The sequence below is a fragment of the Mesorhizobium sp. M0904 genome, from assembly GCF_040319475.1.
Lineage (GTDB): Bacteria > Pseudomonadota > Alphaproteobacteria > Rhizobiales > Rhizobiaceae > Mesorhizobium.
The window spans coordinates 56,083-111,837 of the sequence record NZ_JAMYOC010000014.1; the positions used below are offsets into that span (position 1 = coordinate 56,083).

The 55,755-nt window shown below is 62.4% G+C and carries 56 protein-coding genes (2 of these 56 cut by a window edge); 24 read left to right on the plus strand and 32 right to left on the minus strand.

All coding sequences use genetic code 11. From position 1 onward, the window contains the following. Together NKH80_RS16355 and NKH80_RS16360 are read right to left on the minus strand one after the other, a co-directional pair. Window positions 1-1,374, minus strand: the 5' portion of a protein-coding gene (locus NKH80_RS16355) for a circularly permuted type 2 ATP-grasp protein (RefSeq protein WP_352478961.1). It extends 39 nt beyond the left edge of the window; only the first 1,374 of its 1,413 coding nucleotides appear in the window; its start codon is at window positions 1,372-1,374; its stop codon lies beyond the left edge, outside the window. A gap of 172 nt (window positions 1,375-1,546) precedes the next feature. Continuing rightward, a complete protein-coding gene (locus NKH80_RS16360) occupies window positions 1,547-1,783 on the minus strand; it encodes an Lrp/AsnC ligand binding domain-containing protein (RefSeq protein ID WP_023674883.1) in 237 nt (78 codons plus the stop codon). A gap of 236 nt (window positions 1,784-2,019) precedes the next feature. Between NKH80_RS16360 and NKH80_RS16365 the strand changes: the two genes are divergently transcribed. Beyond that, window positions 2,020-2,439 (plus strand): DUF4864 domain-containing protein, encoded by a 420-nt coding sequence (locus NKH80_RS16365; RefSeq protein WP_352688286.1) that lies wholly within the window; start codon window positions 2,020-2,022, stop codon window positions 2,437-2,439. An 8-nt stretch (window positions 2,440-2,447) separates the two neighbouring features. On the opposite strand, the gene tgt is transcribed toward NKH80_RS16365, so the two are convergent. The 7 genes from tgt to coaD all read right to left on the minus strand — a co-directional run bounded on the left by tgt (window position 2,448) and on the right by coaD (window position 7,048). Continuing rightward, window positions 2,448-3,578 (minus strand): tRNA guanosine(34) transglycosylase Tgt, encoded by a 1,131-nt coding sequence (tgt, locus tag NKH80_RS16370; protein ID WP_352507887.1) that lies wholly within the window; start codon window positions 3,576-3,578, stop codon window positions 2,448-2,450. A gap of 8 nt (window positions 3,579-3,586) precedes the next feature. Further along, window positions 3,587-3,856, minus strand: a complete 270-nt coding sequence (locus tag NKH80_RS16375) for a hypothetical protein (protein ID WP_352507885.1) — start codon at window positions 3,854-3,856, stop codon at window positions 3,587-3,589. Further along, window positions 3,846-4,934, minus strand: coding sequence for a tRNA preQ1(34) S-adenosylmethionine ribosyltransferase-isomerase QueA (queA, locus tag NKH80_RS16380; protein WP_352507883.1), 1,089 nt, complete (start codon window positions 4,932-4,934; stop codon window positions 3,846-3,848). Before queA ends, NKH80_RS16375 begins: the two co-directional genes overlap by 11 nt. 12 nt (window positions 4,935-4,946) lie before the next feature. Further along, the gene (locus NKH80_RS16385) at window positions 4,947-5,345 is read right to left on the minus strand and encodes a hypothetical protein (RefSeq protein WP_352507882.1); all 399 of its coding nucleotides are present in this window, start codon (window positions 5,343-5,345) and stop codon (window positions 4,947-4,949) included. Continuing rightward, window positions 5,342-5,854 carry a peptidylprolyl isomerase gene (locus tag NKH80_RS16390; RefSeq protein WP_254817363.1) on the minus strand — a complete coding sequence of 171 codons (513 nt, stop codon included), beginning with the start codon at window positions 5,852-5,854 and terminating at the stop codon, window positions 5,342-5,344. The genes NKH80_RS16385 and NKH80_RS16390 overlap by 4 nt, the downstream gene beginning before the upstream one ends. A 28-nt stretch (window positions 5,855-5,882) precedes the next feature. Further along, a complete protein-coding gene (locus NKH80_RS16395) occupies window positions 5,883-6,473 on the minus strand; it encodes a peptidylprolyl isomerase (protein ID WP_254817364.1) in 591 nt (196 codons plus the stop codon). Window positions 6,474-6,547: 74 nt separating this feature from the next. Next, entirely contained in the window at window positions 6,548-7,048 is a 501-nt protein-coding gene (coaD, locus tag NKH80_RS16400; protein WP_352507881.1) for a pantetheine-phosphate adenylyltransferase, read from the minus strand. A 195-nt stretch (window positions 7,049-7,243) separates the two neighbouring features. On the opposite strand from coaD, the gene NKH80_RS16405 reads away from it, so the two are divergent. Continuing rightward, window positions 7,244-7,396 (plus strand): hypothetical protein, encoded by a 153-nt coding sequence (locus tag NKH80_RS16405; RefSeq protein ID WP_352478968.1) that lies wholly within the window; start codon window positions 7,244-7,246, stop codon window positions 7,394-7,396. A 54-nt stretch (window positions 7,397-7,450) separates the two neighbouring features. Here the strand turns inward: NKH80_RS16405 and gyrA are convergent, their stop codons facing one another. Continuing rightward, window positions 7,451-10,258, minus strand: coding sequence for a DNA gyrase subunit A (gene gyrA / locus NKH80_RS16410; RefSeq protein WP_352507880.1), 2,808 nt, complete (start codon window positions 10,256-10,258; stop codon window positions 7,451-7,453). Window positions 10,259-10,406: 148 nt separating this feature from the next. Next, window positions 10,407-11,234, minus strand: a complete 828-nt coding sequence (locus NKH80_RS16415) for a helix-turn-helix transcriptional regulator (protein WP_352507879.1) — start codon at window positions 11,232-11,234, stop codon at window positions 10,407-10,409. 86 nt (window positions 11,235-11,320) lie between these two features. On the opposite strand from NKH80_RS16415, the gene NKH80_RS16420 reads away from it, so the two are divergent. Next, complete coding sequence (locus tag NKH80_RS16420) at window positions 11,321-11,851, plus strand: hypothetical protein (protein ID WP_352507878.1); 531 nt, start codon at window positions 11,321-11,323, stop codon at window positions 11,849-11,851. 74 nt (window positions 11,852-11,925) lie between these two features. Next, complete coding sequence (locus NKH80_RS16425; RefSeq protein WP_254817370.1) at window positions 11,926-12,555, plus strand: MarC family protein; 630 nt, start codon at window positions 11,926-11,928, stop codon at window positions 12,553-12,555. A gap of 8 nt (window positions 12,556-12,563) precedes the next feature. Here the strand turns inward: NKH80_RS16425 and NKH80_RS16430 are convergent, their stop codons facing one another. Both NKH80_RS16430 and NKH80_RS16435 read right to left on the minus strand, forming a co-directional pair. Further along, window positions 12,564-12,989, minus strand: coding sequence for an OsmC family protein (locus NKH80_RS16430; RefSeq protein ID WP_352507877.1), 426 nt, complete (start codon window positions 12,987-12,989; stop codon window positions 12,564-12,566). 123 nt (window positions 12,990-13,112) lie between these two features. Then, window positions 13,113-13,625: a single-stranded DNA-binding protein gene (locus NKH80_RS16435; RefSeq protein WP_352448761.1), complete on the minus strand. Its 513-nt coding sequence runs from the start codon at window positions 13,623-13,625 to the stop codon at window positions 13,113-13,115. A gap of 274 nt (window positions 13,626-13,899) precedes the next feature. Between NKH80_RS16435 and NKH80_RS16440 the strand changes: the two genes are divergently transcribed. The 9 genes from NKH80_RS16440 to NKH80_RS16480 all read left to right on the plus strand — a co-directional run bounded on the left by NKH80_RS16440 (window position 13,900) and on the right by NKH80_RS16480 (window position 21,508). After that, window positions 13,900-14,226: a cupin domain-containing protein gene (locus NKH80_RS16440; RefSeq protein ID WP_352752758.1), complete on the plus strand. Its 327-nt coding sequence runs from the start codon at window positions 13,900-13,902 to the stop codon at window positions 14,224-14,226. 81 nt (window positions 14,227-14,307) lie between these two features. Then, the gene (locus tag NKH80_RS16445) at window positions 14,308-14,622 is read left to right on the plus strand and encodes an ArsR/SmtB family transcription factor (protein ID WP_352478973.1); all 315 of its coding nucleotides are present in this window, start codon (window positions 14,308-14,310) and stop codon (window positions 14,620-14,622) included. Beyond that, window positions 14,619-15,143 carry an SRPBCC family protein gene (locus tag NKH80_RS16450; protein ID WP_352507876.1) on the plus strand — a complete coding sequence of 175 codons (525 nt, stop codon included), beginning with the start codon at window positions 14,619-14,621 and terminating at the stop codon, window positions 15,141-15,143. The genes NKH80_RS16445 and NKH80_RS16450 overlap by 4 nt, the downstream gene beginning before the upstream one ends. A gap of 25 nt (window positions 15,144-15,168) precedes the next feature. Continuing rightward, the gene (locus NKH80_RS16455) at window positions 15,169-15,774 is read left to right on the plus strand and encodes an ATP-dependent Clp protease proteolytic subunit (RefSeq protein ID WP_254817374.1); all 606 of its coding nucleotides are present in this window, start codon (window positions 15,169-15,171) and stop codon (window positions 15,772-15,774) included. A 98-nt stretch (window positions 15,775-15,872) separates the two neighbouring features. Next, on the plus strand, window positions 15,873-16,169 hold the full coding sequence (locus NKH80_RS16460; RefSeq protein ID WP_352479042.1) for a hypothetical protein: 297 nt from the start codon (window positions 15,873-15,875) through the stop codon (window positions 16,167-16,169). Window positions 16,170-16,874: 705 nt separating this feature from the next. Further along, window positions 16,875-19,796 (plus strand): excinuclease ABC subunit UvrA, encoded by a 2,922-nt coding sequence (uvrA, locus tag NKH80_RS16465; protein WP_352992521.1) that lies wholly within the window; start codon window positions 16,875-16,877, stop codon window positions 19,794-19,796. Beyond that, on the plus strand, window positions 19,796-20,206 hold the full coding sequence (locus NKH80_RS16470) for a DUF302 domain-containing protein (protein ID WP_352876603.1): 411 nt from the start codon (window positions 19,796-19,798) through the stop codon (window positions 20,204-20,206). Before uvrA ends, NKH80_RS16470 begins: the two co-directional genes overlap by 1 nt. Continuing rightward, window positions 20,203-20,673, plus strand: a complete 471-nt coding sequence (locus tag NKH80_RS16475) for a GNAT family N-acetyltransferase (protein WP_352876600.1) — start codon at window positions 20,203-20,205, stop codon at window positions 20,671-20,673. The genes NKH80_RS16470 and NKH80_RS16475 overlap by 4 nt, the downstream gene beginning before the upstream one ends. A gap of 28 nt (window positions 20,674-20,701) precedes the next feature. After that, entirely contained in the window at window positions 20,702-21,508 is an 807-nt protein-coding gene (locus NKH80_RS16480) for a DUF72 domain-containing protein (RefSeq protein ID WP_352478977.1), read from the plus strand. A gap of 44 nt (window positions 21,509-21,552) precedes the next feature. Here the strand turns inward: NKH80_RS16480 and NKH80_RS16485 are convergent, their stop codons facing one another. The 6 genes from NKH80_RS16485 to urtA form a co-directional block, all read right to left on the minus strand. Then, on the minus strand, window positions 21,553-21,753 hold the full coding sequence (locus tag NKH80_RS16485; protein WP_023674857.1) for a hypothetical protein: 201 nt from the start codon (window positions 21,751-21,753) through the stop codon (window positions 21,553-21,555). A 208-nt stretch (window positions 21,754-21,961) separates the two neighbouring features. Continuing rightward, window positions 21,962-22,657, minus strand: a complete 696-nt coding sequence (gene urtE / locus NKH80_RS16490) for an urea ABC transporter ATP-binding subunit UrtE (protein ID WP_352992525.1) — start codon at window positions 22,655-22,657, stop codon at window positions 21,962-21,964. A gap of 70 nt (window positions 22,658-22,727) precedes the next feature. Continuing rightward, on the minus strand, window positions 22,728-23,474 hold the full coding sequence (gene urtD, locus NKH80_RS16495) for an urea ABC transporter ATP-binding protein UrtD (protein WP_023674855.1): 747 nt from the start codon (window positions 23,472-23,474) through the stop codon (window positions 22,728-22,730). 7 nt (window positions 23,475-23,481) lie between these two features. Further along, complete coding sequence (gene urtC / locus NKH80_RS16500) at window positions 23,482-24,714, minus strand: urea ABC transporter permease subunit UrtC (RefSeq protein ID WP_352992527.1); 1,233 nt, start codon at window positions 24,712-24,714, stop codon at window positions 23,482-23,484. Beyond that, window positions 24,711-26,327, minus strand: coding sequence for an urea ABC transporter permease subunit UrtB (gene urtB, locus NKH80_RS16505; protein ID WP_352992530.1), 1,617 nt, complete (start codon window positions 26,325-26,327; stop codon window positions 24,711-24,713). The genes urtC and urtB overlap by 4 nt, the downstream gene beginning before the upstream one ends. Window positions 26,328-26,427: 100 nt before the next feature. After that, a complete protein-coding gene (gene urtA, locus NKH80_RS16510; RefSeq protein ID WP_502894309.1) occupies window positions 26,428-27,738 on the minus strand; it encodes an urea ABC transporter substrate-binding protein in 1,311 nt (436 codons plus the stop codon). Between the two features lie 302 nt (window positions 27,739-28,040). On the opposite strand from urtA, the gene NKH80_RS16515 reads away from it, so the two are divergent. Next, a complete protein-coding gene (locus NKH80_RS16515) occupies window positions 28,041-28,436 on the plus strand; it encodes a hypothetical protein (RefSeq protein WP_352992532.1) in 396 nt (131 codons plus the stop codon). 50 nt (window positions 28,437-28,486) lie between these two features. On the opposite strand, the gene NKH80_RS16520 is transcribed toward NKH80_RS16515, so the two are convergent. Both NKH80_RS16520 and cckA read right to left on the minus strand, forming a co-directional pair. Further along, window positions 28,487-29,197 carry a purine-nucleoside phosphorylase gene (locus NKH80_RS16520; RefSeq protein ID WP_254817383.1) on the minus strand — a complete coding sequence of 237 codons (711 nt, stop codon included), beginning with the start codon at window positions 29,195-29,197 and terminating at the stop codon, window positions 28,487-28,489. An 83-nt stretch (window positions 29,198-29,280) separates the two neighbouring features. Beyond that, on the minus strand, window positions 29,281-31,854 hold the full coding sequence (cckA, locus tag NKH80_RS16525; RefSeq protein ID WP_352992534.1) for a cell cycle histidine kinase CckA: 2,574 nt from the start codon (window positions 31,852-31,854) through the stop codon (window positions 29,281-29,283). Between the two features lie 201 nt (window positions 31,855-32,055). Between cckA and NKH80_RS16530 the strand changes: the two genes are divergently transcribed. Then, complete coding sequence (locus tag NKH80_RS16530) at window positions 32,056-32,814, plus strand: hypothetical protein (protein ID WP_352478983.1); 759 nt, start codon at window positions 32,056-32,058, stop codon at window positions 32,812-32,814. Between the two features lie 83 nt (window positions 32,815-32,897). Here NKH80_RS16530 and dksA read toward each other — a convergent pair whose 3' ends face one another. After that, window positions 32,898-33,314: an RNA polymerase-binding protein DksA gene (gene dksA, locus NKH80_RS16535; protein ID WP_352992536.1), complete on the minus strand. Its 417-nt coding sequence runs from the start codon at window positions 33,312-33,314 to the stop codon at window positions 32,898-32,900. Between the two features lie 262 nt (window positions 33,315-33,576). Between dksA and NKH80_RS16540 the strand changes: the two genes are divergently transcribed. The 4 genes from NKH80_RS16540 to NKH80_RS16555 all read left to right on the plus strand — a co-directional run bounded on the left by NKH80_RS16540 (window position 33,577) and on the right by NKH80_RS16555 (window position 37,354). Beyond that, the gene (locus tag NKH80_RS16540) at window positions 33,577-34,080 is read left to right on the plus strand and encodes a SixA phosphatase family protein (protein ID WP_352705523.1); all 504 of its coding nucleotides are present in this window, start codon (window positions 33,577-33,579) and stop codon (window positions 34,078-34,080) included. Window positions 34,081-34,142: 62 nt separating this feature from the next. Then, complete coding sequence (locus NKH80_RS16545) at window positions 34,143-35,621, plus strand: YcjX family GTP-binding protein (protein WP_352705525.1); 1,479 nt, start codon at window positions 34,143-34,145, stop codon at window positions 35,619-35,621. After that, entirely contained in the window at window positions 35,618-36,712 is a 1,095-nt protein-coding gene (locus tag NKH80_RS16550) for a YcjF family protein (RefSeq protein WP_352992539.1), read from the plus strand. The genes NKH80_RS16545 and NKH80_RS16550 overlap by 4 nt, the downstream gene beginning before the upstream one ends. An 87-nt stretch (window positions 36,713-36,799) precedes the next feature. Continuing rightward, complete coding sequence (locus NKH80_RS16555; protein WP_352705529.1) at window positions 36,800-37,354, plus strand: hypothetical protein; 555 nt, start codon at window positions 36,800-36,802, stop codon at window positions 37,352-37,354. 61 nt (window positions 37,355-37,415) lie between these two features. Here the strand turns inward: NKH80_RS16555 and NKH80_RS16560 are convergent, their stop codons facing one another. Next, window positions 37,416-37,682, minus strand: coding sequence for a hypothetical protein (locus NKH80_RS16560; RefSeq protein ID WP_352736606.1), 267 nt, complete (start codon window positions 37,680-37,682; stop codon window positions 37,416-37,418). Window positions 37,683-37,911: 229 nt separating this feature from the next. On the opposite strand from NKH80_RS16560, the gene NKH80_RS16565 reads away from it, so the two are divergent. Further along, entirely contained in the window at window positions 37,912-39,747 is a 1,836-nt protein-coding gene (locus NKH80_RS16565; RefSeq protein ID WP_352992541.1) for a monovalent cation:proton antiporter-2 (CPA2) family protein, read from the plus strand. A gap of 20 nt (window positions 39,748-39,767) precedes the next feature. Then, window positions 39,768-40,316, plus strand: a complete 549-nt coding sequence (locus tag NKH80_RS16570; protein ID WP_352992609.1) for a DUF924 family protein — start codon at window positions 39,768-39,770, stop codon at window positions 40,314-40,316. Window positions 40,317-40,340: 24 nt separating this feature from the next. Here NKH80_RS16570 and folK read toward each other — a convergent pair whose 3' ends face one another. From folK to folP, 3 genes are read right to left on the minus strand one after another with little or no spacing between them, the layout of a single operon-like run. Continuing rightward, entirely contained in the window at window positions 40,341-40,853 is a 513-nt protein-coding gene (gene folK, locus NKH80_RS16575) for a 2-amino-4-hydroxy-6-hydroxymethyldihydropteridine diphosphokinase (RefSeq protein WP_352992543.1), read from the minus strand. Beyond that, complete coding sequence (gene folB, locus NKH80_RS16580; RefSeq protein ID WP_023674838.1) at window positions 40,837-41,196, minus strand: dihydroneopterin aldolase; 360 nt, start codon at window positions 41,194-41,196, stop codon at window positions 40,837-40,839. The genes folK and folB overlap by 17 nt, the downstream gene beginning before the upstream one ends. Before the next feature lie 3 nt (window positions 41,197-41,199). Next, window positions 41,200-42,045, minus strand: coding sequence for a dihydropteroate synthase (gene folP / locus NKH80_RS16585; protein WP_352992545.1), 846 nt, complete (start codon window positions 42,043-42,045; stop codon window positions 41,200-41,202). A gap of 96 nt (window positions 42,046-42,141) precedes the next feature. On the opposite strand from folP, the gene NKH80_RS16590 reads away from it, so the two are divergent. Both NKH80_RS16590 and NKH80_RS16595 read left to right on the plus strand, forming a co-directional pair. Then, complete coding sequence (locus NKH80_RS16590; protein ID WP_352992547.1) at window positions 42,142-42,759, plus strand: DUF922 domain-containing Zn-dependent protease; 618 nt, start codon at window positions 42,142-42,144, stop codon at window positions 42,757-42,759. A gap of 225 nt (window positions 42,760-42,984) precedes the next feature. Next, entirely contained in the window at window positions 42,985-44,466 is a 1,482-nt protein-coding gene (locus NKH80_RS16595; protein ID WP_352507856.1) for an MDR family MFS transporter, read from the plus strand. Window positions 44,467-44,493: 27 nt separating this feature from the next. On the opposite strand, the gene NKH80_RS16600 is transcribed toward NKH80_RS16595, so the two are convergent. From NKH80_RS16600 to NKH80_RS16610, 3 genes are all read right to left on the minus strand, one after another. Next, window positions 44,494-45,522: an NAD(P)/FAD-dependent oxidoreductase gene (locus NKH80_RS16600; protein ID WP_254817396.1), complete on the minus strand. Its 1,029-nt coding sequence runs from the start codon at window positions 45,520-45,522 to the stop codon at window positions 44,494-44,496. Window positions 45,523-45,603: 81 nt separating this feature from the next. Continuing rightward, window positions 45,604-45,924 carry a 2Fe-2S iron-sulfur cluster-binding protein gene (locus NKH80_RS16605; protein WP_254817397.1) on the minus strand — a complete coding sequence of 107 codons (321 nt, stop codon included), beginning with the start codon at window positions 45,922-45,924 and terminating at the stop codon, window positions 45,604-45,606. 97 nt (window positions 45,925-46,021) lie between these two features. After that, window positions 46,022-46,390, minus strand: a complete 369-nt coding sequence (locus tag NKH80_RS16610; RefSeq protein WP_352507889.1) for an Hpt domain-containing protein — start codon at window positions 46,388-46,390, stop codon at window positions 46,022-46,024. A 286-nt stretch (window positions 46,391-46,676) separates the two neighbouring features. Between NKH80_RS16610 and NKH80_RS16615 the strand changes: the two genes are divergently transcribed. Further along, window positions 46,677-53,063: an apolipoprotein A-IV repeat region-like domain-containing protein gene (locus NKH80_RS16615; protein ID WP_352992551.1), complete on the plus strand. Its 6,387-nt coding sequence runs from the start codon at window positions 46,677-46,679 to the stop codon at window positions 53,061-53,063. Window positions 53,064-53,168: 105 nt separating this feature from the next. Here NKH80_RS16615 and NKH80_RS16620 read toward each other — a convergent pair whose 3' ends face one another. The 3 genes in view from NKH80_RS16620 to NKH80_RS16630 are tightly spaced (at most 37 nt apart) and all read right to left on the minus strand, a layout consistent with a single transcriptional unit that may run on beyond the window. Continuing rightward, window positions 53,169-53,825, minus strand: a complete 657-nt coding sequence (locus tag NKH80_RS16620; protein ID WP_352992553.1) for an ABC-type transport auxiliary lipoprotein family protein — start codon at window positions 53,823-53,825, stop codon at window positions 53,169-53,171. Between the two features lie 37 nt (window positions 53,826-53,862). After that, a complete protein-coding gene (locus NKH80_RS16625) occupies window positions 53,863-55,236 on the minus strand; it encodes an MlaD family protein (RefSeq protein WP_352992555.1) in 1,374 nt (457 codons plus the stop codon). A gap of 13 nt (window positions 55,237-55,249) precedes the next feature. After that, window positions 55,250-55,755, minus strand: the 3' portion of a protein-coding gene (locus NKH80_RS16630) for an ABC transporter ATP-binding protein (protein WP_254820179.1). It continues 313 nt past the right edge of the window; 506 of the gene's 819 nt are visible here — the last part of the coding sequence; the start codon falls outside the window, past its right edge; its stop codon occupies window positions 55,250-55,252.

The following is a 55,755-nucleotide window of genomic DNA, read 5'->3' on the forward strand; positions in this document are numbered from 1 at the left end:
TTGCGAGGAATTGACGACCAGCGAGCCTTCCTTGAGCGCTACTCGGGTCAGCCCGCCGGGCACGATCTGGATACGGTCGGAAACCAGCACATAGGGGCGCAGATCGACATGGCGCGGCGCCAGCCCCTTGTCCGTCAGGATCGGACAGGTCGACAGCGCCAGCGTCGGCTGAGCAATGTAGTTCGATGGTTTTGCCGCGAGCTTTTTCGAAAAATCCTCGCATTCCTTCTTGGTCGCCGCCGGACCGACCAGCATGCCGTAACCGCCGGACCCGTGGACCTCCTTGATGACCAGTTCATCAATGTGCTCGAGCACGTATTTCAGGCTGTCCGGCTCCGAGCAGCGCCAGGTCGGGATGTTGCCGAGCATCGCCTTGCGGCCGGTGTAGAATTCGACGATCTCGGGCATGTACGAATAGATCGCCTTATCGTCAGCGATGCCGGTTCCCGGCGCATTGGCGATCGTGATGTTGCCGGCGCGGTAGACGTCCATAATGCCCGGCACGCCAAGTGCCGAGTCGGGGCGGAAGGTCAGCGGATCGAGGAACGAGTCGTCGACACGCCGGTATAGCACGTCGATCTGCTTGTAGCCCTCGGTCGTGCGCATCGCGACATGGCCATCGACGACGCGCAGATCCTGCCCTTCGACGAGCTGCACGCCCATCTGGTCGGCAAGGAAAGCATGTTCGAAATAAGCTGAGTTGAAGCTGCCCGGCGTCAGCACGGCAATCGTCGGCGTGCCCTTGGTGCTTTGCGGCCGTACCGCCGCCAGCGACTGGCGCAGGAGCTGCGGGTAATTCTCCACCGGCCGCACCTTGATCTGCTGGAACAACTCGGGAAACAGCTGCATCATCGTCTCGCGGTTTTCCAGCATGTAGGAGACGCCGGACGGCGTGCGCGCATTGTCCTCCAGTACGTAGAACTCGTTCTCGCTAATGCGTACGATGTCGACGCCGATGATGTGGGTATAGACGCCGGCCGGCGGCCGCACCCCGATCATCTCGGGCAGGAACGCCTCGTTCCTGGCGATCAACTCCTTCGGCACCCGGCCGGCGCGCAAGATCTCCTGGCGATGGTAGATGTCGTCGAGAAAGGCGTTCAGCGCCTGGACGCGCTGCTCGATGCCTTGCGTTAGCCGTCGCCATTCATTGCCCGAAATGATGCGCGGAACGATGTCGAAGGGTATCAGCCGCTCCGATGCTTCCTGCTCGCCGTAGACGGCGAAAGTGATGCCTGTCTTGCGAAAGACGCGTTCGGCGTCCTGCATCTTCTCGGTAAGTCTGGCCGGGTCCTGTTCCTTCAGCCAGCGATCGTAAGCCGAATACGGTTTTCTCAGCCCGGAAACTTCCGGAAGCATTTCGTCGAACGCTGCCAATCGCATACTCCCCTGTGACGCCATTTCACTGGCCTCGCTGGAGAAAATCAAGCGCAATCGGCGATTTGGCGGGCGCCGGCGATCAGTATATCGCGGTTGCCTAAAATTAAGGCAGCACCAATAGGGCCCTGATCAGGCTTTGCCTTGTGTCCGGGCAAATGTCGGATGGAGATCAAAACGCGCGAAAGGTGACGACCGTAAACGTATCCTTGATTCCCGGGAGAATCTGCACTTTCTCGTTGACGAAGTGGCCGATGTCTTCCTCGTCGTCGACATAGAATTTGGCGAGCAGGTCGTAGTTGCCGGCTGTCGAGTAGATTTCCGAAGCAATCTCGGCATCGGCCAGGGCGCTGGCAACGTCGTAGGCCTTGCCCAGATCGCACTTTATCTGCACGAAAAATGCCTTCATTGCCTGGTCCTGTCCAACATCGCACGCTCTAATCGAGCGGCCCTTGTGGCAGACTGCCGCCCGGCTTTCAAGCATCGCCAATCGCTCAGGCTGTCTCGCCTCGACAATGCTTTCTCGGCTCGGACACGGACTGCCACGCCGAATGTTTACGCTCGGCTGAAACCCTGAAGCACGGCAAAGCGTATGGTATCATGTACCTTCAGGCAGCGATTTCTCGGGGACAACGGAGACAGGCCATGCGCCGCGCGTTTTTCGCATTCACAGTCCTTCCATTCATTTTCGCATCCCAGGCCTTTTCTGGCGACGCCGAAGTCAAAGCGGCGCAGACGGTCATCGATGGTCAGTTGAGGGCCTTCATCGCCAATGACGGAATGACGGCCTACAGCTTTGCCGCACCGAATGTGAAGCGCATCTTTCCGACCGTCGATACCTTCATGAACATGGTGACCAACGGCTATCCGCCGGTGCGCCAGCCGCAGACCTACTCCTTCGGCAAGGTTCGCGAGACGAGCCCGACCTCGATCATCCAGCAAGTGCTGATCGTCGGCCCGGATGGCAAGGACTACGAGGCGGTCTACACGCTCGAACTACAGCCTGACGGCAGCTTTCGGATCACCGGCTGCAGCCTGCGCGCGTCCACGTCGCTCAGCACTTGAGCCTTCGATCACCTCACTGGGAGATCGCCCCGCCTCCAGCTTTCGGAAATCTCAGCTGAGCGTGCTTCCAACCTGCCAGCCTCGATCGCTTCACGAATGTCGCGCATCAGCTGCTGGTAATAGGACAGATTGTTCCAGGTAAGGAGCATCGCCCCAAGTGCCTCTTGCGAGCGCACCAGATGGTGCAGATAGGCGCGCGAATAGTCGCGTGCGGCCGGGCAGTCGCTTTCCTCATCGAGCGGACGCGGATCGTCGGCATGGCGGGCGTTGCGAAGATTGACCTTGCCGCGCCGCGTGTAGGCAAGACCGTGGCGCCCTGCCCGCGTCGGCATCACGCAATCGAACATGTCGATGCCGCGCGCTACCGACTTCAAGATGTCGTCCGGCGTGCCGACACCCATCAGGTAGCGCGGCCGCTCAACCGGCAGCTCCGGGCAAGTGATGTCGAGCATCTCCAGCATCACCGCTTGCGGCTCGCCGACAGCCAGCCCGCCGATCGCGTAGCCCTTCAGCTCCATTGCCTTCAGCGCCTGCGCCGAGCGCAGCCGCAGATCCGGCACGTCGCCGCCTTGTACAATGCCGAACATCGCCTTGCCGGGCTGCTCGCCGAATGCCGTCTTGCAACGCTCGGCCCAGCGCAACGACAACTCCATGGCACGCTCGATCTCGTTCTGCTTGGCCGGCAGAGCCGTGCATTCATCGAGCTGCATCTGGATGTCGGAATCGAGCAGCCCCTGGATCTCAATCGAACGCTCCGGCGACATCTCGAAGGCGCCGCCGTCGATATGCGAACGGAAGGTCACGCCGTTCTCGGTCAGTTTCCTCAGCTTCGATAGCGACATCACCTGGAAGCCGCCGCTGTCAGTCAGGATCGGATGCGGCCAGCGGGCGAACTCATGCAGGCCGCCGAGCCGCGCCACGCGCTCGGCGCCGGGTCTCAGCATCAGGTGGTAGGTATTACCAAGGATGATGTCCGAGCCGACGCCGCGCACCTGATCCATATACATGGCCTTCACCGTGCCGCCGGTACCGACCGGCATGAAGGCAGGCGTGCGGATTTCCCCGCGCGGCATGGTGATTGCACCACGCCGCGCCCTGCCGTCGGTCGCCAGCACCTTGAAGGTGAATGCGTCAGTCATTGAATTCCCTAGCCATCGAACTCCTTGTCAAATACCGGCGCGTCCGCAGCCTGCTTATCGAGCGATTGACGGTAGCGGATGCAGCCGCGCATGAATTTCGGCCACGGCGGCACGGCAATCGCCGGCTCGGTCTTTTCGGGCAAAAGCGACCACAGGTCGGGATGATGCCAGCACAGATCATGGCCGGTGGCGTCGCGGTGTTGGCGGATGCCGGCGCGTAATTTCCTGACCTCGCCGATCAATGCTTCGCGGTCGAAGGTTTCCAGGTCATCGTCCATTACTATCCTCCCTGAACAGAAGACTTGCGTCTCCATAGGAATAAAACCTGTAGCGATTCTCGATGGCATGCGCATAGGCCGCCCGCATCGTCTGCAAACCGCAGAAGGCCGAAACCAGCATGAACAGCGTCGAACGCGGCAGATGGAAATTGGTCATCAGCATGTCGGCGGTCTTGAAGCGATAGCCGGGGGTGATGAAGATGTCGGTCAGGCCTGACCATGCGGCCAGCCTGCCCTCCTCGCCAGCCGCGCTCTCCAGCAAGCGCAGCGATGTCGTGCCGACAGCGATAATGCGCCCTCCTTTTGCTTTCGCCGCATTCAGCGCCTCGGCGGTTTCCGCGCTGACCGAACCGGTTTCGGCGTGCATCTTGTGGTCCGCGGTGTCGTCCGCCTTCACCGGCAGGAATGTACCGGCGCCGACATGCAGCGTGACGAAACGGCGCTCTATGCCCTTGGCGTCGAGCGTCGCAAACAGCTCCGGCGTGAAATGCAGCCCTGCCGTCGGCGCGGCGACCGCGCCCTCCTCCCTAGCATAAATGGTCTGATAATCGCTGCGGTCGCGTTCGTCGTCGTCACGTTTGGAGGCGATGTAGGGCGGCAGCGGGATGTGGCCGACAGCGTGCAGCGCCTCGTCGAGGAACGGACCTGACAGGTCGAAGCCGAGCAGCACCTCGCCGCCTTCCCCCTTCTCGATCACGGTCGCATCGAGTTGGCCGAGAAAGCAGGAATTGGCATCATGACCGAAATGGATGCGATCTCCGGCGGCGATGCGCTTGCCCGGACGCATGAAGGCGAGCCACCGGTCGGGCGCCACCCGCATATGCAGCGTGGCTTCGACCTGCGCTGCTGCTTCGCCGCGCCGCCTGATGCCCTTCAATTGTGCCGGAATGACCTTGGTGTCGTTGAAGACCAGCACATCATCACCGGCCTTGAGCAGGGCCGGCAGGTCGCGCACCGTCAGGTCTTCGAGCCCCTCACCCGGCCTGACCACCAGCATCCTGGCGCTGTCGCGCGGCTCGGCTGGGCGAAGCGCGATGCGTTCTTCCGGCAGATCGAAGTCGAAAAGGTCGACGCGCAAGAAAACCCCGCCTCAAGGTTCCGGGCAGGTCACCGCCCAGGCACTGACACCGTCAATGCTCAACGTGCCGCCCATTGCGAAACTGGACTGCTCGCTGGCCTTGACCAGCCGCAATTTGGCGACGATCGAGCTGAGGCCCTCATCAGTGAGATCGATCAGCATGCGCTCGTCGTCTTCGAATGCCTGTCCAACGATGACTTTCGTTGAGCCTGGCTGGCCGTCCGTGGTCCATGTCTTGCCGCCGGCATCCAGCCACACCCGCGCCACCGCAATGACGGCCGTGTGTCCCATCAAAACATCAATCGATGCCGCGCCGCCGTCGGCGCTGCAAACGATCGATTCCGTCGCCAACGCCGGAGTGGCCGCCGCGACGAGCACAAGTACGATGGCCGCGACAGCCCGGCTGGTCATTTCACGTCGGCCGCGACCTTGAGCGATACGATCTTGTCGGGGTCCTGCACCGGTTCGCCGCGCTTGATCTTGTCGACATTGTCCATGCCTTCGATGACCTGGCCCCATACAGTGTACTGGCGGTTGAGGAAGGCGGCGTCGTCGAAGCAGATGAAGAACTGCGAATTGGCCGAGTTCGGGTTTTGCGAGCGCGCCATCGAACAGGTGCCGCGGCCATGGTTGGCGTTGGAGAACTCGGCCTTCAGATCGGGCTTGTCGGAACCGCCAGTGCCGGCGCGCGACGGCGCGAAAGACGGCTTGTTGGAATTGCCGAACTTCACGTCGCCGGTCTGCGCCATGAAGCCGTCGATGACGCGGTGGAAGACCACGCCGTCATAGGCGCCTTCGCGTGCCAGCTCCTTGATACGGCCGACATGGCCGGGCGCCAGATCTGGAAACAATTCGATGACGACCTTGCCCTTCGTCGTGTCCATGATAAGCGCGTTCTCGCGGTCCTTGATTTCGGCCATGTCAGAAATATCCTTTTGAAACTTGGGTTTACTTGCCGTCGGCGGCGATGCGCACCTTGATCATGCGATCGGGATCGGTCACCGTCCCGTTCTGCGCCTCGTCGCCTTTCTTGATGTGGTCCACCAGCTCCATGCCGCTGACGACATTGCCAACGATGGTGTACTGGCCATCGAGCGGCGGTGCCGGCGCGAACATGATGAAGAATTGCGAATTGGCGGAATTCGGATCGTCGGAGCGGGCCATGCCGACCACGCCGCGCTGGTAGTGCTCGGTGCTGGAGAATTCGGCCGGCAGGTCGGGAAGATCGGAGCCGCCGGTGCCGACAGCGTCGGCATTGAAGCCGCTCTTCATGTTGCCGAACTTGACGTCGCCGGTCTGCGCCATGAAGCCGTCGATGACGCGGTGAAAGGCGACGTTGTCGTAGGCGCCCTGGCGCACCAGCTTTTTGATCTGCGCGACGTGTTTCGGCGCAAGGTCGGGCCTCAGCGCGATGGTCACGTCGCCGTCCTTCAGCGTTACGATCATGGTGTTTTCCGGATCAGCGGCAAAGGCCGACACGGATGCGGTCACAAGACCGGCAAACACGGCAAGCAAGAAGGCAAGCTTTTTCAGCTGCATGGATCTTTCTCCGAATATCTTCGTTCATGCATGTCGTTACCCAAAGCCGGGTTCCACTTTTGGGTGACATGCATTTATTTCGCGAATTTGGCGGCGAGCGCGCCGGCCACGGCCGCCGGCACGAAGGGGCGGATGTCGCCTCCCATCGAAGCTATCTGGCGCACAAGTGTGGCGGTAATGGTGCGCACCGAGGGGCTGGCGGGCAGGAACACCGTCTGCAGCTCCGGCGCCATGGTCTCGTTCATGCCGGCCATCTGCATCTCATAGTCAAGATCGGTGCCGTCGCGCAGACCGCGGATCATGATCGAGGCGCCATGCTTCCTGGCCGCATCGATGACCAGCCCGTCGAAGGCGACCACTTTGATACGCGCACCGTCGCTGCCGAATTCCGCCTTCGCGGCCGTTTCGATCAGGCCAACCCGTTCCTCGAAGGAAAACAACGGCTTCTTGCCGGGATGGGTGCCGATCGCCGCATAGATTGTATCCGCCACGGCCAGCGATGCCTTCAGCACGTCGAGATGGCCGTTGGTCAGCGGGTCGAAAGAGCCGGCATAAAGGGCGATGCGTTCGGTCATGGCAGGTGCTTCTAGCGAGCCTCTCTCCTAAAGGCAAATCCGATCACCAGCCCGCCTCGTGAACCCTTTGGCCGACGTAAACGACAGATGAATGTGCCGCTCACAACAGCTTCACGCAGTGTTCACTAAGTTGCAGCTGCAGAAGATGAAACCAAACACCCATCTAATCGTTGTTAGGCGCAGGAGAACACGCACATGCTGATCTACATGCTTGCCACCGCAATGACCGTCGCCATGCTGATCGCTACCGTATTCGGGTTGCATCAGGAGGCACAGCGCGTCCGCGCCAAGGCCAATACCAAGCAGTTCGAAGGCTTCGGCATCCGTAGGCCTTATCGGCATTTCTAGAGCGTTTGCTGACAACGCCGGACCGACCTATCGGGCTGGCGGCGTCGTGGCAACTCACTCGACGTTGTTGTTGTCAGGCTCCCCACCTTCGGTAGCAGCGCCGCTTTCAGCCTCGACACTCTCTTCGATCTCTTCGTCTGCCTGCGGCTCCGAAATCCGCTCCACCGAAACGACCTTCTCGCCCTCTGCGGTATTAAAGATCGTAACGCCCTTGGTGGCGCGGCTGGCGAAACGAATGCCGTTAACCGGGACGCGAATGACGGTTCCGCCATCCGAAACCAGCATGATCTGATCATCATTGCCGACCGGGAAGGTCGCCACCAGACGGCCGATTTCGGCCGTTTTCGAAACGTCGGTAGCGCGGATACCCTTGCCGCCGCGACCGGTCAGGCGGAAATCGTACGACGACGAACGCTTGCCGTAGCCATATTCCGTCACCGTCAGCACGAACTGCTCGTGTGCCTTGAGGAATTCGTAGCGCTCGTCGGAAAGCTCCGCCTCTTCGCCGACCTCTTCGTTGGTAAGCTGGATTTCTTCCTCCTCACCGGCGGCGATGTCGGCGGCGAGCCGGCGTTCAGCCACCACCCGCTTAAGGTAGGCGGCACGTTCCGCCGGCGGCGCGTCGACATGCTCGATCACCGCCATCGAGATCACCCGGTCGCCATCGGCCATGGCGATGCCGCGCACGCCGACCGAATTGCGGCTCTGGAAGACGCGTACGTCGCTGACCGGGAAGCGGATGCACTGGCCGGAACTTGCCGTCAAAAGCACGTCGTCATTATCGGTGCAGGTCTCGACGCCGAGGATCTCGTCGCCTTCCTCGTCCAGCTTCATGGCGATCTTGCCGTTGCGGTTGACCTGGACGAAGTCCGACAGCTTGTTGCGACGCACGGTGCCGCGCGTGGTGGCAAACATGACGTCGAGCTCGCCCCAGCTCGTCTCATCCTCCGGCAGCGGCATGATCGTGGTGATGCGCTCGCCCTGTTCGAGCGGCAGCATATTGATCAACGCCTTGCCGCGCGATTGCGGGTTGCCGATCGGCAGGCGCCAGACCTTTTCCTTGTAGACGATGCCACGCGAGGAGAAGAACAGCACCGGCGTGTGCGTGTTGGCGACGAACAGCCGGGTGACGAAATCCTCTTCCTTGGTCGACATGCCGGAGCGGCCCTTGCCGCCGCGGCGCTGCGCCCGGTAGAGCGACAGCGGCACGCGCTTGATGTAGCCGGAATGGCTGACCGTGACGACCATGTCCTCGCGCTGGATCAGGTCCTCGTCTTCCATGTCCGCCCCGCCCTCGGCGAGCTCGGTGCGGCGCGGCGTGCCGAACTCGTCGCGCACGGCGATGAGCTCGTCCTTGACGATCTGCTGGACGCGGGCGCGGGACGACAGGATGTCCAGGTAGTCCTTGATCTCGTCGCCGATCGTGTTCAGCTCGTCGGCGATCTCGTCGCGGCCGAGCGCGGTTAGGCGCTGCAGGCGCAGTTCGAGGATGGCGCGCGCCTGCTCCTCGGAGAGATTGTAGGTACCGTCCTCGTTGATGCGATGGCGCGGGTCGTCGATCAGAAGAATCAGCGATTCCACGTCGCCCGAAGGCCAGCGCCGCTCCATCAACTGCTCGCGCGCCGTCTGCGGGTCCGGAGCGCTGCGGATCAGCTTGATGACTTCATCGATATTGGCAACAGCGATGGCAAGGCCGACCAGCACATGGGCGCGGTCGCGCGCCTTGCGGAGCAGGAATTTCGTGCGCCGGCTGATCACCTCCTCGCGGAAGGCGACGAACGCCTTCAGCATGTCGGTGAGCGTCAGCAATTCCGGCTTGCCGCCGTTCAGCGCCACCATGTTGGCACCGAAGGACGTCTGCAGCGGAGTGAAGCGGTAAAGCTGGTTGAGGATGACGTCGGCGACGGCGTCGCGCTTCAGTTCGATGACGACGCGGTAACCCTGGCGGTCGCTCTCATCGCGAATGTCGGAAATGCCCTCGATGCGCTTGTCGCGCACCAGTTCGGCCATCTTCTCGATCATCGATGCTTTGTTCACCTGATAGGGAACCTCGGTGATGACGATCGATTCACGGTCGTTGCCGCGCGCCTCGATGTTGACGCGGCCGCGCATGACGATGGAGCCGCGGCCGGTCGAATAGGCGCTGTAGATGCCGGAACGGCCAAGCACGATGCCGCCGGTCGGGAAATCCGGTCCCGGAATGATCTCCATCAGCGCCGGAAGATCGATCGCTGGATTGTCGATGAGGGCAATGGCGCCGTTGCAGACCTCGCCCAGATTGTGCGGCGGGATGTTGGTGGCCATGCCGACGGCGATGCCGCCGGAGCCGTTGACCAGCAGGTTCGGAAAGCGCGCCGGCAGGACTTTCGGTTCGCTGCCCGACGCATCGTAAGTGTCCTGGAAATCGACGGTGTCCTTGTCGATGTCTTCCAGCAACTCATGCGCGACCTTGGTCAGCCGCGATTCCGTGTAGCGCATCGCCGCCGGCGGATCGCCGTCGATCGAGCCGAAATTGCCCTGCCCGTCAATCAGCGGCACGCGCAGCGACCAGTCCTGCGCCATGCGCACCAAAGCGTCGTAGATAGAGGCGTCGCCGTGCGGATGGTATTTACCCATCACGTCGGCGACCGGGCGTGCCGATTTCACATATTTACGGTTCCAGTGATAGCCGCTCTCATAGGCGGCGTAGAGGATGCGGCGATGCACCGGCTTGAGGCCGTCGCGCACGTCCGGCAGCGCGCGACTGACGATCACGCTCATGGCGTAATCGAGATAGGAGCGCTGCATCTCCTCGATGATGGATATCGGCTCGATGCCGGTGGGGCCGCCGTCGGCGCCGCGCGGTGTCTTCTGGTCGGTCAAATCGGATCACAATCTAATCAGGAATCACTTGGTGCTTATATAGGAAGCCGGCCCGAAACTCCAACAATCGCGGCAGTTTTCCAATGTGGTTTTTAGCGGCAAATTCAAAAGGATACACCAATTGCGACGATATGGCCGTGGCACCCTTTCACCGGCGTCGCCGGCGGGCGCGATAAGTACCCGGCGCCTCGCCCATCAGCCGCCGGAAACGGCGGTTGAAGGTTGATAGATCGTTGAATCCCGCCGCAAAGGCGATCGCCGAAATTGTGTTATCTGACGTCCGCAGCCGCACGGCTGCCCTGTGCAGCCGCGTTCTCAGCAGGAATTGGTAGGGCGTCATGCCGGCAACGTGCCGGAAGGTGCGCAGGAAATGGTAAGGGCTGGTGGCGGTCTCGTCGGCGAGTTCGGCAAGCGAGATCGGCCGGTCGGCATCGACTTCAATGCGCCGCACCGCTTCGGCGACACGCTTCTGGTCGCGGCGGCTCGGGGTCCGTCCCCGATCCGTGGCGCTGCAAGCCGCTGTTACCGCGGCACCGGCAATGCGCAGGGCGAGTTCCTCGAACGCGCCGGTGTCGGCCATCTCGCGCGCCGCCTCCGCTTCGGCGAGCAGCGGCACCAGCGCCGGCAAGGGCGGCAGGCGCGGCGTGCTGAAATCGAGCGTCTTGGCGCCCGGCACGTCGGCGACGATCCGCTCCATACAGGCCGGTCCGAAATGGAAGGAGAGGCAGCGGTCGCCGGCGCCATGCTCGTGCCCGCACTCGTAGCATGTGCCGGGATTGCCGAGCAGGAGCGCGCCCGGCGCCAGCATCGCCGTGCCTTGGCGGGCACGATAGCGGAAGGTGCCGCTGGTTACGGCAGCAACGCAGAAATGCCGATGCTCCTCCTCGAATGGCCTGTCGGCGGCGCTGGCGGTGCAGATGACATCCGACACCTGCCAGCCTCGGCCCGACGCCAGCCTATGCGCGCTCGTCGTCATCGCCCAAACATAGCAATTTTTCCCAAGCGCAGAACCCCTGCCGGCCTCTATGCTTGCCGGTCTCCTGACAAGATGAGAGCGAAGCCATGTCCAATTCCTTTGCCAAGGCCCTGCACAGCGATGGGCCCACACCGGCCCTTGCCGAGAAACTGAACCTTTACGGCCGCTTCGTCGGCGCCTGGACGTTCGACGCCACGCGCCATCTCGAAGACGGTCAGGTGCTGACCGGGCGCGGCGAGGTGCATTTCGGCTGGGTCCTTGAAGGCCGCGCGATCCAGGACGTATGGATCCTGCCAGCTCGTGACGCTGGTTCCTCCCCTTCGCTCGGCAAATGGACCTTCTATGGCACGACGTTGCGCGTCTATGACCCAGGCGTCGACGCCTGGCACATCTTCTGGAGCGACCCGCGCAACCGGTATTACAGCCGCCAGTTGGGCCGCGTCGAAGGCGACACGATCGTCCAATTAGGCGCAGACGGCACCGGCCCTTCGGTACGCTGGAGCTTTTCCCGGATCACCGGAGATTCCTTCCGCTGGCTGGGCGAGCGTTCGTTTGACGACGGCGCCACCTGGCGTCTCGAAGTCGAGTTTCTGGCGCGCCGCACCGCCAGCCCCTGATCCGCACGGTTTCCACTGGCTTCGCTTTGCTCTACCAATCCCGTTAACCGGCATTGCCGGCGGGGAGGGTCAGCATGCCGAGCTTCGACAGCCTGTTCAACGCCTTCGTCACCATACTGGTGACGATCGATCCGCCCGGCCTGGCGCCGCTCTTCCTTGCCGTGACCCGCGGCATGAACCGCGAGGAGCGCAACCAGGTCTCCGTGCGCGCCTCGATCATCGCTTTCCTGGTGATGGCATTGTTCGCAATCGCCGGCGCGTCGATCCTGTCGGTCTTCGGCATCACCCTGCCGGCCTTCCGCGTCGCCGGCGGCTTTCTGCTGTTCTTCATCGCCTTCGAAATGGTGTTCGAGCGCCGGCAGGACCGTAAGGAGAAGATCGGCGACGTCGCCATCACCAGGGACATGATCCACAACATCGCCGCCTTTCCGCTGGCGATCCCGCTGATTGCGGGTCCCGGCGCGATTTCGGCGACCGTCCTGCTCTCAAGCTCGTTTCAGGGTTTTGGCGCGCAGACAGCCCTTGTCGGCATCATCGCCATCTGCCTCGTCATCACCTACCTGGTGTTCGTGCTGTCAGAGCGCATCGATCGTATCCTCGGCCAAACCGGCCGTTCGATCCTGACACGGCTGCTCGGCGTCATCCTGGCGGCGCTCGCCATACAGTTCGTCGCCGACGGCATCAAGGCGCTGATGGCGACCTAGGAACTGCCCTACTTCGCTGTCGTTTCAATGACTTCGAAGTCATGGGTAATCTCGGCAGTCTTGGCCATCATTGCCGAGGCCGAGCAGTATTTCTCGATCGAAAGCCCGATCGCCCGCTTCACCTTGTCGTGTGACAGCGCCCGGCCCTTGACGACAAAATGCATGTGAATGCGGGTGAACACCCTGGGATCGGCTTCTGCACGGTCGGCATCGAGTTCGACCACGCAATCTTCGACCGCCTCGCGCCCCTTTTCGAGGATATGGACCACGTCATAGGCCGAGCAGCCTCCGGTGCCGATCAGCACCAGTTCCATTGGGCTCGGCCCCGGCGTCTTGCCCTCCAGCCCGAACGCCGTGCCTAGCACCAGCTTGTGCCCACTGGCGGACTCGCCAACAAAAGTGCGCTCCTCCACCCATTTGACCCTTGCTTTCACTTGATACGTCCTTTCACCGCTCAAACGCACAACGTCCCGAAAATCCAAGACAGATTTTCGGGACGCCATTTCGTGGCCAAGGTGCTGGCGCTTGTCGCCGCAAGGGCAGTCCGCCCCGAGAAATCAGAACGGGATTTCGTCGTCCAGCTCGCGCGATGAACCACCGCCGCCGCCCTTGTTGGCGCCACCCCGATTGAAACTTTCGCCCGGGCCGGACTGGCCGAAATCGGAACCGCGGCTCGCACCGCCACCGGCATAGTTGCCGACCTGGCCGCCGCCCTCGCCCCGTGCGTCGAGCATCTGCAGCTCGCCGCGGAATTTCTGCAACACGATTTCAGTCGTATAGCGGTCATTGCCGGTCTGGTCCTGCCATTTGCGCGTCTGCAGCTGGCCCTCGACATAGACCTTCATGCCTTTCTTCAGATACTGCTCGGCCACCTTGGCGATCTGGTCGTTGAAAATCACGACATTGTGCCACTCGGTCTTTTCCTTGCGCTCTCCAGATGTCTTGTCGCGCCAGCTTTCCGACGTCGCGATGCGGATATTGACGACCGGGTCACCCGAATTCAGGCGGCGGATTTCAGGGTCCGCCCCGAGGTTGCCCACCAGAATGACCTTGTTGACGCTACCCGCCATGACACTTCTCCGCGCTCATCCGAAACCAAATTCCTTGTCGCTCCACCTTACAGGCTATGGACAATCCCTGCCTGCCGTGGCTGCCTTTTCCCACAAGGTTTTTGTTCTCTTTTCGTTCTAGTTTAAAGGTCCTGCACTGTCAATAGATGTCAGTAACAAGTAGGGTCTTGGCGCCGAATTTTCCACGAACCCTGAGATCGAGGCGAACTCAATGAAGATGGTCGAGCATGACGATCAGCCGCAAGAAGAATGGCGGACGGGAGTAAAGACCCGCATGCATGTCTCGGCCTGCAACGGCGCAACTCAACTTTGCATATTTGAACAATGGGTCGAACCCGCGGTTGGCGCCCCGACACATTGGCACCCGGTCGAGGAAGTGCTTACCGTCATCGCTGGCAGGGCCGAGATGTGGATCGATGACGAGCATCTCGTCTTGACTGCCGGACAGTCGCTTGTTGTTGCCGCGCACAGGCAACATGGCTTCCGAAACGTCGGCTCCGAACTGCTTCATATCCATGCCGTGCTCGCGTCACCAGTTTTTGAGGCAACGTTTAACGGATCGCCAGACATGGTGAGACGCTGGCTTCCGACGCGTTTGTAAAATCTCGCCCGTCGCAAAAAACACTGCCTGTCTTAAAAACGCGACTTGCCAAACCGATAAGTATCGACTTATGCTTCTGGAATGATCGAAGCAGAGATTTTTCGGGCACTGGCCGATCCAACGCGTCGCGCCGTCTATGAGCGGCTCGCCGACGGCGAGATGACGGTATCGGAACTCCGCAATGGCATGCCGGTTTCGCAGCCGGCAGTATCGCAGCATCTCGCGGTGCTGCGAGGTGCCGGCCTCGTGGTCGAACGCCGGGCCGGCCGCAATGCCTATTATCGCGCCGATCCGAACGGGCTTGCGCCGCTGCTCGGCTGGATCGAACGCTACCGCGCGTTCTGGCCAGAGCGCATCGAAAGGCTCAAGACGGTTTTGAAGGACATGGACCAATGACCAGCCGAGGCAAAGAACGCGCGGAAATGGCGGCAGACAAGATCGAGTTCGAGTGCGAGCTGCCCGAGCCGCCGGAAAAAGTGTGGCGGGCGCTGACAGTGCCGGACCTGCTCGCGGCCTGGATGATGCCAAACGACATTGAACCAAAGGTCGGCAACCGCTTTGCCTTTAAAGCGCCGGATGCGCCGATCGAGTGCGAAATCCTCGACGCGGATCCCGGACGGCTGCTGCGCTATTCCTGGCGGGAGCGGCCGGCGCCCGGCGATACGCGGGTGCCGCCCGGCAGCCCGGTGGAAAGCCCAATGAACGATAGGCCAGTGGATAGCATCGTCACCTTTACGCTCGACCGCACCGTTTCCGGCGGCACGCATCTGCGCATCGTCCATGATGGTTTTGCTCGGGCAGCAGTGCCGGAGATCGCCATGGCAGGCGCCGGTTGCCGACTTTCGTTTGAAGCGCGTACTCCCAAGTACAAGCAGATCGCCGCAAACACCGCGCGCCTCTTTATGCGCGCGGCCTGAACGACGACAGTCAAAGGAGATAACGATGAGCGGCCTTGCCAATTTGGTGCCGATGGTGATCGAGCAGTCGAGTCGCGGCGAACGTGCCTTCGATATATTTTCGCGGCTGCTGCGCGAGCGCATCGTCTTCATCAACGGGCCGATCGACGACGGCACCTCGGCGCTGGTCTGCGCCCAGCTTCTGTCGCTGGAATCCGACAATCCCGACAAGGAGGTCTCGCTCTACATCAACTCGCCGGGTGGCGTGGTGACCAGCGGTTTCGCCATCTACGATACGATGCAGTATATCAGCTGCCCGGTCTCCACCGTTTGTATGGGCTTCGCCGCCTCGATGGCCTCGTTTCTCCTGATGGCGGGCACGCCAGGGCGGCGTATCGCGCTACCCAACACCAGCATCGTGCTGCATCAGCCTCTCGGCGGTTTCCAAGGCCAAGCCTCCGATATCCAGCGCCATGCCGAGGGCATCCTTCGCACCAAGCGGCGCATGACCGATCTTTACGCCCATCATTGCGGCCGCACCTACGAAGAAGTGGAACGCACGCTCGACCGCGACTTTTTCATGACCGCCCAGGAGGCCAAGGATTGGGGACTCGTCGACCATGTTTTCGACACCCGCAAGCAGGCCGCATGAACGAGCAGGGCCGGCGGACGCAACCGACGCGATTGAGCGCCCGCAATTTCAGCGCCATCGGTCTGGTCTTGCCGCCATCACGGCACTATAGTCCGGCGATGACCGCCAGCCGTTCATCCAGCCTGTTGTGCCTTGCTATCGCTACTGTGGCCGGCACGAACATGCTGGTGGACATGGCATTTGCCCAAGATAATTCGACGTCTTCGCAAAAGGGCGCCCTGCCCGGCGTGACCAGCGACTATCGCATCGCCGAGCCAGGGCCGCAGCCTGAGCCCGACGACGCGGTTCCAAGCAGCGGCAACGGCACGTTCAAGATCGGCGATACCGACGTTCGGATTTCCGGCAGCATAACCATCGATGTCGCTACCGGCGGAATCAGGCCCCCCAGCCGGTAAGTTCGCCTGGCATGCACCACAAATGTGCCCTTCAAACGAACAGCCCCGTCATTGCTTGTGCAATTGACGGGGCTTCTTGGATCTAAAATCCAAATTGCCGGGAGTGTACTGCCGGCTTTTTATTTCGGATGCTTCGCGGCGTTCAGCCGACGATCCGACTAGCAGTCTCTGATTGTTGTGGGGATCGGCAGGTCAACGTTGGCAGGTAGCGCAAAACGCTTGGCCTAGCCACTTATACCTGCCGCGGCTCCAGCGACACGTGGAGCCTCAAGGAACTGTCCGGTGGAGTCATGCCTCTGCTCTCCTTCTGTTCGTTGCGACTGTCGTCGAAGCGCTCATCGCATAACCCGCGGCGTCTCGCAGGCTAGCCCCAGGCCGCGAGGCCATCGAAAGACGGCCGGCTTCGTTGACGTTTGGAGTCTGCCCCCGTGACAGATGGACGTCAACCTTGAATGGCCGATTACCGAAAAATGTGATCGCGAGACGCTTTGTGAACCCCGGGTGAACCCAGCCGCACGGGCAGCTTTTGTCAGGAGCGTGTTCGGCCTTTGTTCTTTCCGCTTGCCCGTTCGCGCGAAAGGCGGTTAAACGCTTTGGTCGAGAGTTGTGGCGTCTCTCGAAAAGGCGGCGAAATTACCTACATAGGGGATGGTCGGGAAAACCCGCCCATCCCACGAATTCCAGATTCTGAGGCGGCGACCGGCGATGGCCGACCATAAATATCTCTCCATTCGCGGGGCACGCGAACACAATCTGAAGAATGTCGATCTCGACCTGCCGCGTGACAGCCTGATCGTCATGACCGGGCTGTCGGGGTCAGGCAAGTCGTCGCTTGCCTTCGACACGATCTATGCCGAGGGCCAGCGCCGCTATGTCGAGAGCCTTTCGGCCTATGCACGACAATTCCTCGAAATGATGCAGAAGCCGGACGTCGACCAGATCGACGGCCTGTCGCCAGCCATCTCCATCGAGCAGAAGACTACCTCGAAGAACCCACGTTCGACTGTCGGCACCGTCACCGAGGTCTACGATTATATGCGGCTTTTGTTCGCCCGCGTCGGTGTACCCTATTCGCCGGCCACCGGCCTGCCGATCGAGAGCCAGACGGTCTCGCAGATGGTCGACCGGGTGCTTGCAGTCGAGGAAGGCACCCGGCTGTTCATCCTGGCGCCGATGGTGCGCGGCCGCAAAGGCGAGTACCGCAAGGAACTGCTGGAGCTGCAGAAGAAGGGTTTTCAGCGCGTCAAAGTCGATGGCGTCTTCTACGAGATCGCCGACGTGCCGGCGCTGGACAAGAAGTACAAGCACGACATCGACGTCGTCGTCGACCGCATCGTCGTGCGCGGCGATCTGGCGACACGGCTCGCCGATTCCATCGAGACCGCGCTGAAGCTTGCCGACGGACTGGCGGTAGCGGAATTTGCCGACAGGCCGCTCGACGCCAGCCAGACCGGCGAGGATTCGGTCAATAAATCGAAGAACGAGACGCATGAACGCATGCTGTTCTCGGAAAAGTTCGCCTGCCCGGTATCCGGCTTCACCATTCCCGAGATCGAGCCCAGGCTGTTCTCCTTCAACAATCCGTTCGGCGCCTGCCCGACCTGCGATGGGCTCGGCAGCCAACGCGCCATCGATGCCAGCCTGGTCGTGCCCGACGAGAATGTCTCGCTGCGCGCCGGCGCCGTCAGCCCTTGGGCGAAATCGACGTCGCCCTATTATGCGCAAACGCTGGAAGCGCTGGGCGTTGCCTACGGCTTCAAGCTTGGCGACAAGTTCAAGGATCTGAGCGAAGAGGCAAAGCAAGCCATCCTGCACGGCACCGGCGAGCGCGAAATCACCTTCCACTACGATGACGGCCTGCGCTCCTACAAGACGACCAAGACCTTCGAGGGCGTCATCCCCAACCTCGAGCGCCGCTGGAAGGAAACCGAATCCGCCTGGATGCGCGAGGAGATCGAGCGCTTCATGTCGGCCACGCCCTGCCCGGCCTGCCGCGGCTATCGGCTGAAGCCCGAGGCGCTCGCGGTCAAGATCGCCGGCAAGCACATTGGCGAGGTCACCGAGCTGTCGATCCGCAAGGCCGACCAGTGGTTCACCGATCTGCCCGCTTCGCTCAACGACAAGCAGAACGAGATCGCGGTGCGCGTGCTCAAGGAAATCCGCGAGCGGCTGCGCTTCCTCAACGATGTCGGGCTCGATTATCTGACGCTGTCGCGCAACTCCGGCACGCTGTCAGGCGGCGAGAGCCAGCGCATCCGTCTTGCCTCGCAGATCGGCTCCGGCCTGACCGGCGTGCTTTACGTGCTGGACGAGCCGTCGATCGGTCTGCACCAGCGCGACAATGCCCGCCTGCTCGATACGCTGAAGCATCTGCGCGATATCGGCAACACAGTGATCGTCGTCGAGCACGACGAGGACGCCATCCTGCACGCCGACTATGTCGTCGATATCGGCCCGGCCGCCGGCATTCATGGCGGCCACATCATCGCCCAGGGCACGCCGCAGCAGATCATGGCGACGCCCGCTTCGATCACCGGCAAATATCTGTCGGGCGAGCTCGAAGTGGCGACGCCGGCAGTGCGGCGCGAGGCCAAGAAGAACCGCCGGCTGAAGGTCGTCGGCGCGCGCGGCAACAATCTGAAGAACGTCACCGCCGAAATCCCGCTCGGCACGTTTACCGCCGTCACCGGCGTGTCCGGCGGCGGCAAGTCGACCTTCCTGATCGAGACCCTGTTCAAGGCGGCGTCGCGCCGCATCATGGGCTCGCGCGAGCATCCGGCCGAGCACGACCGCATCGAGGGCCTGGAATTCCTCGACAAGGTCATCGACATCGACCAGTCGCCGATCGGGCGCACCCCGCGCTCCAACCCCGCCACCTATACCGGCGCCTTCACGCCGATCCGCGACTGGTTCGCCGGCTTGCCGGAGGCCAAGGCGCGCGGCTACCAGCCGGGCCGCTTCTCGTTCAACCTCAAGGGCGGCCGCTGCGAGGCCTGCCAGGGCGACGGCGTCATCAAAATCGAGATGCACTTCCTGCCCGACGTCTACGTCACCTGCGACATCTGCCACGGCAAGCGTTACAACCGCGAGACACTGGACGTCCTGTTCAAGGGCAAGTCGATCGCCGACGTTCTCGACATGACGGTCGAGGAAGGCGTCGATTTCTTCGCCGCCGTGCCCGGCGTGCGCGACAAGCTGGAGACACTCAAACGGGTCGGCCTCGGCTACATCCATGTTGGCCAGCAGGCAACGACCTTGTCGGGCGGCGAGGCGCAGCGCATCAAGCTTGCCAAGGAACTGTCGCGCAAGGCGACCGGCAAGACGCTCTACATTCTCGATGAGCCAACCACCGGCCTGCATTTCCACGACGTCGCCAAGTTGCTTGAAGTGCTGCACGAGCTGGTCGACCAGGGCAACACGGTCGTCGTCATCGAGCACAATCTAGAGGTGATCAAGACCGCTGACTGGGTTCTCGATCTTGGCCCCGAAGGTGGTGACGGCGGCGGCGAGCTGGTGGCGTCCGGCACGCCGGAGGACATCGTCCGCGAAAAACGCAGCTATACCGGGCAGTTCCTGAGGGAATTGCTGGAGCGGCGCCCTGGAGGCAAGCGCGAAGCGGCGGAGTGATGGCAAAGAACGGTCTCATCACGGTCCAAAGCCGCTTCGGCGTGACCGAAACCATCGATCGCCTGGTCGAAACTGTCGAACGTGCAGGATTGTTGGTCTTCGCCCGCATTGATCACGCCGCTGGTGCGCGCAGCGTCGAAACATCACTGCGTCCAACCCAGCTCCTGATTTTCGGCAATCCGAAAGGCGGTACGCCACTGATGCAGGACCGGCAGCTTGCCGGCATCGATCTGCCGGTCAAGGCACTGGCTTGGGAGGACGAGCAAGGCAGGATCTGGCTTTCCTACAATGACGCACACTGGCTCGCCGAGCGCCACGGCTTGGGCGACGCCAGTCGCAATGCCGTCGCCGCGATAGCGGCCGGCATGGACAAGGTGATTGCGGCCGCTGCCGGCGCGGGCCAGTTTTGATCATGAGAGCCGCTCGGGCCGATGATCTCCCCATGGTGATCTCGCTCACCACCGACGCCTACGCGCCCTACACTGCCCTGCTCGGCGCACCGCCGATCCCTGTCACCGAGGACTACGCGCCGCGCATAGAACGCGGCGAGGTCTGGCTTTCGGAGCAGAACGGACAGCCGGCCGGCTTGATCGTTCTCGAACGACATGCGGACCATACAATGATCTTCAGCGTCGCCGTTGCGCCCGCCTTTCAGGGCAAGGGTTTCGGCATCGGGCTGCTCGACTGGGCCGAGCAACAGACGCGCCTGTGGAGCTTGCCTGAAATCCGACTCTACACCAATGCCAGAATGGAACGGAACGTTTCGTTGTATAAGGCCTACGGCTTTCGCGAAACGGGTCGCCGGCCCAATCCATATCGGCCAGGATGGACAGTCGTCGACATGGCGAAAGCCGTCGAGACGACCGCCATCGCGTGATCCTTTTCTGCAAACCGGGAGGACGACCATGACTCAATCAGGAACAATCCGCGCCGGCATGGGCGGCTGGACCTTCGAGCCGTGGGACACGTCCTTCTACCCGGACAAATTGTCGAAGGCCAAGCAACTGCATTATGCCAGCCGGCAGGTTCCCACTATCGAGGTCAACGGCACCTATTATTCGAGCTTCAAGGAGCCGACCTTCGTCAAATGGGCCAACGAGGCGCCGGATGGTTTCGTCTATTCGCTGAAGGGCAACCGCTTCGTCACCAACCGCCGCGTGCTCGGCGAGGCCGGGGAATCGATCATGCGCTTCCTCGGGTCGGGCGTCGCGGCACTTGGCGACAAGCTCGGGCCGATCCTGTGGCAGTTCGCGCCGACCAAGAAATTCGACCCGGACGATTTCGAGGCCTTCCTCAAGCTGTTGCCGGAAAAGCAGGACGGCGTTGCGTTGCGCCACGCGGTCGAGGTGCGCAACGACAGCTTCGTCGTGCCGGAGTTCGCCGCCTTGGCGCGAAAGCACAAGGCCGCCATCGTCTATGCCGACCACGCCAAATATCCGGGGATTGCCGACGTTACCGGCGATTTCATCTATGCGCGGCTGCAGACCGGCAGCGACGACAATCCCGATTGTTACACGCCAAAGGCGCTCGACGAATGGGCGGCGCGCGCAAAAACCTGGGCGGAAGGCAAGGTGCCGGCCGACCTGTCGCGCGCCGATCCTTCAACCGACGCGCCGGTCAAGCCACGCGATGTGTTCGTCTACTTCATCACGGAGGGCAAGGTCCGCGCTCCATTCGGCGCCATCGCCCTGATGAAGCGGGTCGCAGGCTGATGCCCGCTGTCGGTGGTCCGCCTGGCTTGGTCCTAAACTACCGGCTATGCGGCGCGTTCGTCCGGACGCCGATCAACCCTGACGATCTCATTGAAAGCATCGAGATCGACATAGAAGACCTTGGTGATCTCCGCGATGAGTTCGTCGTGGTCATACCCCTGCGATTTCAGAATGTTGATGGCTGTCAGGATGTCGACGCGCTCCGTGAGCCGTCGTTTCTGGTAGTCCTCGACATAGCGCTCCATAGACTGGCCCTGGCTCCCAAGCACCCGAAATGTTGGACGACAACAGATCGCTGGAAGGGAACGGCTTGCGCGCAAGCGTGCCGACGCCTTCCCCTGATCTGCCAAGTTGAAACTGGTACGGAAAGCGGCCGACTCACCAAGGCCAAGCAAAATCTAGCACGCAATCTGCAGCGCGCCAGAGTTGCAAAGTAATAGAATCAATAAGAATTCAGACGGTCAGGAATTTGCGGACGTCCGCCCGGTCGAGATCCTCGGCCGGGCCGGTATGAACGATCTGGCCACGGTCCATGATGTTGACCTCGTCGGCCAATTCCCGGCAGAAATCGAGATACTGTTCGACCAGGAGCACGGCGATGCCGGCCTGGTCGCGCAGATAGCGAATGGCGCGGCCGATGTCCTTGATGATCGACGGCTGGATGCCTTCGGTCGGCTCGTCGAGCACCAGCAGTTTAGGCCGCATCACCAGTGCCCTGCCGATGGCAAGCTGCTGCTGCTGGCCGCCGGAAAGATCACCGCCTCGGCGCGCGAGCATCTGCTTCAGCACCGGAAACAATTCGAAGACGTGAGCGGGAATGTTGCGATCGGCGCGCTTCAACGGCGCAAAACCGGATTCGAGATTTTCCCGCACCGTAAGCAGCGGAAATATCTCCCTGCCCTGCGGCACGAATGCGATGCCCGACCGGGCGCGATCATACGCCGCGCTCCGGTCGAGCGCCTTCCCCTCGAAGGCAACGCTTCCGCTCGTCAGCCGGTGATGGCCGACGATCGATCTCATCAAACTGGTCTTGCCGACGCCGTTGCGGCCGAGCACGCAGGTGATCTTGCCGGCGCCGGCCTTCAGCGAGACGCCGCGCAGCGCCTGGGCAGCCCCGTAGTGCAGCGCGGCATTGGAGACTTCGAGCATGGTCAGCGCTTTCTCCAACGCGTGAAGAACGAAAGGTCGAAATGATGGAACGGAACGCGCCAGACCATGTTCATCTCCCCAGATAGACTTCGACGACGCGCTCGTCGGCCGAAACGAAGTCGAGACTGCCCTCGGAAAGCACCGAGCCTTCGTGCAGGCAGGTGACCTTGACGCCGAGTTCGCGCACGAAATGCATGTCGTGCTCGACGACGATGACAGAATGGTCGCGCGCGATGTCCCTGAGCAGCCGCGCGGTTTCCTCGGTCTCGGCGTCGGTCATGCCGGCAACCGGTTCGTCGACCAGCAGCAGCTTCGGATCCTGCGCCAGAAGCATGCCGATCTCGAGCCATTGCTTTTGGCCGTGGCTCAGATTGGCGGCGAGTTCGTCACGCTTGTCGCCAAGCCGAATGATGCCGAGGATGTCGTCGATCTGCCGCACGTCCGCGGCCGAGCGACGATGGAACAGTGCCGGGAAGATCGAGCGCGGACCTTTCAGCGCCAGCATCAGATTGTCCTCGATCGTGTGGCTTTCGAAGACGGTCGGCTTCTGGAATTTACGGCCGATGCCCATCATGGCGATTTCGGCCTCGTCGTGTTTGGTTAGGTCGACCTCACCGTTGAAGAAAACTTCACCCGCGTCGGGCCGCGTCTTGCCGGTGACGATGTCCATCATCGTCGTCTTTCCGGCGCCGTTGGGGCCGATGATCGCCCGCATCTCGCCCTTGTCGAGCACCAGCGAAAGGTTGTTGATGGCGCGAAACCCGTCGAAGGAAACCGACACGCCGTCGAGATAGAGGATGGTGTTGCTCTTCGACATCAGGCCATCACTCCGCCGGCTGCGGTTCGGCGCCGGAGGCCGACCAGTCGCCCGGCCTTCTCGCCGCCGAGCGGTCGGTTTTCGGCGGCACCGGCGCATCGGGATCGATGCCGGCTTCTTCGGCAACCGAGGCCGCCCGCAGCGCCTTGGCGTTGCCGCGCCAGGAATCCCACATGCCGATGATGCCCTTGGGCAGGAACAGCGTGACGGCGACAAACAGTCCGCCCAGCGCAAACAGCCAGAATTCAGGCAGCACGCCAGTGAACCAGGATTTACCGGCATTGACCAGAAGCGCGCCGATGATCGGCCCGACGATGGTGCCGCGCCCGCCGACGGCCGCCCACACCACCACCTCGATCGAATTGGACGGCTCGAATTCGCCCGGGTTGATGATGCCGACCTGCGGCACGTAAAGCGCACCGGCGATGCCGGCCATCACCGCCGACACGGTGAAGGCGAACAGTTTGACGTTCTCCGCCCGCCAGCCGAGAAAGCGCGTGCGGCTTTCGGCGTCGCGCACCGCCATCAGAAGCTTGCCGTACTTGGAACCGACGATTGCCCAGGTGACGAAGACGGCAAACGCCAGCATGACGGCGCTGGCCGCGAACAGCGCCGAGCGCGTCATGTCGGCCTGCACGTTGAAGCCCAAAATGTCCTTGAAATCAGTCAGGCCGTTATTGCCGCCGAAACCCATGTCGTTGCGGAAAAAGGCAAGCAGCAGCGCATAGGTCATCGCCTGGGTGATGATCGACAGGTAGACGCCGGTGACGCGGCTGCGGAAGGCAAACCAGCCGAAGACGAAGGCGAGCAGGCCGGGCACCGCAAGCACCATGATCGCGGCAAACCAGAAATGGTCGAAACCATACCAGAACCATGGCAATTCCTTGTAGTTAAGGAACACCATGAAATCCGGCAGCAGCGGATTGCCGTAGACGCCGCGCGAGCCGATCTGGCGCATCAGATACATGCCCATCGCATAGCCGCCGAGTGCGAAGAAGGCGCCGTGGCCGAGCGAGAGGATGCCGCAATAGCCCCAGACGAGATCGAGCGCCAAGGCGAGCAGTGCATAGCAGAGGTATTTGCCGGTGAGCGCGACGATATAGGACGGCACGTAAAACGCACTTGTCGGCGAGACCGCAAGATTGAGCAGCGGCACGACGATTGCAACCGCCAGCAGGATGAAGATGGTGATGGCGACGCGGCGGTCGGCGCCGGCGGCAAAGAAGCGTCCCGTGATCATGCTTCCACCGACCTGCCCTTTAGCGCGAACAGACCGCGCGGGCGTTTCTGGATGAACAGGATGATCAGCACCAGGACGACAATCTTGCCGAGCACTGCTCCGGCATAAGGCTCGAGGAACTTGTTGACGATGCCGAGCGAGAAAGCGCCGACCAGCGTGCCCCAGAGATTGCCGACACCGCCGAAAACGACGACCATGAAGCTGTCGATGATGTAGCCGCGGCCGAGATTGGGCGAGACGTTGTCGATCTGGCTGAGCGCGACACCGGCGATGCCGGCAATGCCGGAGCCGAGTGCAAACGTCAGGGCGTCCACCCACGGCGTCCTGATGCCCATCGAGGCAGCCATGCGGCGATTGGCGGTGACGGCACGCATCTGCAGCCCCCAGGGCGTGCGTTTCATCACGTAGAGCAGCACCGCGAACACGCCGAGCGCGAATACCAGGATCCAGAGCCGGTTCCAGGTCACGGCAAGCTGGCCGATATTGAACGAGCCGGACATCCAGGACGGGTTGCCGACCTCCTGGTTGGTCGGCCCGAAGATGGTGCGTACGGCCTGCTGCAGGATCAGCGACACACCCCATGTCGCCAGCAACGTCTCCAGCGGCCGTCCATAGAGGAAGCGGATCAGCCCACGCTCGATGACAAGGCCGACGAGCGCCGACACCAGGAAGGCCAGCGGCAGGGCGATGACCAGCGACCAGTCGAACAGGCCGGGAAAGGAATTACGGATAACCTCCTGCACGACGAAGGTCGTGTAGGCGCCCAGCATGACCATCTCGCCATGCGCCATGTTGATGACGCCCATGACGCCGAAAGTGATGGCAAGGCCGATCGCCGCCAGCAGCAGCACCGACCCTAGCGATATGCCGTACCAGATGTTCTGGCCGGCATCCCACAGCGCCAGCGTCGAATTGATGTTGGATATCGCCGCAGTCGCCGCGTCCTTCACCGCACCTTCGGAACTGGCCTCCACCGACGTGAGCAGCGACACCGCATCACGGTCGCCGCGCGCACCGATGAGCGCGATCGCCGCCAGTTTGTCGGCCTCCGGCCTGTCGGAAACGAGAACCGATGCGGCACGGGCCTGTTCGAGCAGCGCCCTGACGCCTGCCGCGCTCTCATTGGCGATCGCGGTGTCGAGCGGCTCGATGTTTGCCGCGTCCGGCGTCTTGAACATGGTGTCGGCGGCGGCAATGCGCACGGCCGGATCCTTGGAGCCCAGCGTCAGCGTGCCCAGCGCGTCGCGGATGACGCGGCGCAGCGTGTTGTTGACCTTGATCTTGGTGATGTCGGCCTTGGCTGCTTCGCCAGACTTTTCACCGGTGAGCGCATCGAGCAGTTCGACACTGTCGCCGCTCTCCTTGCCGACAAAGACTACTGAATCGGCCTTGCGGACGTAAAGGCTGCCCTCCGCAAGCGCGGCAAGCGGCCGTTCGACGGCTGTGTCGCCGGTTGCCGCAAGCTCGCGCACGACGGCTTCGATCGCTGAAAAATTGGAGGCGGTGGCGAGTTTGGCGACGACCGCGCGCAGATCGGATTCGCTGGCGTTCGACGGCAGCAGCATTCCCAGAAGGAGGAGCAGCGTCAGGCCAATCGCGCGGATCAGGATCATCGGTTTCTGGTGGCTCTTGGAGGTTGAATGTCGCCTCTGGGCAGGCTGGAGGACGAGCCCGCCCGGAGGCTTTTGCGGTCTGGGAGGACAGACCGGAGGATCAGTTGGTTCCCTTGCCGCCGCATTTGCCTGTGGCGACATTGAAGTTGCCGCAGGACAGAGGCGCGCGCCAATCGGAGATCAGGTCCTTGGAGTCAGGCAGGTAGTCGGACCACTCGTCGCCCATCACCAGGCCCGGCGTCTGCGAGACGGTTTCGAACTGGCCGTCGGCCTGGATTTCGCCGATCAGCACCGGCTTGGTGATGTGATGGTTCGGCATCATGGTTGAATAACCGCCGGTCAGGTTCGGCACCGAGACGCCGACCATGGCGTCGATGACCTTGTCCGGATCGGTGGTGCCGGCCTTCTCGACCGCCTTCACCCACATGTTGAAGCCGATATAGTGGGCTTCCATCGGATCGTTGGTGGTGCGCTTGTCGTTCTTGATGAACTTGTGCCAGTCGGCGATGAACTTCGCGTTCTCGGGCGTATCGACGCTTTCGAAATAGTTCCAGGCGGCGAGATGGCCGACCAGCGGCGCAGTGTCCAGACCGGCAAGCTCTTCCTCGCCGACCGAGAAGGCCATGACCGGGATGTCCTCAGCCTTGATGCCCTGGTTGCCGAGCTCCTTGTAGAACGGCACGTTGGCGTCGCCATTGACGGTCGACACGACGGCGGTCTTCTTGCCGGCCGAGCCGAACTTCTTGATCGCCGAGACTTCGGTCTGCCAGTCGGAGAAGCCGAACGGCGTATAGTTGACCATGATGTCTTCGGCGGCAACGCCCTTCGCCTTCAGATAGGCCTCGAGGATCTTGTTGGTGGTGCGCGGGTAGACGTAGTCGGTGCCTTCGAGCACCCAGCGCTTCACCGAACCGCCATCCTCGCTCATCAGATAATCGACGGCCGGAATGGCCTGCTGGTTCGGCGCCGCACCGGTGTAGAACACGTTGCGCTCGCTTTCCTCACCCTCATACTGGACCGGGTAGAACAGGATGTTGTCGAGTTCGCTGAACACCGGCAGCACCGATTTGCGCGACACCGAGGTCCAGCAGCCGAACACCGCGGCGACCTTGTCCTTCGAGATCAGCTCGCGCGCCTTTTCGGCGAACAGCGGCCAGTTGGAAGCCGGATCGACGACCACCGCCTCGAGCTTCTTGCCGAGCAGGCCGCCCTTGGCATTCTGCTCTTCGATGAGCATCAGCATGGCGTCCTTCAGCGTTGTCTCCGAGATCGCCATGGTTCCCGACAGCGAATGGAGGATGCCGACCTTGATGGTGTCGTCGGCCGCCTTGGCGGGAACGCTCATCAGCAGGCCGGCGGTGACCACGCCGGCCGAAAACATTTTTGCTATTGTCGAGAAACTGCCCCTCATACTTTTAAACTCCCAAGCTGGTTAACTGCATCGGAACAGACCATGCAACGGCTGTGCCAATCACCGGAGCAAGGTCGGAGGATTTAGGATTTCCCAGCTCTGTCAGTCGGTTAATGTATTAGCTGCAGGAGATGAACCTCGCCTGCTATGTTCGAAACGAGAAAGGATCACCCATATCAGCCTAAGTTTTGCTCACATATAGGCCAATGCCTGAATTTTGAGCAGCATCATATGAGCGCTGACGAGGATTGCAGCGCCGCGGCGAAATGGGCAAGTTTGAACCCCCTTTAACGAGCGATCAAATGGCTTTCAGAGCTTCTTGCATTTTCACCGCCATGCTTCTGCTGGCGGCGACGACCGTAGCGCGCGCCGGCTTCAGCGACGGCAAGCTGCCGGACGGCTCCTATCATTGCGAAGTCTATCTGCTTGGCATGTTCCTCAGCCTCGGCGAAATCACCATCAAGGGAAACGTCTATAGCGGTCCTGTGAGCTTCGGCATCGCGCCGCAGAGCTACAACTACCAGATGGATGCAGACGGCGTGATCACCTGGCTAGGTCCGCTGGGTGGCTATACCAGTGGCGGCAACTCGATCTCGCTTACGCAGGCGACGCTGGAAAGCGGAACCACCCCGTCCTTCGACATCATCATGAAGCAGCCAGACGGCGCCTTTACCGCCTCGACCTGCACGAAGCGTTGAAAAAAGTATGGAACCTGGCGAGGTTCCGTACTCCGAAGCACAAAAGCCGCCTAGCTCTCCGCCGCCAGATCGAGCGCCAGCCGGGTCATATCGGTGAAAAGCCCCTGGCGTTCGGAATAGTCGGTCTGCTCGCCGGTTGCCACGTTGTCGACGACGGTCAGGATCGACAGCGCCCGAGCGCCGAAATCGGCCGCAATGCGGTAGAGTGCGCTGGTTTCCATGTCCACGGCGAGCGCGCCCTGTGCCTGTGCTTCGGCAAAGCGTTCGCGCCCCAGCGGATGATAGAAAATATCGCTGCAAATGGTCAGCCCGGCCCGATGGTCGATGCCGAGTTCCGAAGCTCGGGCCAATGCCTGGGTCAACAATGCCGGATCGGGGCCGGCATCGGCACGATAGAGCCCAAAAACCTGGCCGCTCTCCGCATTTTCGCCACGCACCGATTGCGCGATCACCAGGCTGCGCAGCGCCATCTCGGCGGTCAGGCCACCGCAGGTACCAGTGCGGATCAGTGTTTTCGCACCATAGAAGTCCAGCAGCTCATGCACATAGACCAGGAACGAAGAGACGCCGATGCCGGTGGATTGGATGCTGACAGGTTTGCCGCGAAACAGCCCGGTAAAGCCGAGCGCGCCGCGGCGGCGGTTGACGCAGCGCGGCGCTTCCAGAAAGGTTTCCGCCATCCATTCAGCGCGCTGCGGGTCGCCCGGCAGCAGCACCGTGCTTGCGTAGTCGCCTTTGCTAGCTTCGTTGTGTGGCGTCACGGCATGCTTTCCAAAACCCGTCGCCCGTTCCGCCTGCCATCATGGCAGTCTCACGACATTGCGCAAGCGGAGCGTTGGAAGGGTCAGGATTCCAGCATGTCCTTTACGATCGTGGCCAATTGCTTGAGCGAAAACGGCTTCGGCAAGAAGCCGAAATGCGCGTCGGCCGGCAAGTTCCTGGCGAACGCGTCTTCGGCATAGCCGGACACGAAGATGAACTTGATGTCGGGCTGCCGTTTGCGCAATTCGCCAAGCAGCGTCGGGCCGTCCATTTCCGGCATCACCACGTCCGACACCACGACGTCGACCTTGCCGCCGAGCGCTTCGTAGACCTCAAGCGCCTCGACGCCCGACGACGCCTCGTGGACGGTGTAGCCGCGCGATTTCAGCGCCCGCATGCCGCCCATGCGCACGGCGTCCTCGTCCTCGACCAGCAGCACCGTGGCCGAGCCCGACAGGTCCTTGGCTGAGTCGGCGATCTTGGCAGGTGCGGCCGGCGCCTCTCCAGCCTCGCCCGCCTTCCTTGCCTCCGCAATGTGCCGCGGCAGGAAGATGCGGAACACGGATCCCTTGCCGACTTCGGAATCGCAGAAGATGAAGCCGCCTGTCTGCTTGATGATGCCATAGACCATGGACAGGCCGAGGCCGGTTCCCTTGCCAACCTCCTTTGTCGTGAAGAAGGGCTCGAAGATCTTTTTCAGCACATCAGGCGCGATGCCGCTGCCGCTGTCCTCGACCTCGACCAGCACATAGTCGGCCGGTGTAAGTTCGCGATAGGAAAAGGTCTTGCATTCCCCGGCGCTGACGTTGCGGGTACGTACGGTGAGTTCGCCGCCGGCCGGCATCGCGTCGCGTGCATTGACCGCCAGATTGACCACCACTTGCTCGAACTGCCCGATATCGACCCTGACCGGCCACAGGTCGCGGCCATGGTCGATCTTGAGCTTGATGTCGTTGCCGACCAGCCGGGCAAGCAGCATCCTTAGATCGGCGAGCACGTCGGTCAGGTTGAGCACCTCCGGCCGCAGCGTCTGCTTGCGCGAGAAGGCCAGCAGCTGCCGCACCAGCGAGGCCGCCCGGTTGGCGTTCTGCTTGATGTTCATGATGTCCGGGAATGACGGATCGGACGGCCGGTGGTTGGTCAGCAGCAGGTCCGAGGCCATGATGATGGCGGTCAGCACATTGTTGAAATCATGCGCGATGCCGCCGGCGAGTTGGCCGACCGCCTGCATTTTCTGGCTCTGCGCCATCTGGCCCTCGAGGGCCTTTTGCTCGGTGGTCTCGACGGCATAGACGATGGCCGATTCCTCGGCGCCCTCGCCGCCGGTGCCGTCAGCGACCGCATTGACGTAGAAGCGTATGTGGCGCTCGTCATTGCCGGGCAGCACCGTATCGATCGGCTCGATGTCAGCCTGTTGCTGGCGTGCCTTTTCAAAGGCCGCGGCGAAAGCCGGCCGGTCGCGCTCGTGGATCACCGTATCCAGCCGCACACGCCGATCGACCGCGTCGCGGTCGACGACCGAGGAAAACAGCGACAGGAACGGCGCATTGGTGCGCAGGATGCGGCCGGCATGATCGACGCCGGCTATCGCCATCGGCGTCGAGTTGAAGAACCGCGTGAAGCGTATTTCCGATGCACGGAGGTCGGCCGAAGCGTCCTCGCCTTGCGTCCGGTTGAGCACGATGGTGCGAGTCGGGCCGTTGAGCCCCTCTCGGCTGGCCGAGACACGATGCATGAAGCGCACCGGCAGCGCCTCGCCGGTCATCGTCGTCAGATCGAGGTCGATAACGGCATTGCGCGTGGTACCAGCGTCGGCCTTGACCGAACGGACCAGCGCCATGCCGTCGCCGGCGACGATCTCCGGCAGCGTGATGGCGCCGGGAGTGAAGCTGGCCAGGTCGATGCCCAGCCACTCCGCAAGGGTCGCGTTGATATAGGTGACGCGGCCTTCCTGGTCGGCCGAAAAGAAACCGGCCGGCGCGTGATCGAGGTGATCGATCGCCTTTTGCAGGTCGAGAAAGAACCGCTCCTGCTCGGCCCGTTCCTGCGAGATATCGGCAAGCTGCCAGGCAAGCATCGGCAGCCGCTGGCCTGGAACGCTGAACGCGCGGGCCCGGACGCGGTACCAGCGCGCGCCCGGTTCGGCGCCTGGCCGAATGGACTGCGCAAGCCGAAACTCGCCGTCGCCCGGCTGGCCGTCGCGCAGGCCCGACGCCAGCCGGTATATGGTCACCGAGGCCTCGGGAACGTCTGAAAGCAAACCTTCGACCGTCTTGATGTCGGCGGCCGACTCGGCACCCGTCATATCGGCATAGGTCCGGTTGGCGTAGATGATACGGCCTTTGGTGTCGGTGACCAGGAGACCTTGTGACATCGAATCGACGAAAGCTTTCGACAGTTCGTCGCTTGTCGAGCGCGGCGTGATATGCACGAAGCCGATCGCAGTGGCGAATAGAAAGCCGACGCCGATCATCGCCAGCACGCCAAGCATGCCGAGCAGGAATGGATCGCCAAGTCGCTCTCGGAAAAGGCCGAAGACGATCGCTGCCCCTGTCAGGACGACGATGAAAACGATGAGCCGGGTGACCGCGCCCGGTCGCGTGTTCTGGTCGACGATAGGTACCGGATAGAAATCGCCGCGCGCTTCCTTGGCCATGTGCCCCCTGCTCGTGAATTCCGGCGTCGGTTGAATCATATTCTCAGGGTCGGGAAAAGGCCCGGCGGCAGATGTCCGCTAAAAATGACGCCGTTCGGCTCCCGGTTTCGAGCTATTCACGAAGCGTGAAAGGCAACTTGCGGTGGCCTGCCGCAACAGTCTAGTGTCGCCTCTCTTCGAAAGCTGATTTTGGGGGAACCAATGCTGCAATGGCTGGATGGCGTGGCGGGGCCTGGTTATGCCGCAGCAATCCTATGGACGTTTGCAGTACTTGTCCTGCTGCTCATCATTCTTCTTATCATCAGGCTGGTCCGCAGCCTGACATTCGGAACATTCGTCGCCGGGGGCAGGAACCGCAAGACGCGGCTGGCTGTCATGGATGCCACAGCGGTCGACAGTCACCGGCGGCTGGTGCTGGTGCGCCGCGACGATATCGAGCACCTGCTCTTGATCGGTGGTCCGACCGACGTCGTCGTCGAGCGCGACATCAGGCTCTCGGCGCTGCGCCGCCCGGCATTGACCGGAGACAACAGCCATCAGCCGGCAGCAAGGCCAGCTCAGACCACAGCCGCGCCGGCGAGGCAAGCGCCGCCGCAGCCGGCAAGCGCGGCCGCACCCCCTGTCCGAGCCCGCCAGACGGCGACGATGGCGGCAACAATGCCGGCGCCTACGCCGGCGCCGAAACCGGCATCGAACGTTACACCGTTGCCAAGTTATGGATCCGTCAATGCCAATGCCTCGCGGCATGCGCCGCAGCCGGCAAGACAGGACTCCCCGGCAAGATACGAGCCGCCGGCACAGCATGAGTCGATCGACGATGCGCTGATGAAGGAGCTGGAGGTTTCCCTCGACGAGCCACGCTTCAGCCAAACGGCGAGCAAGCCGGTGGCGAAGGCATCGCCCTCTCTCGACGACGAGATGACGAAGCTCCTCGGCGAGTTGTCCAATCAGAAAAGATAGGGCGATAGCGAACGGCCAAATGAAAATGGCCGGAAAACCGGCCATTTTGAACGCTCTACCGATGCCGTGTTTTTCCCGCCTGCTCAGTCGTCGCGGTAGACCTTCTCGCGCCGCTCATGGCGCTCCTGTGCCTCGATCGACAAGGTGGCGATCGGGCGCGCGTCGAGCCGCTTCAGCGCGATCGGCTCGCCCGTCTCCTCGCAGTAACCGTAAGTGCCTTCGTCAAGGCGCTGGAGGGCCGAATCGATCTTGGAGATGAGTTTTCGCTGGCGATCGCGGGCGCGAAGTTCGATGGCGCGGTCGGTTTCGGAGGAGGCGCGATCGGCGAGGTCAGGGTGGTTGGCGTTTTCCTGCTGCAGGATTTCGAGAGTTTCGCGCGCTTCGCGCAAGATGTCGTTCTTCCAGGTGACGAGCTTCATGCGAAAGTAGGCTTTCTGCCGCTCGTTCATAAACGGCTCGTCTTCGGAGGGTACGTAATCGGCGGTAACGATGTCGTTCATTCGACTCACCCAACAAACCCCAAATTTGGCGCCTATATATTCGCGGACCGAAAACTGCACAAGCGCAATCGACGACAGTTTCACGCATTTGTTTATGTGGGACAAACCGACATTGGCGACATCATTCGCATGAACGGCACGCCCGAATTCGCGCATGATTCATTATGCTTGAGGGGGCATCGGCATTGCGCGCGAAGCGCTTCTGATGGCTAATTCCTGCGGCCGCATTTGACCGGTCGGTACCCGACATATCGGGGGTTTCGTGACCAAACTTTACCTGCTGAGGCATGCGAAGGCCGGCTGGGCGCTGCCTGGCGTGACTGACTTCGACCGCCCGCTCGATCCATCCGGCTTCGCCGACGCCGAAGCGATGGGCGTGCTGATGCGTTCCCGCAAATACGCACCGGCCCTCACCCTTTGCTCAAGCGCCAAGCGCGCCCGCCAGACGCTGGAAAGCTTGGCTGGCCATACCAACACGGGCCGGGTGCTGTTCTGTGACACCTTCTACAGCGACGATGCCGCGGCGTACCTCACTGCCATCCGGCAAAATGGCGGGCTGGATGCCTTGCTCGTCATCGGTCACAAGCCGATGATTGGGGATCTCGCCATGGCGCTGTCGGGCGACGGCAACGAGACCGCGCGGGCCATGCTGAACCACGGCTTCCCGACCTCCGCACTTGCCGTGGTCCGGTTCAACGGCGGACTTGCCGAGGCTGCGCCAGGCACCGGCTATCTCGAAGCCTTCCTGACGCCTGCGGATATCTGAGGCCATTTCAAAGCCGCGCATCAAAGCCTATATCGGAGCCTGACCGGCCCGCGAGAACAGATTTGGCATCATCGCTGACGACTTTTACCGACGAGGCCAAGATTGCCTTGGATACGTTGTCAGGCCGCGCTGCCGGGCTTTTCGCTCCGTCGCTGCGGCTTGGCGTGACCGGGCTGTCCCGCGCCGGCAAGACGGTGTTCATCTCGGCCCTTGTACACAATCTGGTCCATGGTGGACGCTTGCCGCTGTTTGAGGCACAAAAATCGGGGCGCATCGCCCGGGCTTTTCTCGAAGAGCAGCCGGACGACGCCGTACCACGCTTCCAGTACGAGGATCACATCGCGGCTCTTGTCGACGAGCGCGTCTGGCCGGATTCGACGCGTGCGATTTCCGAACTGAGGCTCACCATCGAATACGAATCGGCCTCTGGCTGGAGCCGCATGTTTTCCGCCGGCAAATTGTCGGTCGACATCGTCGATTATCCCGGCGAATGGCTGCTCGACCTGCCGCTGCTCGGCAAGTCCTACGCCGATTTTTCGCGTGAGGCCTTCGAGATGGCCGTGTTGCCGGTGCGTGTCGATCTTTCGCGGGAATGGCGGGCGCTCTCCAATCCGGTCGACCCCAACGCCGACGCCGACGAGATGACGGCGCGCCGTCTCGCCGAGAGCTTCGCGGCCTATCTCAAGGCCTGCAAGCTCGATGAGCGGGCGCTTTCGACCTTGCCGCCCGGCCGCTTTCTGATGCCCGGCGATCTTGAAGGCTCGCCCGCTCTCACCTTCGCGCCGCTGCCGAATCTGGACGGCCGGCGCTCCCGCTCGGGATCGCTGCAGGCTATGATGGAGCGGCGCTACGAGGCTTACAAGACGCATGTCGTTAAACCGTTCTTTCGCGAACACATCACGCGTCTCGACCGCCAGATCGTGCTCATCGACGCATTGCAGGCATTGAATGCGGGCCCCGGCGCGATGGCCGATCTGGAGCGCGCGGTCACCGAAATCCTGTCCTGTTTCCGGCCCGGCCGGGGCAACCTCCTGACCGACCTGTTTTCGAGGCGCATCGACCGCATATTGGTGGCCGCGACCAAGGCCGACCACCTGCACCACGAAAGCCACGACCGCCTGCAGGCCATCGTGCGGCGGCTAGCCGACCGCGCCGTGGCGCGGGCGAATTTCACCGGAGCCGACGTCGACGTCGTCGCCATGGCGGCCATGCGCGCGACCCGTGAAGGCACGGTCAAGCAGGGCCGCGAGACTTTGCCGGTCATTATCGGCACGCCGTTGCGTGGCGAAAAAATCAACGGCGAAACCTTTGACGGAAAGACCGAAACAGCCATATTTCCCGGAGACTTGCCGGAGAAAGTTGATGCGTTGTTCGACGTTGCCGAATCGATCCGCCGGCAGAACAATGACGACCCCGCAATCCGCTTCGTGCGCTTTCGCCCGCCGAAGCTCGAGCGCACCGCCGAGGGCGTCACGCTGTCGCTGCCACATATCAGGCTCGACCGCGCGCTGCAGTTCCTGATCGGAGATCATCTCGCATGAGTGCGCCCCGCAGACCGGCGGCCTTTCGCATCGAGGCGGAGCCCCAGCAGAAGGAAGATTCGACGGCTCGCCATGCTGGGTCCGAGGCCACGCCGGCGCGAAAGCCGCGTACCGTGAAGGCGGATCTGGCCGTGGTCACACCGGCGGAGATCGACGTCTTCGACGAGCCTGATATCGTCGCTGCCGAGCCGCCGCCGGCGATTGCGCCGCGAAAACGTTCGCTGCTTGGCAGCCTGTTCTTCGGCGCGCTGGGCGTTCTGGTTTCGCTCGCCGTCGGCCTCTGGACCGACCAGCTGATTCGCGACCTGTTCGAGCGCGCCGAGTGGCTGGGCTGGCTGGCCGCCGGCATGGCCGCGATCGCCATCCTGGCGCTTCTGATCATCCTCGTGCGCGAGTTCATGGCGATTGCCCGGCTTGCCGAGGTCGAAAAGTTGCAGAAGCGGGCGCTCGATGCGATTGCCCGTGACGATCCGAAGACCGCCCGAGCCGTGGTCGACGAGTTGTCGGTCTTTGTCTCGGCCAAGCCCGAAACCGCGGCCGGCAGGCGCTCGCTGGCCGAATTGCGCGGCGAGATCATTGACGGCGGCAATCTGGTGCGCCTGGCCGAGACCGAGATCCTCGGCCCGCTCGACGCCCGCGCGAAGGTGATGATCCTCGAGGCGGCAAAGCGTGTGTCCCTGGTGACCGCGGTCAGCCCGCGCGCGCTGGTCGACGTCGCCTATGTCGTATTCGAAGCCGGGCGGCTGATTCGGCGACTGTCGGAGCTCTATGGCGGCCGCCCGGGCACGCTTGGCTTCTTTCGCCTGGCGCGCAGCGTTCTCGCCCATCTCGCGGTCACCGGGTCGATCGCCGTCGGCGACAGTTTCGTCCAACAGATCGTCGGCCACGGCCTTGCGGCCCGGCTGTCGGCAAAGCTCGGCGAAGGCGTCGTCAACGGCATGATGACGGCGCGCATCGGCATTGCAGCGATGGAAACCGCAAGGCCCCTGCCCTTTTACGCGGTCAGGCGGCCTGGATTAGGCGATTTCCTCTCCGCGCTGACGTCCTTTGCAGCAAAGAAAGAAAAAGAAACATCCGTTTCCGGAACGTGACTATTGCCTTGGGGTGACAAAGCATTAACCAATCTTGTTCATGGTCGGAAGCGTCCAAACCAGTCTCTTTGTTGCCGGGTGTCGTCGATGAAAAGCGTTATTCTGTCCAGCGGGCTGCCCGTGGCGCTCGCGCTTGTCGCAACCGTCGGCATTGCCGGAAGGGCTACGGGGGCGGAACCGGACAAGCAGTTCTTTCGATCGGTCGAAGGCAAATGGGTCGGCCCCGGAGAAATCGTCGCCGGCAAATACAAGGGCACGAAATTCACCTGCAGCTTCACCGGCTCGACGCCTGACGGCAAAGTCGGCATGTCGCTCGACGGCGGCTGCCGGGTCGGCATGTTCACCCAGCAGATGTCGGCAACGATCGAGCACAAGGGCCGCCAAGGCTACAAGGGCAGCTTCATGGGCGGCGCCGCCGGGTCCGGCCTCGACATTATCGGTGGCAATGTCGTCGATGCGCACAAGGTGGTTTTCACCATCAATCGCAATCAGTTGCGCGGCGTAATGCAGGCGCTTGTCCCAGACGACAATTCGATGACGGTGACCGTTGCCGTGCGCGTCGACCAGCAACTGGTCCCGGTCATCGGGATGAAGTTGAAACGGGTCGATGGGGTAGAAGTTGGCTCCATCGCTCCGAACTGAGCCTCCGGCATGAAAAAGGCGGCAGCCAAACGGCGCCGCCCTTTTGACATGCAATGGGCGCTCAGCCTTTGATCGCCGCAGTCAGCTCGTCATAGGCCTTGCAGGCGTCAGCCACTGCTGTGCCACCCGGATACTTGGTTGTGACCGCCTGGACCTTGGCTGTGAGATCGGCAGCCTTGGCCGGATCCTTGGTAATTGCAGCCTGAAGCGCTGCAGTCATGTCCTGAGCCTTCTTGGTCAGCATCTCGGTCGTGCACTCCGGTGCCTTGGAACAGGCGGAGCCGGCAAGTGCCGCGATACCAACGGCAACCAGCAAAAAGGTCTTCATGTCAGTCATCTCCTCAAAAAAGGGCCGCGACTTGATCGACGCTCGCCCTCCACTGGCCGAAGCCGGGCGTCCTTAGCGCCGGATCGCTGGAACAAGCGACGCCCGGAGGCTCATTATCCTGTGCAGTGCGCCTGCAATATCGCTTCCACGACGCACCGGATTCGCACTGTTCGATCCGCTCCGAAGCCCCTATCTTGGCCGCTTGTTGCAAGAGAGCGGAACGGCAGGCATGGCGGCAGAGGCATCGAACAGCGATCTGATCCAGGTGGTGGCGCTGCTTGCCGCCGGCGTCGTTGCGGTGCCGATCTTCAGGCGCATGGGACTTGGCTCCATCCTCGGCTATTTGACGGCCGGCGTCGTGATCGGCCCGTTTGGGCTGCGCATCTTTTCCGAATCTGAAGCCATTCTTCATGTCGCCGAACTCGGCGTCGTCATGTTCCTGTTCATCATCGGACTGGAGATGCAGCCGTCACGGCTGTGGGGCCTGCGCCGCGAGATTTTCGGGCTTGGCGCGCTGCAGGTCGGCGTCTGCGCGGTCCTGCTGACCGGCGTCGGGCTGGCGGGAGGTTTTCCTATCGCGCAATCCTTCGTCGCCGGCGCCGGTTTCGTGCTCACCTCGACGGCCATCGTCATGCAATTGCTGGAAGAACGCGGCGAACTGGCCACGCCAAAGGGCCAGCGCATCGTTTCGGTCCTGCTTTTGGAAGACCTGGCCATCGTGCCGCTGCTGGCGCTGATCGCCTTCCTCGCGCCGGGCGGCGCCGATATGAGCCTGTCGGATCGGTTGACGGAGGTCGGTATCGGCCTTGCCGCGATCGTCGGGCTGGTGCTTGCAGGACGCTATCTGCTCAATCCGTTCTTCCGTATCCTGGCGGATGCGCGCGCCCGCGAGGTGATGACCGCAGCCGCCCTTCTGGTCGTTCTCGGATCGGCGCTCGCCATGCAGCTTTCCGGCCTGTCGATGGCGATGGGCGCCTTCCTGGCCGGTGTACTCTTGTCGGAATCGACCTTCCGCCACCAACTGGAGGCCGACATCGAACCGTTCCGCGGCATTCTGCTCGGGCTGTTCTTCCTTGCTGTCGGCATGTCACTCGACCTGCATGTGGTCGTCGTCAACTGGCAGCTCATTGCCATCTATGTCGTCGCCTACATGATGATGAAGGCGATCGGCATCTATATCGTCGCCCGCATTCTAAAAACCGGCCACCGGGAAGCACTCGAGCGCGCAGTCTTTATGGCGCAAGGCGGCGAATTCGCCTTCGTCCTCTATTCCGCAGCGGCGGCAGTCGGGATCATCGATAGCCAGGCCAATGCGATGCTGACCGCTATCGTCATCATTTCCATGGTGCTGACGCCGTTGGCAATCATAGCCCTGCGGTATCTGACCCCGCGCGACGAGCAGTCGCTTGAAGGCATCGATGTCGCCAACGGCCTGACCGGCAGCGTGCTGATCATCGGCTTTGGCCGGTTCGGCCAGATCGCCAGCCAGCCGCTTTTGTTGCGCGGCATCGACGTATCGATCATCGACAATGAGGTCGAAATGATCCAGGCGGCAGCCGATTTCGGCTTCAAGGTCTATTATGGCGACGGCACGCGGCTGGACATCCTGCGTGCCGCGGGAGCCGGGCGGGCACGCGCAGTGCTGATCTGCGTCGACAAGCCCGATGCCGCCGTGCGCATCGCCGAACTGATCAAGGCGGAGTTTCCCTTGCTGACGGTGCTGGCACGGGCTTTCGACCGCGGCACCGCGTTGCAGCTCATTCGTGCCGGCGTCGACTATCAGCTCCGCGAGACCTTCGAATCGGCGCTTGTCTTCGGCGGCTCGACACTGGAAGCCCTTGGCGTCGACCCAGAAGAGGTCGCCGAGGTCATCGAGGATGTCCGTCGCCGCGACACTGCCCGTTTCGAACTTCAGCTGGCCGAAGGCATCCGCGCCGGGCGACGCTTTCTCAAAGGCAATATCGGCACCCCCATTCCGACGCCGCTCAGCACGCCACGGCGCGCGGGCCAGGCGCTCAACGAAGAGACCGCCGGCGTGCTGCAGAAATCCGAACCAGCCGATTAAACCTTGGAATGACGCGAATGATGAACGAACTGGACGAGCGCGCTCTCTCCGTCACCAGATTCTGGCGCGACGCCGGGGAGGAGGCTTGGTTCGAGAAGAACGACGCCTTTGATGCCGACTTCCGCACCCGGTTTTTCGATCTGCACTTCGCCGCCGCCGGCCGCGAATGCGACGGCTGGTCTAGACACGCCGAAGGGTCTCTGGCACTGATGATCCTCCTCGACCAGTTTCCGCGAAACTGCTTTCGCGGCACCGGCCACATGTACGCCACGGACCCGCTGGCGCGGCATTTCGCCGGGAAGGCGATCGCTGCCGGTCATGACCTGGCGCTCGACGAAGAGCTCCGCGTTTTTCTTTATCTGCCCTATGAGCATTCGGAGGACCTCGCCGATCAGCTCAAATCGGTGGAGCTTACCGCCGCCAAGGCTCCGTCCTACCTGAAATATGCGATCGAGCATCGCGACATCATCCAGCGCTTCGGCCGTTTTCCGCACCGAAACAGGATGCTTGGCCGCGAGACGACACCGGACGAACAAATGTTCCTAGACGGAGGTGGGTTTTCCGGCTGATATCGGGCACCGATGGCGGCAGCCTCAGGCCTTCCACCAATCCCGGCCTGACGGCAGCCGTTCAATGCCCGATGTGTCGACGGCGGCCAGCCGCTCTGACACGCTCTTGCTGTCGACCACGAGCTCCGGCGCAATTTCTGCCAGCGGTGCCAGCACGAAGGCGCGCTCCAGCATGCGCGGATGCGGCACCTCCAGCCCGGTCTCGTGGATAACGCGGTCGCCGAACACGAGAATGTCGATATCGATCAGGCGCGGACCCCAGCGCTCCTCGCGCACCCGCTTCAATTTTCGCTCGGCATCAAGGCAGAGATCCAGCAAGTCTCGCGGTGCGAGCGCGGTCGAGATTTCGGCCGCCGCATTGAGGAAATCCGGCTGATCGAGCTTGCCCCAGGGCGGCGTGCGGTAGAGCGACGAAACGGCGACGACGCGCGTGCTCTCGTCGGCATCCAGAATGCCCAGTGCCGCAGCCATCGACCTCGCCGGATCACCGAGATTGCCGCCGAGACTGAGATAGACGGTATTATTCTGGCCAGACAACGGTCACCTCGACATGATCGAGCACACCCGGCACCGGGGCATTCGGCTTGCGCACGGTGATCTCGGCCTTTTTGATCTGCGGAAACCGCGCCGTCAGCGCCCTCGCCACTTCGAGCGCCAGCGCTTCGATCAGAAAGCGCCGCTCGCCTGTAATGATCTTCTCGATGACCGCAAAAGCGATGCCGTAATTGACGGTGTCCTCGATGGAATCCTCGACCAGCGCCCGCCCGGGATCCACCGTGAGTGCCGCATCGACATAAAAGCGCTGGCCGAGCGTCTCTTCTTCGTCCAGCACACCGTGCCGAGCGAAGAAAGCGCAGTTTTTCATGCGGATGACATACATGGCTCAGCTTTCCCCGATCTCACGCGCCAGCATAGCATCGGCAATGGCCAACGCATCCACGTTGATTGCGACATCGTGGACGCGAAAGAGATGCGCGCCTTTGAGCCTCAGGATGACGCTGGTGGCCGCGGTTCCGGCGCCCCTTGCGGCTGCATCGCGGCCGGTGACGGTGCCGATAAAGCGCTTTCGCGATGTGCCGGCCATCAGTGGAAAACCCAGCGCACGAAGCTCGGAAAACCGTGCCATCAGGTCAAGATTTTCAGCGGCCGTCTCCTTGGCGAAGCCGAAGCCCGGGTCGAGCACGATATGGTCGTCGGCAACACCGCTCCGTCGCGCAATTTCCAGCGACTTCCTGAGGAAGAAGAGCTGATCGGCAATCACGTCAGGCAGTTTCTGTCGATCCCGTCCCGTGTGCATGATGACAAGCCCGGCGCCGGTTTCGGCCGCGATGCGGGCAATGCCCGGTTCGCGCTGCAGGCCCCAGACATCATTGACGATATGTGCGCCGGCCTGGACGGCGAGCCGGGCCGTATCCTCGCGATAGGTATCGACCGAGATCAGCGTTCCGACAGACGTCGCGAGCGCCTCGATGACCGGCAATATGCGAGCCTGCTCTTCCTTTGCGGAGACCGCAGACGCCCCGGGACGTGTCGATTCTCCGCCTATGTCGATGACGGAGGCCCCCTCCCCGACCATGCGGCGCGCCTGGTCAACTGCTTTTTCAGGCGCATCGAACAGGCCGCCGTCGGAAAAACTGTCCGGCGTGATGTTGAGGATGCCGACGACCACGGCCTTGCCACCAATGTCGAGATGGCGTCCGTGGGCCAACTGCCATCGCCCTGTCATCATTGCCCATCAACCATGTCCGATCCCGCGGCGTGGCCGGGGATCAATTCCGTTGCGCCGGAGACGGCGGTAAAGCAAGGTGGGCAAAGAGGCAACACGATGAAACGATCCTTCCTTTGCGCCCTGATGCTCGCCCTGACCGCATTCCCGGCCAGCGCTGCAACTCTCGTCAAGACATATAGTTATTTCCCGATCGGCGGCAGGACGCTCGACGACATCGAGACCCAGCTGTCGAAACTCGGGCCTCAGGTGAAAAGCACCGGGTCGCGGCATCCAGGCGCTACCCAGATGGCGTTCACCACCCGCGTCAGCTACGCGCAAAAGCCGGGCTCGTGCTGGATTGCCGACGCTGTCGTCATCGTCAAGGTCAAGGTGATCCTTCCGCAGTGGCGCCGCCCGCGGAAAGCCGATGCAGGCGTCAGGCTGTTCTGGGATACGTTGTCCGCCGACATCAAGCGCCATGAGGAACGCCACGTCGAGATTGCCAAGAACCATGGCCGCGAACTCGAAGACGCCTTGAAGGCGAGCTACCCGGAAAAGACCTGCGAACTGGCCAAGGCCAAGGCCGCAAAAATAACGGCGGCCATGCTCGCCAAGCACGACCAGGAGCAGATGCGCTTCGATCGTGTGGAAAGCGTCAATTTCCAAAGCCGCATCCTGCGGCTCTTGAATTACCGCATCGAGCGCATTGAGAACGGCCGACTCACTCCCGGCTGAACTCCGCGTCGTCGGAAAAGCCAATTTGGACCAAAGCCAATTTTGCCGAAACATGGTGCCAGCTTCGAAAAACTTTCGAGCCGCTGTCGAAATCGGCCTATAGCGAACGACATATATCGAGTTCGCAGGGCTCATCTCAAAGGCACGAGAACACGGCCAATCTGTACACTCGACGCAGTCCAGCGCCTCGCGGACGTGCACCCAAGCGTAATGGGATGAATGGATATGGACCAGGCTATCGACAAGCAAGCGATGGTGGAAACCAGCACGCCGCTGACCGAAACCGAGAAAAACGCCATCATCGGCGGCGTGCTTTTGTCGATGCTGCTGGCAGCGCTCGACCAGACCATCGTCGCGCCGGCGATGCCGACGATGGCACGTCTGCTCGGGCATGCCGAGTATTTGCCGTGGATCGTGACCGGCTATCTTCTGACCGCGACCGCCGTGGCGCCGCTCTACGGCAAGATCTCCGACATTTATGGTCGCCGGCCCACCGTCTATGCTGCAATCCTGATCTTTCTCGCCGGCTCGCTGGTCAGCGCCACCGCCCCCAACATGCTGGTCCTGGTTGTCGGCCGCGCGATCCAGGGCGCCGGCGGCGGCGGGCTGTTCGCCCTGACGCAGACCGTGATCGGCGACCTCGTGCCGCCGCGCGAGCGGGCTCGCTATGCCGCCTGGATCTCGGGCACCTGGGCCGTCGCCAGCATCGCCGGGCCGCTGCTCGGCGGCACCTTCGCCGAACATCTGCATTGGTCGCTGATCTTCTGGATCAACATTCCGCTCGGCCTGCTGGCGATGGCGATCATCAACAACCCGCTCAAGAAGCTGCCGATCGCCGCAAAACATCACCGCATCGACGGCCTCGGCGCGCTGCTTCTGGTCGCGGCCACCTCGCTGCTGCTGCTTGCCTTGAACTGGGGCGGCAGCGAGTATCCCTGGCTGTCGCCTGAAATCCTTGGACTGCTCTTCTGCTCAGCGGTGTTCTGGAGCGCGTTCGCGCTGAGGCTGCTGCGTGCGGCCGAACCGCTGATCTCGCTCGAAGTGCTCGGCAATCCGATCGTTCTCGCCGGGACGCTGTCGATGTTCCTGCTGCAGGCCGCCAATGTCGGCTTGTCGGTCTATCTGCCGGTCTACCTGCAATCGGTCGTCGGCCTGTCGGTCAGCGAATCGGGCACCGCGTTGCTTGGGCTGATGCTCGGCACGGTGGCCGGTGCGACCTTCAGCGCGCGAATGATCCCGCGCTTTTTCCACTATAAACGCATTGCCATGATCGGAACGGTTTTCTCGATCCTGTGCCTCGGCGTGCTCAGCCTGGTCGCCGGCCATGCCTCACTGTTGCTCGTCGAGGTGTTGACGACCTGCGTAGGCCTGGGCACAGGCACGACCTTTCCGGTTGCCACTGTCTCGGTCCAGAACGCCGTCGATCGTATGCACCTTGGCGTGGCGACCGGCGTTCTCACCTTCCTCCGCTCGCTGGGCAGTGCGCTTGGCGTCGCCATGCTTGGTGCCGTCGCCCTTGGCTACGGCCTGCCGCTGGCCAGCGAAGGCACGCAGCCGGCCGGCCATGTTGCCTCGGCCATGCCGTTCGTGATGATCTTTCTTGCAGCGGCCGCAACCTTGCTGTTGTCGTTCATCACGCTCTGGTTGATGCCGGAAAAAACGCTTCGCGGCCACGCCGAGGCTGTGGCCCCAGCGTTGGCGGAGTAGACCGGCCCGACGAAAATACAGCGAGGTTCAGTCGACCACGCCGAGCTTCTTCTGCAAGCTGGTCGACGAGGTCGTATACTGGAACACAATGCGCTCGCCGGGGCTGACGATGCGCTTGGCTGCTTGCGCCATCAAAGCGACCTCATGGAAGCCTGACAGGATCAGCTTCAACTTGCCGGGATACCAGTTGATGTCGCCTACGGCGAAGATGCCAGGCACCGACGTCTGGAATTTTTCGGTGTCGACCGGGATCAGGTTCTCGTGGAGATTGAGGCCCCATTCGGCGATTGGGCCGAGCTTCATCGTCAGGCCGAAGAATGGCAGCATCCGCGTACACGGTACTTCGATATCGCCCTCCGGTCCCTTGATGATGGCGGAGGCGAGCTGGCCGTCGGCGCCGGTCAGGCCAGTCACCTGTCCAACCTGGAATTCCAGCTGCTTCATCTCCTGCATGGCATACATCTTGTTGACGCTGTCGGGCGCTGCACGGAATTCGGGCCGCCGGTGCACCAGTGTCACGCTCTTGGCCACCGGCTGCAGATTCAGCGTCCAGTCGAGCGCCGAATCGCCGCCGCCGACGATGACGAGGTCATGGCCGCGAAAGTCCTCCATCCGGCGCACCGAGTAGAACACGCTCTTGCCTTCATAGGGTTCGATGCCCGGGATCGGCGGCCGCTTCGGCTGGAAAGAGCCGCCGCCAGCGGCGATCACGACGATTTTGGCTTCGAACACCTCGTTTTCGTCGGTAGTGACGCGGAAGCTGCCGTCCTCCAGTCTTTCCAGGCCCGAAACCATGCGGTTATAGGTGAATTCGGGCTTGAACGGCGCGATCTGCTCAAGCAGCTTGTCGACCAGACCTTGCGCCGAGATTGAGGGCCAGCCCGGAATGTCGTAGATCGGCTTTTCCGGGTAGAGTTCGGCGCACTGCCCGCCGGGCCGGTCGAGTATGTCGATCAGATGGCACTTCATGTCGAAGAGGCCGAGCTCGAATACCGCAAACAGACCGACAGGCCCTGCCCCGACAATGAGTACGTCTGTCTTGATGATAGCGGTCATGAAGCATGCGCCTTTATGGGAAACGGCGCGACACTGCATGACCATTGGTCCGCTGCCAAGCGGCAGCGGCAAAAATCGGCTTCAGCCCTGGCGGGCCGGCACGCGCACGACCAGCCCGTCGAGGGCGTCGCGCACCTTGATCTGGCATGACAGCCGCGAATTCGGCTGGACGTCGTAGGCGAAATCCAGCATGTCCTCTTCCATGGCTTCCGGCTCGCCGACCTCCGCCGTCCAGGCTTCGTCGACATAAACATGGCAGGTCGCGCAGGCGCAGGCGCCGCCGCATTCCGCTTCTATTCCCGGCACCGCATTGCGGATCGCATTTTCCATGACGGTCGAGCCGTTTTCGGCATCCACGTCAAAACGCGTGCCGTCATGGGCGATGAAGGTCAGCTTGGTCATTTGTCACCTGAAGGGAGTCTGAGCCGACATAATCACTCTGCCGGACAAGTCAACTGCGGCGCCAAAGCGCCGCTGTGTGGCGTTTCGGGAATAAGTGCTATCGGCTGATGGCGGCGACGAAGTCGCGCACTTCTTCGATCAGCGAGCCAAGCCGCTTCAGCGTGCCGGCGTCTTCGGGCCGGCATTCGATCGCACTGGCGCAATCGGCGATGGCGAAGGCGCCGACCCCGCGCGCCGAGCCTTTGAGCCCGTGTGCCAATAGCAGCCGCTGCCCGACATCCGCATCGACGATCTTGTCGCGCACCGACAGCGCCTGCTGCACGAACAGAGCCAGCACCTCCTGCTCGAGGCTCCGATCGCCCATCGTCTGGCGCGCAAGATGCGCCAGGTCGATCGGCCGCGCCCCGGCTGTCCCCGACACATCGCCGCCGGGCATCGAGAAGGCAATGCCGTTTTCGCCACGTATCACTTTGAGACTCCGTTCTTCGACCGCCGCAAAAACTAGGCGTATCCGGTGGACAACGGGTTAATGATTGGCCCGGAAAAATGTCGCGATAACGGCGCCGGAATCACGGCTGTGTTAACCTTATATTTAAAGTTTTACGTATCGGGCGGAATGCATGTTTTCTTTACCCGGCTGTGTCATTACGATACGACAGGGTCCATTTTCAGCCTCCTGCGCGGGACACGCTAGGCAGAATCAATAAGCAGAACCATAAGTCCCGCCGCAGCTTGTACAGGGTAGCGAAGGCATGGCGAAGAAACCAACGACGACAAGAACGCTCGACAGCGACGTAGCCAGAGAACTCGAAAAGGCACTCGATATCGACCTGAGCGGCGATGCCGGCGGCGACTTCGACATGGCGGCATCCATGGAAGATCTGGAAGCGCAAATATCGCAAGCCGCCGACGAGCTGGCGCGCGAAGGTCGCAGCCAGAACGAACCGCCTGCCCCGGACCAGACCCAGAGCGCGGCACAAGCCGCCAATCAACGCCAGAACGCAAATTCCGCGCCAAAGGCCAAGCCGGCTGAGTTGCGTCCTGTCGCAACGCGCAATGGCTCGCAGCCGGCAGCTTTCTCGCCGGCCAACGACGATCGTCAAAAAGACTATAAAACGCTCCTGCACACCCTCAATCGGCGCGCCTCGAACACGATCTATTGGGTCGTGGCTTTCGTTTCGCTGGCCTGGATCGCCGGCGCTGGCGGCCTTGCGAACCTGTTGTTCGGACCTGGCATCTGGAACATCCGCACCTTCGATCAGTTTTTCGCCCGTCCCGAGCTGATCGGCCTGGCGGTCGCGGCAATCGTGCCTGTCATCCTGTTCTGGGCATTCGCAGTGATGATTCGCCGCGCTCAGGAGATGCGCCTTGCCGCGCAGTCGATGACCGAGGTGGCCTTCCGTCTGGCCGAGCCGGAAAATCTTGCCCAGGATCGCGTCATGATGATCGGCCAAGCGGTTCGCCGCGAGGTGGCAGCCATGGGCGAAGGCATCGAACGCACGCTTGCGCGTGCCGTCGAGCTCGAAACGCTGGTTCACAGCGAGGTGAACCAGATCGAGCGCTCCTATTCAGAGAACGAGTCCCGCATCCGCTCGCTGGTCGACGGGCTGGGCAGCGAGCGCGAAGCAGTCGTCACCCATGCCGAGCGCGTGCGCGCCTCGATCACCGGCGCCCACGAGACACTGAAAGACGAGATCAACGCCGCCAGCGATATCATTCGCGACAGCATTCTCAATGCCTCGACCAAGCTGTCGATGACGATCAACGAATCCGGCGACACGCTGATCGACAGGATCAACGGAAGCTCGATGTCGATCTTCGATTCGGTGGAAGGCCGGCTCGAATCGATCACCGATCGGCTGTCGACGTCGGGCGAGGCCTTCGCCAGCCTGCTCGACACCCGCATCGCCAAGCTGACGGACACCACCGATGGCCTGACGCGGTCGCTGACCGACCTGCTCGACGACCGCACAAGCGGCATGGTGTCGCTGCTCGGCGGCGCCGCCCGCACACTCAATTCGGAATTCGAAGCCAGCCTCAACGGCATCGAGCGGACGCTTGCCGAACGTGGCCAGGCGCTGATCAGCGAGTTCCAGACCCGCGCCGAGGCGCTCGACACCGGCACGCAGAAGCTCAACGCCGCGCTGGAGGCTCGCGCACGCCAGATCAACGAGACGCTGGTCGAGCGCGCGCGCGAAATCGCCCACACCTTCCAAGATAGCAAGGAGACGCTGTCGGCAATGATCGATCAGGGCAAGACCCAGATCGGTGCCGACATGGCCGACATCATTTCATCGACCTCGACCATGCTTGAAGCCCGCGCCGGCGATTTCGCCGGGCGCATGGAAGCGGCACGCCATGTCGTATCGCGTTCGTTCGACACGGACATCGAGCGGCTTGCCGATGCTCGCGCCGGCATAGAGGAAGCCGTCGAAAACCATAGCCGCAAGCTTTCCGAAAGCCGCGACCGGATGGCGGCGGCAATGCAGGCCGATTTGGCGAAGTTCGCCGAGGGTCGCGCCGAAATCGACGCAGCGGTGGCCAACCAGGTGCAGAAGCTTGCCGAAGGCCGCATCCTTATCTCGCGCGCCCTTGAGGAGGATCTGCGCAAGGTCAACGAATCGCGCGCAGCGATCGACGCTTCACTGGGCAGCCATCTCGAAAGCCTTGAAGAGGGTCGCAACAGGCTGGCCCAGGCCCTGAACGAAGACTCCGGAAAACTCGTGCAAGCTCGTACGATAATTGATGAAATGGTTGCCGGGCACGTCGGCAAGCTCGCCGAAGGCCGCAGCATCCTTTCGCGCGCGCTCGAGGCCGACCTCGGCAAGTTGGCAGAGAGTCGCGCCGCCATCGACGGCCTCGTCGCCGGTCAGGTCGAAAAGATCGCCGAGGGTCGCGCCATACTCGCCAGTGCGCTCGAAGCCGACATCGCCGGCATCAATGGCCTCATCGAGGCGCATTCGGCGAAATTGGCGCAAGACCGCAGCGGTCTTTCCCAGTCACTCGATAACGACCTCTCCGACATCAGGAGTCTGATCGCTGATCATTCCGGCAGGCTCGCCGATGACCGCAGCCTGCTTTCGAAGACGCTTGAGGACGATCTTGCCAAGCTGGCCGAAAGCCGGTCGAGCATCGATGGGCTGGTTGCCGGCCAGGTCGAGAAGCTGGCGGAAGGCCGCGATATCCTCAAGCGCGCGCTTGAATCGGACCTGAACGCTATCAAGGGCGTCATCGCCAGCCAGTCTGAAAAGCTGGCGGAAGACCGTGGCCAGTTGTCACGGGCGCTGGAGAGCGACCTGGAGGCTGTGCGGGGCGTTGTCTCCGATCACATGAACAAGCTTGCCGAAGACCGTTCGACCCTTTCGAAGGCGCTCGAAGACGATCTCGCCAAGTTGGCCGAAAGCCGCTCGAGCATCGATGTGATGGTTGCCGGCCAGGTCGAAAAACTGGCAGAGGGCCGCGACATCCTCAAGCGTGCGCTCGAAGCCGATCTGAGCACTGTCAAGGGCGTCATCGCCAGCCAGTCCGAAAAGCTGGCGGAAGACCGTGGTCAGCTGTCGCGGGCGCTGGAGACCGATCTCGAGACCGTGCGGGGCGTCGTCTCCGAACACATGAACAAGCTTACCGAAGAGCGTTCGGCCCTCTCGAAAGCGCTCGAGGACGATCTTGCCAGGCTGGCAGAGAGCCGTTCGAGCATCGACGGGCTGGTCGCCGGCCAGGTCGAGAAGCTGGCCGAGGGTCGCGACATCCTCAGGCGCGCCTTGGAAGACGATCTTGCAAAGCTGGCCGAAAGCCGCTCGAGCATCGACGGACTGGTTTCCGGCCAGGTCGAGAAACTGGCCGAAGGCCGCGATATCCTCAAGCGCGCCTTGGAGGCCGATCTCAACACGATCAGGGGCGCCATCGCCGATCAGTCGCAGCTATTGACCGATAATCGCGCGCAGTTTTCGCGTGCGTTAGAAGCCGATCTCGGCAACGTCAATAGCCTTGTCGCAACCCACGCAGAGAAGCTCGTCCAGGACCGCTCGACCCTGTCGAAGGCGCTCGAGGACGATCTCGCCAAGCTGGCCGAAAGCCGTTCGAGCATCGATGGGCTGGTTGCCGGCCAGGTCGAGAAACTGGCAGAAGGCCGCGACATCCTCAGGCGCGCGCTGGAAGCCGACCTGGAGAGGCTTGCAATGAGCCGCAGCGAGGTCGACGAGATCGTCGCCGGTCATGTCGGCAAGCTGAGCGAGGGCCGCGACATGCTGACCCGCGCATTGCAGGATGATCTCTCCAGGCTCGCCGAAACGCGCAAGGATGTCGACCGTTCGCTGTCTGGCCATATCGACCAGATCGCCGCCAGGAGCACCGACATCTCCGATGCAATCGCTGCCGACGTAGAAAAGATCGAGCAGGCGTTCAGCCGGCAGACAGGCATCATCGAGGAGCGCGCCAGCACCATGGAGCGGGCGCTGTCGACGGGTGTCGACAACGTTCGCAGTGTGCTGGAAAGAAGCGCGGTCTTCGTCGCCGGGGCGCTGCGCGAGAAGGTCCTGGAAGTCACGAGCGCGCTGCATGAGCAGGCGGGCGCGGCATTCAGCGATGCCGACCGCAAGATCGCTGAGCGCGCCGAGCAGACCTCCGCTGCCCTGCTCGCCAGGGCGGAGGACATCGCCCGCACCTTTGAAGAGGCGGATCGTCGCCTTGCCGCGCGCGCCGAGGATACGTCGAGCGCACTGATTGCCCGCGTCGACGACACGTCGAACACCTTGCTCGCGCGCGCCCAGGAAGCGGCCGATCAGCTGGCAGCCAGAGCAAGTGAGATTGCCGGCACCTTCGACGCGGCGGACCACAGGCTGGTCTCTCGCGCCATCGAAACGGCCCAGTCGCTGGCGGCACGTGCCGGCGACATCCTGCGCAATTTCGAAACGGCCGACGAGCGACTGGGCATGCGCATCGGCGAATCCGCCGAAGCGCTCGCGGCACGCGCGTCGGATCTGGGTCGCATTTTCGACGCCGCCGACCAGCAACTTATTTCGCGCATTGCCGAAGGCTCCGAAGCACTTTCGGCCCGTGCGTCTGAGATCGGCCGCATCTTCGAGGAGGCGGATCATCGCCTGGTATCCCGTATCGCCGACAGCAGCACCGCCATCGGCGAACATGCCGACACCATTGTCGGCGCCTTCACCAGCACCGAGCAGCGGGTTGCCGAGCGCGCTAGGCAGACTGGCCAGGAACTCGCCGTCCATGCCCGTGAAATCGAGCAGGTGCTTGCCGGTGCCGACGAACGCCTGGCATCGAGTGCGGCTGCCACAGCGGCCCGCGTCGAGGAGCAGGTCGCCGGCGTCGAGAACCGCCTCGCCTACTCCGCCGAGACAATGGGCCAAAGGCTCAACGAGCAGGTCGCGAACGCCGAGGCGCAGTTGGTCTCGCGTGCCAACACGATCGCCGAAACCTTCACCGCGGTCGGCCAGCATATCGGCCAGAGCACCAATGACGCTGCAAAGACCATCGGTGCCAATACTCGCGAGCTCAATACGATGCTCGCGGCACGTTCGGCTGAAATATCAAAAATCCTGGACGAGACGGCACGGCCTCTGGTCGAGCGCTTTGCCCAGGGCGGCTCCGAGCTGCAAAAGAGCATGGAAGAGGTCACAGAACGTGCGACCGAGAAGCTGCGCACTCAAAACGCCGCCCTCGTCGACGCCCTCGCCAGCCGCACGGCAGAAACCCTGTCGGCCGTCGAAGGCGCGCGCTCGACGCTTGCCGACAGCGTTGCCGACCTCATCGGCCGCATGACCACCTCCAGCTCGCAGCTCGGTCAATTGATCGAGCAGGCGGCGGGCAATCTCGGCCAGGTTGAAGAACGCCTGACCGGGAGCACGCAAAGCTTCGCAGCGACCACGGAAAAGACCGCGCAGACCTTCGCCAGTTCGGCGCGCCTGGTCGATTCGAACACGACACGGCTCACCGAGCTGTCGTCCTCGACCTTGCGCGAGGTTGCTTCCATCGCCACCAAGTTCGACGAGCACAGCCGGTTGCTTTCCAGTGCCTCGGACCTGTTGAGCTCGGCCCAGAGCAATCTCGAGCACACGCTCGAAAGGCAATCGTCGCTGGAGGACCTCGCCGTCGGCCTTGTCAAGAAATCGGAAGATCTCGAAAGGGTCATGCGCTCGTTCGAGAATCTGGTCGGCCAAACGCTGCAGAACGCCGAAGGCAAGACGCTGGAATCCGCCGACAAGATCCGTACCGCGATTTCTGAAGTGGTCGATTCGGCCACCAAGCGCTTTGCCGATGCGACCGAGGAGATGCGGCGTACCGCCGGCTCGATCAAGAGCGAGCTCGACCTCACCCGCGCCGAGCTCAAGAAAGGCGTCATCGAGATGCCGGAAGAGGCAAAGGAATCGACCACGGCTATCCGCCGTGCCGTTTCAGAGCAGATCAACGCGCTGAAGGAACTTTCTGAAATCGTTGCGAAATCTGGCCGTAGCGCCGACAGTTCGGAACAGCGCAACCTGCGTCCGGCGCCGCAAGCGCCTGCCGCACGCCCCGCCGAACCGCCACGTCGCCCGGCTCCGGCTCCAGAACAGCGCCGTCCCCCGCAGGCGCCTTCGGGCGAGGCGGCGCTGCGCGGCACGCTCGACCTCGAACGCCCCGCAGACCAAGCGCCACGCCAGCGCGACCCCAACGGCCGCACGCCGCAAGGCGGCTGGGTGCGCGACCTCCTGACCGGTGCATCGCGCGAAGACGACGCCAAGCCGGCGGTGCCCGCCGAAGCGCCGCGCCCTGCTCCCGCTGCTCGTTCGCCGCTTCATGTCGTAGAATCGCTGAACTCGCTCTCGGTCGATATCGCGCGCGCCATCGATCACGATGCCTCGATCGAGCTCTGGAACCGCTACCGGCGCGGCGAGCGCGACGTCTTCACGCGCCGACTTTACACGCTGAAGGGCCAGCAGACGTTCGACGAGATCCGCCGCAAATATCAGTCGGAGGCGGAGTTCCGAGCTGCTGTCGATCGTTACTGCGACGATTTCGAAAAGCTGCTCAAGGACGTGTCGCGCAACGACCGCGACAACATCATGGCACAGACCTACCTGACCTCGGATACCGGCAAGGTCTACACGATGCTGGCACACGCCAGCGGCCGCCTTCACTAGAGCGGGCGATAGAGAATAAACGAAAAGGCGGGATTTCCCGCCTTTTTCATGCCGTACTGAATTCCATTGGCGCTGTAGAGTGCCGTGCCAGCAGTTCCGGCCGCGTCAGATCACAGTGTCGGTCCAGCGGACGATTTGCCCGGCCGCATCGCCGAACGCGGCATCGAGCGCGCCGACATAGGCCTGGTTGCCATTGCCCGAAACGGGCGCGATGGCGCTAAACGTCTTCGAAGCGCGCACTTCACCGTTGCGGTCGTTCAACAGGCGCACGAACAGCTCGACCTCGGCATGTTCGCCGCCATCGACACGCACCTCGAACGAGCGGATCTCGACGATCACCTGATAGTCGATCGCCAGCCCCTCGCCTGGCTTGCCGACGCCGGTGAAGCTGCCCGAGCGCTGGAACGTCTCTGCCAGCCGCGCCTGTACGATCATCGGCAGCCGGTCGGCCCATTGCGCGCCCTTGAGATACTGGATCGATCGCGGTGATGGCTTGATGACGATGTTCTGGCTATCCAGCGCCTTGAGCGCCGAAGGCTGGGCGATGAGTATCTGGCGCCGGCTGCGGGCACGCGCTTCCAGCGACGGCGCCGAAAGCTCGAACGTATCCAGCGGCGCCGGTCTGCCGCCGGGCAAGGCCGCGCAGCTTGCAAGCGAAAGCGCCAGCAACACCGCCCCGACCTTAGACCCACCCGATGTGATGCTGCCTGAACTGATCGACTTCAAACGCGATCCCCCCCGGATCGTGGAAACAATGCGCATCTGCCAGCTATGTTCTTGCGGTGGTCGGGGATCGAAGTCAACGGCGCACCCTGCCGTCGAACTGCCGGACCTCGCCCTCGCCGCCGGACAAGATCCTTTGTGGGTTGCGGCTGAGATCGGTTACCGCCTCTTCGATGCGGTTGATCGAACGGCGGCTGTCCTGGACCAGCGCTTCGACGTTTTGCAGCCCTTGTCCCGAGAACCGCGCCAGATTGTCGGTAATGGTACCGAGACGGGCGTTCAGCGTGTCGGCGACCTGCTTGAACGATTTCAGCGTCGCTCTGGCGTCGGCCATGACGCCGTCGGCCTGACCGGAGCCGAGCAGTTTGTCGACCTTGGCAAGAATACCGTCGACTCGCACCGAGGCATCGTTGAGGCGTCCTGCGAGTTGGTGCGCGTCTTTGATGGTTTCATCGATGTCGTCGGCTCGGTTGGCGAACTTGTTGGTCACCTTGGCGATGTCGGCGGCAGCCTCGTTGGCGTTTTCGCTGGCCTTCTGGATATTGGCCAGCGCGGTGCGCACCTCAGCCGGATCGATGCCGTCGAGAACGCCGTCGACCTTGGCCAGCGTGCCTTGCGTCTTCTGGGCGAAGTCGTTGATCGAGCCGACCGCCGTGTCGACGTTCTTGATAACCGTGTCGAACTGCTTGCTGGTTTCCTTGAGGTTGGAAGTGACCGTGTCAACGTTGGCGACGATGCTCTTGATCTGGTCCTTGTCGACGGCATTGAGTAGCCCTTCCGCCGCCTTTAGGGTGCCGTCGAGCTTGCCCGAAACACCCTTCAGTTCGTCCGCCAGCGAGCTGACGCTGGCCAGGAACTTGTCGACGCCGTCCGCATTCCTGGCCAGTGCATCGGAGAAGGTCTGGACATTGTTGACGGTCTGCGTCAGCGGCCCGCGAACATCCTTGGTGAAGCCTTCGAGCTCCGAAAGGACCTTGTCGGCCCGGGTGAAGATGTTCTGCGCCGTCTGCAACAGGTTGGTGACCGCCGACGGGTTGGCAACGATCTCGGCGACGCGGCCTTCCTTTTCCGCCTCGTCGAGGAGTTTTGGCTCCTTGGGGTCGGCGCCCTTGAGCTCGATGTTGGCCTGGCCGGTGAGGCCGGCAAGCCCGATATCGGCCTGCGTCGACTTGGTGATAGGCGTGTTCCGGTCTATTTCGGTGTCGGCGATAGCAGCAGTCGGATTGTCGACGTCGATATAGACACGGCGCACGTCGCCGACTTTGACGCCATTGAACAGCACGAAACTGCCACGGCCGAGCCCCGAAGCGGAGCCTGGAATGCGCACGCGCAGCACCGCCGTCTCGCCCCTTTCGCCGATAGCCGCCGTCCAATAGACGAAAGCGAAAGCCGCGAGGATCGCGGCCAGCGTGAAAATGCCGACAATGACGTAGTTGGCCCTGGTTTCCATTGCTCACTTATGGCTATGCGCGCGCCGCAAGATCAAGTTGCCGGGCGCGTTTTCCGCGGAAATAGGATTTTACCCAGGGTTCCTCGCTCCTGAGCATGTCGTCGATCGTGCCCTCGACCAGCACTTTCTTGTTGCCAAGCACCGCCACGCGGTCGCACGCGGTAAACAGCGTGTCGAGATCATGCGTGACCATATACACGGTCAAATCCATCGTATCGCGCAGCTTGACGACCAATTCGTCGAATTCAGCCGCACTAATTGGATCGAGGCCTGACGTCGGCTCGTCGAGGAAAACGATGTCCGGATCGAGCGCCAGGGCGCGCGCCAAGGCGGCGCGCTTGATCATGCCGCCGGAGAGCTCGGAGGGGAATTTCTGCGCCGCCTCCGGCGGCAGTCCGACCAACTCCACCTTAAGCATGGCAAGTTCGTCCATCAGCTTCTTCGGCAAATCGAGGTATTCGCGCATCGGCACCTGGACGTTTTCGAGGACCGTCAGCGCCGAAAAAAGGGCGCCATGCT

Bases quoted from the DNA above. Each gene is read 5' to 3' on its own strand.
- NKH80_RS16360 (WP_023674883.1), bottom strand. From the start codon at position 1,783: ATGAAGGCATTTTTCGTGCAGATAAAGTGCGATCTGGGCAAGGCCTAC.
- NKH80_RS16365 (WP_352688286.1), top strand. From the start codon at position 2,020: ATGCGCCGCGCGTTTTTCGCATTCACAGTCCTTCCATTCATTTTCGCA.
- tgt (WP_352507887.1), bottom strand. From the start codon at position 3,578: ATGACTGACGCATTCACCTTCAAGGTGCTGGCGACCGACGGCAGGGCG.
- NKH80_RS16375 (WP_352507885.1), bottom strand. From the start codon at position 3,856: ATGGACGATGACCTGGAAACCTTCGACCGCGAAGCATTGATCGGCGAG.
- NKH80_RS16385 (WP_352507882.1), bottom strand. From the start codon at position 5,345: ATGACCAGCCGGGCTGTCGCGGCCATCGTACTTGTGCTCGTCGCGGCG.
- NKH80_RS16390 (WP_254817363.1), bottom strand. From the start codon at position 5,854: ATGGCCGAAATCAAGGACCGCGAGAACGCGCTTATCATGGACACGACG.
- NKH80_RS16395 (WP_254817364.1), bottom strand. From the start codon at position 6,473: ATGCAGCTGAAAAAGCTTGCCTTCTTGCTTGCCGTGTTTGCCGGTCTT.
- coaD (WP_352507881.1), bottom strand. From the start codon at position 7,048: ATGACCGAACGCATCGCCCTTTATGCCGGCTCTTTCGACCCGCTGACC.
- NKH80_RS16405 (WP_352478968.1), top strand. From the start codon at position 7,244: ATGCTGATCTACATGCTTGCCACCGCAATGACCGTCGCCATGCTGATC.
- NKH80_RS16415 (WP_352507879.1), bottom strand. From the start codon at position 11,234: ATGACGACGAGCGCGCATAGGCTGGCGTCGGGCCGAGGCTGGCAGGTG.
- NKH80_RS16420 (WP_352507878.1), top strand. From the start codon at position 11,321: ATGTCCAATTCCTTTGCCAAGGCCCTGCACAGCGATGGGCCCACACCG.
- NKH80_RS16425 (WP_254817370.1), top strand. From the start codon at position 11,926: ATGCCGAGCTTCGACAGCCTGTTCAACGCCTTCGTCACCATACTGGTG.
- NKH80_RS16435 (WP_352448761.1), bottom strand. From the start codon at position 13,625: ATGGCGGGTAGCGTCAACAAGGTCATTCTGGTGGGCAACCTCGGGGCG.
- NKH80_RS16440 (WP_352752758.1), top strand. From the start codon at position 13,900: ATGCATGTCTCGGCCTGCAACGGCGCAACTCAACTTTGCATATTTGAA.
- NKH80_RS16445 (WP_352478973.1), top strand. From the start codon at position 14,308: ATGATCGAAGCAGAGATTTTTCGGGCACTGGCCGATCCAACGCGTCGC.
- NKH80_RS16450 (WP_352507876.1), top strand. From the start codon at position 14,619: ATGACCAGCCGAGGCAAAGAACGCGCGGAAATGGCGGCAGACAAGATC.
- NKH80_RS16455 (WP_254817374.1), top strand. From the start codon at position 15,169: ATGAGCGGCCTTGCCAATTTGGTGCCGATGGTGATCGAGCAGTCGAGT.
- NKH80_RS16460 (WP_352479042.1), top strand. From the start codon at position 15,873: ATGACCGCCAGCCGTTCATCCAGCCTGTTGTGCCTTGCTATCGCTACT.
- uvrA (WP_352992521.1), top strand. From the start codon at position 16,875: ATGGCCGACCATAAATATCTCTCCATTCGCGGGGCACGCGAACACAAT.
- NKH80_RS16470 (WP_352876603.1), top strand. From the start codon at position 19,796: ATGGCAAAGAACGGTCTCATCACGGTCCAAAGCCGCTTCGGCGTGACC.
- NKH80_RS16480 (WP_352478977.1), top strand. From the start codon at position 20,702: ATGACTCAATCAGGAACAATCCGCGCCGGCATGGGCGGCTGGACCTTC.
- NKH80_RS16485 (WP_023674857.1), bottom strand. From the start codon at position 21,753: ATGGAGCGCTATGTCGAGGACTACCAGAAACGACGGCTCACGGAGCGC.
- urtE (WP_352992525.1), bottom strand. From the start codon at position 22,657: ATGCTCGAAGTCTCCAATGCCGCGCTGCACTACGGGGCTGCCCAGGCG.
- urtD (WP_023674855.1), bottom strand. From the start codon at position 23,474: ATGTCGAAGAGCAACACCATCCTCTATCTCGACGGCGTGTCGGTTTCC.
- urtC (WP_352992527.1), bottom strand. From the start codon at position 24,714: ATGATCACGGGACGCTTCTTTGCCGCCGGCGCCGACCGCCGCGTCGCC.
- urtB (WP_352992530.1), bottom strand. From the start codon at position 26,327: ATGATCCTGATCCGCGCGATTGGCCTGACGCTGCTCCTCCTTCTGGGA.
- urtA (WP_502894309.1), bottom strand. From the start codon at position 27,738: ATGAGGGGCAGTTTCTCGACAATAGCAAAAATGTTTTCGGCCGGCGTG.
- NKH80_RS16515 (WP_352992532.1), top strand. From the start codon at position 28,041: ATGGCTTTCAGAGCTTCTTGCATTTTCACCGCCATGCTTCTGCTGGCG.
- cckA (WP_352992534.1), bottom strand. From the start codon at position 31,854: ATGGCCAAGGAAGCGCGCGGCGATTTCTATCCGGTACCTATCGTCGAC.
- NKH80_RS16530 (WP_352478983.1), top strand. From the start codon at position 32,056: ATGCTGCAATGGCTGGATGGCGTGGCGGGGCCTGGTTATGCCGCAGCA.
- dksA (WP_352992536.1), bottom strand. From the start codon at position 33,314: ATGAACGACATCGTTACCGCCGATTACGTACCCTCCGAAGACGAGCCG.
- NKH80_RS16550 (WP_352992539.1), top strand. From the start codon at position 35,618: ATGAGTGCGCCCCGCAGACCGGCGGCCTTTCGCATCGAGGCGGAGCCC.
- NKH80_RS16555 (WP_352705529.1), top strand. From the start codon at position 36,800: ATGAAAAGCGTTATTCTGTCCAGCGGGCTGCCCGTGGCGCTCGCGCTT.
- NKH80_RS16560 (WP_352736606.1), bottom strand. From the start codon at position 37,682: ATGAAGACCTTTTTGCTGGTTGCCGTTGGTATCGCGGCACTTGCCGGC.
- NKH80_RS16565 (WP_352992541.1), top strand. From the start codon at position 37,912: ATGGCGGCAGAGGCATCGAACAGCGATCTGATCCAGGTGGTGGCGCTG.
- NKH80_RS16570 (WP_352992609.1), top strand. From the start codon at position 39,768: ATGAACGAACTGGACGAGCGCGCTCTCTCCGTCACCAGATTCTGGCGC.
- folB (WP_023674838.1), bottom strand. From the start codon at position 41,196: ATGTATGTCATCCGCATGAAAAACTGCGCTTTCTTCGCTCGGCACGGT.
- folP (WP_352992545.1), bottom strand. From the start codon at position 42,045: ATGATGACAGGGCGATGGCAGTTGGCCCACGGACGCCATCTCGACATT.
- NKH80_RS16590 (WP_352992547.1), top strand. From the start codon at position 42,142: ATGAAACGATCCTTCCTTTGCGCCCTGATGCTCGCCCTGACCGCATTC.
- NKH80_RS16595 (WP_352507856.1), top strand. From the start codon at position 42,985: ATGGACCAGGCTATCGACAAGCAAGCGATGGTGGAAACCAGCACGCCG.
- NKH80_RS16600 (WP_254817396.1), bottom strand. From the start codon at position 45,522: ATGACCGCTATCATCAAGACAGACGTACTCATTGTCGGGGCAGGGCCT.
- NKH80_RS16605 (WP_254817397.1), bottom strand. From the start codon at position 45,924: ATGACCAAGCTGACCTTCATCGCCCATGACGGCACGCGTTTTGACGTG.
- NKH80_RS16615 (WP_352992551.1), top strand. From the start codon at position 46,677: ATGGCGAAGAAACCAACGACGACAAGAACGCTCGACAGCGACGTAGCC.
- NKH80_RS16620 (WP_352992553.1), bottom strand. From the start codon at position 53,825: ATGCGCATTGTTTCCACGATCCGGGGGGGATCGCGTTTGAAGTCGATC.
- NKH80_RS16625 (WP_352992555.1), bottom strand. From the start codon at position 55,236: ATGGAAACCAGGGCCAACTACGTCATTGTCGGCATTTTCACGCTGGCC.